Source organism: Micromonospora sp. C41 (genome assembly GCF_018070485.1).
Taxonomy (GTDB): Bacteria; Actinomycetota; Actinomycetes; order Mycobacteriales; family Micromonosporaceae; genus Micromonospora; species Micromonospora chalcea.
Map to the genome: position 1 here is coordinate 173,015 of NZ_JAGPXP010000001.1, position 57,671 is coordinate 230,685.

General features: G+C 72.7%; 49 protein-coding genes and 3 riboswitches (2 of these 52 running past the window's edge). Of the genes, 42 read left to right on the forward strand and 7 right to left on the reverse strand.

All coding sequences use genetic code 11. The features are described from left to right. Positions 1-526: the 5' end (the start) of an AAA family ATPase gene (locus KBX43_RS00100; protein ID WP_210882130.1), read on the reverse strand. 2,330 nt of this gene lie to the left of the window's left edge; only the first 526 of its 2,856 coding nucleotides appear in the window; it begins with the start codon at positions 524-526; its stop codon lies beyond the left edge, outside the window. A gap of 1,272 nt (positions 527-1,798) precedes the next feature. Between KBX43_RS00100 and KBX43_RS00105 the strand changes: the two genes are divergently transcribed. Beyond that, positions 1,799-3,172: an AMP-binding protein gene (locus KBX43_RS00105; protein WP_210882132.1), complete on the forward strand. Its 1,374-nt coding sequence runs from the start codon at positions 1,799-1,801 to the stop codon at positions 3,170-3,172. A 42-nt stretch (positions 3,173-3,214) separates the two neighbouring features. Here KBX43_RS00105 and KBX43_RS00110 read toward each other — a convergent pair whose 3' ends face one another. Beyond that, on the reverse strand, positions 3,215-3,652 hold the full coding sequence (locus KBX43_RS00110) for a cold-shock protein (protein WP_064445434.1): 438 nt from the start codon (positions 3,650-3,652) through the stop codon (positions 3,215-3,217). A gap of 156 nt (positions 3,653-3,808) precedes the next feature. On the opposite strand from KBX43_RS00110, the gene KBX43_RS00115 reads away from it, so the two are divergent. Beyond that, on the forward strand, positions 3,809-4,471 hold the full coding sequence (locus tag KBX43_RS00115; RefSeq protein ID WP_064445435.1) for a 4'-phosphopantetheinyl transferase: 663 nt from the start codon (positions 3,809-3,811) through the stop codon (positions 4,469-4,471). Here the strand turns inward: KBX43_RS00115 and KBX43_RS00120 are convergent. Continuing rightward, entirely contained in the window at positions 4,468-5,880 is a 1,413-nt protein-coding gene (locus KBX43_RS00120; protein WP_210882134.1) for an acyl-CoA synthetase, read from the reverse strand. The two genes, KBX43_RS00115 and KBX43_RS00120, sit on opposite strands and share 4 nt — an antisense overlap. 197 nt (positions 5,881-6,077) lie before the next feature. On the opposite strand from KBX43_RS00120, the gene KBX43_RS00125 reads away from it, so the two are divergent. The 12 genes from KBX43_RS00125 to KBX43_RS00180 all read left to right on the forward strand — a co-directional run bounded on the left by KBX43_RS00125 (position 6,078) and on the right by KBX43_RS00180 (position 17,059). Continuing rightward, the gene (locus KBX43_RS00125) at positions 6,078-6,743 is read left to right on the forward strand and encodes an HAD-IA family hydrolase (protein ID WP_210882142.1); all 666 of its coding nucleotides are present in this window, start codon (positions 6,078-6,080) and stop codon (positions 6,741-6,743) included. Between the two features lie 304 nt (positions 6,744-7,047). Further along, positions 7,048-7,989: an ABC transporter ATP-binding protein gene (locus KBX43_RS00130; RefSeq protein ID WP_210882144.1), complete on the forward strand. Its 942-nt coding sequence runs from the start codon at positions 7,048-7,050 to the stop codon at positions 7,987-7,989. Beyond that, on the forward strand, positions 7,986-8,723 hold the full coding sequence (locus KBX43_RS00135; protein ID WP_210882146.1) for an ABC transporter permease: 738 nt from the start codon (positions 7,986-7,988) through the stop codon (positions 8,721-8,723). Before KBX43_RS00130 ends, KBX43_RS00135 begins: the two co-directional genes overlap by 4 nt. A gap of 254 nt (positions 8,724-8,977) precedes the next feature. Then, entirely contained in the window at positions 8,978-9,220 is a 243-nt protein-coding gene (locus KBX43_RS00140) for a DUF5988 family protein (RefSeq protein WP_104112198.1), read from the forward strand. A gap of 20 nt (positions 9,221-9,240) precedes the next feature. After that, the gene (locus KBX43_RS00145) at positions 9,241-9,621 is read left to right on the forward strand and encodes a glyoxalase/bleomycin resistance/extradiol dioxygenase family protein (protein WP_104112199.1); all 381 of its coding nucleotides are present in this window, start codon (positions 9,241-9,243) and stop codon (positions 9,619-9,621) included. Positions 9,622-10,078: 457 nt separating this feature from the next. After that, complete coding sequence (locus tag KBX43_RS00150) at positions 10,079-10,642, forward strand: dihydrofolate reductase family protein (protein WP_113973082.1); 564 nt, start codon at positions 10,079-10,081, stop codon at positions 10,640-10,642. 178 nt (positions 10,643-10,820) lie between these two features. Further along, entirely contained in the window at positions 10,821-13,052 is a 2,232-nt protein-coding gene (locus KBX43_RS00155) for a hypothetical protein (RefSeq protein ID WP_307851435.1), read from the forward strand. A gap of 141 nt (positions 13,053-13,193) precedes the next feature. After that, positions 13,194-14,315 carry a glycosyltransferase gene (locus KBX43_RS00160; protein WP_373887997.1) on the forward strand — a complete coding sequence of 374 codons (1,122 nt, stop codon included), beginning with the start codon at positions 13,194-13,196 and terminating at the stop codon, positions 14,313-14,315. 40 nt (positions 14,316-14,355) lie between these two features. Next, a complete protein-coding gene (locus KBX43_RS00165; RefSeq protein ID WP_043322834.1) occupies positions 14,356-15,210 on the forward strand; it encodes a DMT family transporter in 855 nt (284 codons plus the stop codon). Then, the gene (locus tag KBX43_RS31780) at positions 15,207-15,341 is read left to right on the forward strand and encodes a hypothetical protein (protein WP_255361247.1); all 135 of its coding nucleotides are present in this window, start codon (positions 15,207-15,209) and stop codon (positions 15,339-15,341) included. Before KBX43_RS00165 ends, KBX43_RS31780 begins: the two co-directional genes overlap by 4 nt. Positions 15,342-15,386: 45 nt before the next feature. Then, positions 15,387-15,923: a phosphatase PAP2 family protein gene (locus KBX43_RS00175; RefSeq protein WP_167435504.1), complete on the forward strand. Its 537-nt coding sequence runs from the start codon at positions 15,387-15,389 to the stop codon at positions 15,921-15,923. Between the two features lie 749 nt (positions 15,924-16,672). Further along, positions 16,673-17,059 (forward strand): hypothetical protein, encoded by a 387-nt coding sequence (locus tag KBX43_RS00180; protein WP_146074779.1) that lies wholly within the window; start codon positions 16,673-16,675, stop codon positions 17,057-17,059. A gap of 82 nt (positions 17,060-17,141) precedes the next feature. Here the strand turns inward: KBX43_RS00180 and KBX43_RS00185 are convergent, their stop codons facing one another. Then, entirely contained in the window at positions 17,142-18,779 is a 1,638-nt protein-coding gene (locus KBX43_RS00185; protein ID WP_043322839.1) for a hypothetical protein, read from the reverse strand. 755 nt (positions 18,780-19,534) lie between these two features. On the opposite strand from KBX43_RS00185, the gene KBX43_RS00190 reads away from it, so the two are divergent. The 6 genes from KBX43_RS00190 to KBX43_RS00215 are packed head-to-tail and all read left to right on the forward strand — an operon-like array spanning position 19,535 to position 24,088. Beyond that, a complete protein-coding gene (locus KBX43_RS00190) occupies positions 19,535-19,837 on the forward strand; it encodes an urease subunit gamma (RefSeq protein WP_043322840.1) in 303 nt (100 codons plus the stop codon). Continuing rightward, positions 19,834-20,214: an urease subunit beta gene (locus KBX43_RS00195; RefSeq protein ID WP_051610833.1), complete on the forward strand. Its 381-nt coding sequence runs from the start codon at positions 19,834-19,836 to the stop codon at positions 20,212-20,214. Before KBX43_RS00190 ends, KBX43_RS00195 begins: the two co-directional genes overlap by 4 nt. Then, positions 20,211-21,914 (forward strand): urease subunit alpha, encoded by a 1,704-nt coding sequence (locus tag KBX43_RS00200; RefSeq protein ID WP_043322842.1) that lies wholly within the window; start codon positions 20,211-20,213, stop codon positions 21,912-21,914. The genes KBX43_RS00195 and KBX43_RS00200 overlap by 4 nt, the downstream gene beginning before the upstream one ends. Continuing rightward, complete coding sequence (locus KBX43_RS00205) at positions 21,914-22,603, forward strand: urease accessory protein UreF (RefSeq protein WP_043322844.1); 690 nt, start codon at positions 21,914-21,916, stop codon at positions 22,601-22,603. The genes KBX43_RS00200 and KBX43_RS00205 overlap by 1 nt, the downstream gene beginning before the upstream one ends. Next, positions 22,593-23,351, forward strand: a complete 759-nt coding sequence (gene ureG, locus KBX43_RS00210; RefSeq protein WP_197494839.1) for an urease accessory protein UreG — start codon at positions 22,593-22,595, stop codon at positions 23,349-23,351. The genes KBX43_RS00205 and ureG overlap by 11 nt, the downstream gene beginning before the upstream one ends. Beyond that, positions 23,351-24,088 carry an urease accessory protein UreD gene (locus KBX43_RS00215; protein WP_064445444.1) on the forward strand — a complete coding sequence of 246 codons (738 nt, stop codon included), beginning with the start codon at positions 23,351-23,353 and terminating at the stop codon, positions 24,086-24,088. Before ureG ends, KBX43_RS00215 begins: the two co-directional genes overlap by 1 nt. Here the strand turns inward: KBX43_RS00215 and KBX43_RS00220 are convergent. Beyond that, the gene (locus KBX43_RS00220; protein WP_069088294.1) at positions 24,075-24,551 is read right to left on the reverse strand and encodes a MarR family winged helix-turn-helix transcriptional regulator; all 477 of its coding nucleotides are present in this window, start codon (positions 24,549-24,551) and stop codon (positions 24,075-24,077) included. The two genes, KBX43_RS00215 and KBX43_RS00220, sit on opposite strands and share 14 nt — an antisense overlap. A gap of 96 nt (positions 24,552-24,647) precedes the next feature. Here KBX43_RS00220 and KBX43_RS00225 point away from each other — a divergent pair, with 96 nt between their 5' ends. The 8 genes from KBX43_RS00225 to KBX43_RS00260 all read left to right on the forward strand — a co-directional run bounded on the left by KBX43_RS00225 (position 24,648) and on the right by KBX43_RS00260 (position 32,853). Beyond that, positions 24,648-25,730, forward strand: a complete 1,083-nt coding sequence (locus KBX43_RS00225) for a substrate-binding domain-containing protein (protein WP_210871380.1) — start codon at positions 24,648-24,650, stop codon at positions 25,728-25,730. A gap of 404 nt (positions 25,731-26,134) precedes the next feature. After that, on the forward strand, positions 26,135-27,379 hold the full coding sequence (gene urtA / locus KBX43_RS00230) for an urea ABC transporter substrate-binding protein (RefSeq protein WP_210882148.1): 1,245 nt from the start codon (positions 26,135-26,137) through the stop codon (positions 27,377-27,379). A 65-nt stretch (positions 27,380-27,444) separates the two neighbouring features. Further along, a complete protein-coding gene (gene urtB / locus KBX43_RS00235; RefSeq protein ID WP_043329910.1) occupies positions 27,445-28,332 on the forward strand; it encodes an urea ABC transporter permease subunit UrtB in 888 nt (295 codons plus the stop codon). After that, positions 28,329-29,459, forward strand: coding sequence for an urea ABC transporter permease subunit UrtC (urtC, locus tag KBX43_RS00240; protein WP_210882157.1), 1,131 nt, complete (start codon positions 28,329-28,331; stop codon positions 29,457-29,459). Before urtB ends, urtC begins: the two co-directional genes overlap by 4 nt. Beyond that, on the forward strand, positions 29,456-30,232 hold the full coding sequence (urtD, locus tag KBX43_RS00245; RefSeq protein WP_084789371.1) for an urea ABC transporter ATP-binding protein UrtD: 777 nt from the start codon (positions 29,456-29,458) through the stop codon (positions 30,230-30,232). Before urtC ends, urtD begins: the two co-directional genes overlap by 4 nt. Next, positions 30,232-30,924 carry an urea ABC transporter ATP-binding subunit UrtE gene (urtE, locus tag KBX43_RS00250; RefSeq protein ID WP_064446439.1) on the forward strand — a complete coding sequence of 231 codons (693 nt, stop codon included), beginning with the start codon at positions 30,232-30,234 and terminating at the stop codon, positions 30,922-30,924. The genes urtD and urtE overlap by 1 nt, the downstream gene beginning before the upstream one ends. Before the next feature lie 182 nt (positions 30,925-31,106). Next, entirely contained in the window at positions 31,107-32,174 is a 1,068-nt protein-coding gene (locus tag KBX43_RS00255; protein WP_210882159.1) for a lytic polysaccharide monooxygenase, read from the forward strand. Between the two features lie 94 nt (positions 32,175-32,268). Continuing rightward, positions 32,269-32,853, forward strand: coding sequence for a hypothetical protein (locus KBX43_RS00260; RefSeq protein WP_104112210.1), 585 nt, complete (start codon positions 32,269-32,271; stop codon positions 32,851-32,853). A 109-nt stretch (positions 32,854-32,962) separates the two neighbouring features. On the opposite strand, the gene KBX43_RS00265 is transcribed toward KBX43_RS00260, so the two are convergent. Then, positions 32,963-33,562 (reverse strand): TetR family transcriptional regulator, encoded by a 600-nt coding sequence (locus KBX43_RS00265; protein WP_064445449.1) that lies wholly within the window; start codon positions 33,560-33,562, stop codon positions 32,963-32,965. Positions 33,563-33,691: 129 nt separating this feature from the next. On the opposite strand from KBX43_RS00265, the gene KBX43_RS00270 reads away from it, so the two are divergent. Beyond that, a complete protein-coding gene (locus KBX43_RS00270; RefSeq protein WP_210882167.1) occupies positions 33,692-34,873 on the forward strand; it encodes an alkane 1-monooxygenase in 1,182 nt (393 codons plus the stop codon). Between the two features lie 237 nt (positions 34,874-35,110). Continuing rightward, entirely contained in the window at positions 35,111-36,826 is a 1,716-nt protein-coding gene (locus KBX43_RS32010) for a tetratricopeptide repeat protein (protein ID WP_307851436.1), read from the forward strand. Between the two features lie 92 nt (positions 36,827-36,918). Here KBX43_RS32010 and KBX43_RS00280 read toward each other — a convergent pair whose 3' ends face one another. After that, complete coding sequence (locus KBX43_RS00280; RefSeq protein WP_210882175.1) at positions 36,919-39,258, reverse strand: lysylphosphatidylglycerol synthase domain-containing protein; 2,340 nt, start codon at positions 39,256-39,258, stop codon at positions 36,919-36,921. 119 nt (positions 39,259-39,377) lie between these two features. On the opposite strand from KBX43_RS00280, the gene KBX43_RS00285 reads away from it, so the two are divergent. From KBX43_RS00285 to KBX43_RS00340, 12 genes are all read left to right on the forward strand, one after another. Next, entirely contained in the window at positions 39,378-40,034 is a 657-nt protein-coding gene (locus tag KBX43_RS00285) for a DedA family protein (RefSeq protein WP_210882177.1), read from the forward strand. Positions 40,035-40,073: 39 nt separating this feature from the next. Next, on the forward strand, positions 40,074-42,614 hold the full coding sequence (gene mgtA / locus KBX43_RS00290) for a magnesium-translocating P-type ATPase (protein ID WP_210882179.1): 2,541 nt from the start codon (positions 40,074-40,076) through the stop codon (positions 42,612-42,614). Positions 42,615-42,716: 102 nt separating this feature from the next. After that, positions 42,717-44,309 (forward strand): beta-1,3-glucanase family protein, encoded by a 1,593-nt coding sequence (locus KBX43_RS00295; RefSeq protein ID WP_210882181.1) that lies wholly within the window; start codon positions 42,717-42,719, stop codon positions 44,307-44,309. 112 nt (positions 44,310-44,421) lie between these two features. Beyond that, positions 44,422-44,641, forward strand: a riboswitch (cobalamin riboswitch). A 115-nt stretch (positions 44,642-44,756) separates the two neighbouring features. Beyond that, on the forward strand, positions 44,757-47,006 hold the full coding sequence (gene metE, locus KBX43_RS00300) for a 5-methyltetrahydropteroyltriglutamate--homocysteine S-methyltransferase (protein ID WP_166456144.1): 2,250 nt from the start codon (positions 44,757-44,759) through the stop codon (positions 47,004-47,006). Between the two features lie 123 nt (positions 47,007-47,129). Beyond that, positions 47,130-48,761 (forward strand): Ig-like domain-containing protein, encoded by a 1,632-nt coding sequence (locus KBX43_RS00305; RefSeq protein ID WP_210882189.1) that lies wholly within the window; start codon positions 47,130-47,132, stop codon positions 48,759-48,761. Between the two features lie 214 nt (positions 48,762-48,975). Further along, a complete protein-coding gene (locus tag KBX43_RS00310; protein WP_210882192.1) occupies positions 48,976-50,136 on the forward strand; it encodes an alkaline phosphatase PhoX in 1,161 nt (386 codons plus the stop codon). 201 nt (positions 50,137-50,337) lie between these two features. Beyond that, positions 50,338-50,474: riboswitch (cobalamin riboswitch) on the forward strand. A 97-nt stretch (positions 50,475-50,571) separates the two neighbouring features. Beyond that, positions 50,572-51,615, forward strand: coding sequence for a peptidase (locus KBX43_RS00315; RefSeq protein WP_210882200.1), 1,044 nt, complete (start codon positions 50,572-50,574; stop codon positions 51,613-51,615). 68 nt (positions 51,616-51,683) lie between these two features. Further along, on the forward strand, positions 51,684-52,136 hold the full coding sequence (locus tag KBX43_RS00320) for a hypothetical protein (protein WP_176722815.1): 453 nt from the start codon (positions 51,684-51,686) through the stop codon (positions 52,134-52,136). A gap of 84 nt (positions 52,137-52,220) precedes the next feature. Further along, a riboswitch (cobalamin riboswitch) is annotated at positions 52,221-52,358 on the forward strand. 136 nt (positions 52,359-52,494) lie between these two features. Beyond that, on the forward strand, positions 52,495-53,949 hold the full coding sequence (locus tag KBX43_RS00325) for a terpene cyclase/mutase family protein (RefSeq protein WP_210882202.1): 1,455 nt from the start codon (positions 52,495-52,497) through the stop codon (positions 53,947-53,949). Next, the gene (locus KBX43_RS00330; protein ID WP_210882204.1) at positions 53,946-54,851 is read left to right on the forward strand and encodes a hypothetical protein; all 906 of its coding nucleotides are present in this window, start codon (positions 53,946-53,948) and stop codon (positions 54,849-54,851) included. The genes KBX43_RS00325 and KBX43_RS00330 overlap by 4 nt, the downstream gene beginning before the upstream one ends. Then, a complete protein-coding gene (locus KBX43_RS00335; protein ID WP_113973119.1) occupies positions 54,844-56,088 on the forward strand; it encodes a CbiQ family ECF transporter T component in 1,245 nt (414 codons plus the stop codon). The genes KBX43_RS00330 and KBX43_RS00335 overlap by 8 nt, the downstream gene beginning before the upstream one ends. Next, positions 56,085-57,671, forward strand: partial view of an ABC transporter ATP-binding protein gene (locus KBX43_RS00340; protein ID WP_210882206.1) — the 5' portion only. The gene runs 45 nt beyond the window's last position; only the first 1,587 of its 1,632 coding nucleotides appear in the window; it begins with the start codon at positions 56,085-56,087; its stop codon lies off the right edge, out of view. The genes KBX43_RS00335 and KBX43_RS00340 overlap by 4 nt, the downstream gene beginning before the upstream one ends.

The following is a 57,671-nucleotide window of genomic DNA, read 5'->3' on the forward strand; positions in this document are numbered from 1 at the left end:
CCGTCAGGACCATCAGCACGGATAGGCCGGAGAGCCGCCGGGCCACGTAATCGAGACAGCGCAGCGACGGCACGTCCGCGTGGTGGATGTCGTCCACCACGATGACCAGCGGCCCCCGCGAGGTCAGTTCGAGCAGGGCGCGCCCGATGGCGGCGGTGAGCCGGGCGTTCTCCGCGTCCGCCGGATCGGCGTCGCTCCATGCGAGGGCGCCCGCGTCCAGCAGCCGGGCGAGGCGGGCCCGGATGTCGGGGGCGTCCGCGGCGCACGACGGCACCGCGCGGACGAGCTGCCGGACGACCTCCAGCGGTACGCTGCGCTCCGCGCGGGAGGCGCTCGCGCCGATGACCCGTGCTCCGGCGTCGCAGGCGCGCCGGGCGAAGGCCTGTGAGAGCGCGGTCTTGCCGGAGCCGACCGGGCCGGTCAGCACGGTCACCGGCCGGTCGGTCGGCGAGGTGCCGCCGCGGAGCAGGTCTGCGAGTCGGCGCTCCAGCAGGCCGAGCTGGCTCGAACGCTCGGTCAGCTCCATCACCGCCCCCTCCGGGGGAGGGCCGGGTGCCCGGTGCGGCCCGGCAGCTCGACCAAATTGGAGACCGGCAATTCTTGACCCATTCCATTATCGGCAAGGATCGACTGGTGTCGAGCTTTGCCGGTGCGCCATCGACCGACTTGACCGGTTGGCTGCTGCGAGCCGTGTTCCCGTGTGCGTCGGCGATAATTCCCCAGCTCTCTCGGGGTCGACACTTCCTATCGACCTGCTTGATGGTGGGAGTATGGCAGTTGGGCAATTGGGCGGCAAGCCGAGTTGTGTAAAGGATGGGCAAACATGGGTTACTTGTCTCGGGTGACCCGACCGGGGGTGGCGACGGAAAGTCGCCGGCTGGTCCCGTACCGTGACAGGGCGCTCTCCTGAGCCGATGGTTCCGCTTATTCGGCCCGCCTGCTGATTGGCGAATGGGCTCTTCCGTGCTAATCCGACGTCCGGGCGTTACCGGTCGCTCTCGCCGCAAGGTTCGAAGCTGCCGCGGTCGCGGCGTGCGGAGGCGTCGAGCTGGGCGTCATCGTCGTTGAACTCGGCGTTCGTGACCCCGCCCGTGCCGATCCCGGCGCGGGCGGGCGTGGTGCCGGAAGCTGCTGTGGAGGTGTCGTCCGCCCCCGGGGCGGGGCCGTGGGGTCCGGTCGGGGCTCCGGCAATTGCCGGAGGCGCTCGATTGTTGCGATGTAAGGCATTGATGCCGGAACTGCGATCGATGCCTGTCCGGCCCTGCCGGCGGTCGAGGCTTGGTGTGCGTCGGCGGGCCACGATTCGGACGTTTGGGAGATTCTGCGATTATGTATGAAAAAGAATTATGAATCCGAGTGTCCCGTTGGTTGCGGAGGCCTGCGGTCCCATCCGGCCCGAAGGCTGATCTCATGCGGCACACGTCAATGCGATAAAGCCGTGACGGCGAGCTGCCGGGCATCGAGGAGGACGTTTTACGGTCGATTTTCGCTCGCTGAGGACAAATGCGGCCTCTGCATTGTTCGCCGAGCCGGAGTGAGCGCTCGTGTCGGCCGTTGTGTCAGGACGGCCGGGATTCGGTCCTAGCTGGCCAGTAGGCCCGGACAGGGGGATTCGGACTCGGCGGCTAGGGGTTGTGCCCGACGATAGCCCGGCCCTAATTTCGGGGCACCCGGTCTCCACCGTCTGGATAGCCGGACATGGGGCCGTGCAGGCCCGAGACCTGAAGGGTTCTGTGGCCGTCGTGATGTCCCAGCTGCCGCCGCGACTCGTTGCGGCCCCGCGCAGGGGATAGCGGAGATGACACTGCTGCCGGTGCTGCGTGGATTCGGTGCGGATCGGGCCGACGCGGTCACGGTGGCCGGAGAAGCCCTCTCCAGCGAGGCCCTGCTGGGCTGCGTCACCGCCGTCGCTGATCGGATCAGGGGCGCGACCGCGGTCGCGGTCGACGGCACACCGACGCTGGAAGCGGTGGTCGGAATGCTCGGCGCCCTCCTCGCCGGGGCACCGCTCGTACCGCTGCCTCCCGGCGCCGACGAACGCGAACGCCGCCGTATCCTGCGGCAGTCCGGAGCGACGGTGATCCTCGGCCGTGCCCCGTCCGGGGCCGACGGCCTGTCCACGATCCCGGTCGACCTGCGAGAACACGCCTCGACGCGGCATCCCGAGCCCGCCCCGGGCAGCGACGCCGTCATCCTCTACACAGGTGGCGCATCAGGGCCGCCACGAGGGGTGCGCATCTCGCGCCGCGCCATCGCCGCCGACCTCGACCTTCTGGCCCGTGCGTGGCACTGGAGCGAGGAGGACGTGGTCGTCCAGGGCACCCCGCTGTTCCGGGCGTACGGTCTGGTCGTCGGCCTGCTCGGCGCGCTGCGGGCCGGCAGCCGTTTCGTCCACCTCGACCACGCCGGCACCGGGCCGGTCGGCTCCGTGCACCTGGCGTCGCCCGACCAGTGGGCGAAGATAGCGCTGGACGGCCACCGGGCCCGGCCGCTGTCCGCGGCGCGGATCCTCGTTTCCGCGGACGGCCCGCTGGCCCGCGCCGTGGCCGAACGGCTCCGACTGCTCACCTCGCACCGGCCGGTGCAGGCCTACGGCACCACCGAGACGCTCGTCGCGCTGACCGGGCGCCCCGGCGACCGTACGGTGCCGGGCGCTGTCGGCACCCCCCTGCCCGGCGTCGAGACGCGCGTGCTGGACCGCGAGGACCGGCCGGTGCCGGCCGACGGCCAGTCGGCGGGCGAGCTGAGCGTCTGCGGGCCGATGCTGTTCAGCGGGTACGTCGGCGGGCGGAGCCTCGCCGCCGGTCGCTGGCACGCCACCGGGGACCTGGCCAGCGTGGCCCCCGACGGCACGTACCGGATCATCGGGCGACGCGGGCTCGACGTGGTGCACAGCCGGGGCCGGCGGATGCCCGCCGGGCAGATCGAGGAGGCGTTGCTGAGCCACCCCGGCGTGCGCGACGCCGCCGTCGTCGGCACGCCGCACCACGCGTTCGGCGAGCAGGTCACCGCCTACGTCGTCGCCGAGGGGGTGACCGCGCAGGTGCTCATCGACCACGTCGGCCGGTACCTCTCGGCAGGCCAGCGCCCCCGGCGGGTGCACTTCGTCGACGAGTTGCCGCGCAGCGCCTTCGGGCGGATCAGGAAGTCCCTGCTGATCGCCGGCGGCTGAGCCGGCCGGACAGGGGGCAGCGGTGACCCGCCCCCGCCACGGTCAGCCCTCCACCCAGCCGTGCCGCCGGGCCAGCTCCAGCATCCTCGCACGTACCGCCACGATCTGCGCTCCGGTCAGGTCCGACACGGAGGTCACCAGCGCCTCGGTGGTCTCCGCGGAGAAGGCCCGCTCGGAGAGGACGTCGCACAGGCCCTCGTCGTCCTCCGCGCCGCCCGTGGCCTGTCCGCTGTCCCTGCTGCGCCCGCCGCCGACCGCGACGCCGGACACCCGCACCAGCACGGCCTTGGGCCCGCGCTCGGTCTCCACCGCGTCGTACTCGACCGGGACGCCGGGCGTCAGTGCCCACTTGTCGCCGTCGAGCATGTTCGCGTGCACGAACACGTCGTCGCTGCCGTCGTCCGGGGCGATGAACCCGTAGCCCCGCACCTCGTCGAACCGCACCACTTTGCCAGTGAGCATCGCCATTCCCGCGTCCATCCGCCCCAAATCCAGGTGCCCCGCCCGCAGGACCGGGACGGCGCTCAGAGTGGCACCTGTCCCGTGCAGGCCGGCACCCGTACCCGACCCCTATGGTGCACCTATCGCCGAGGCCCGCCGCGGCGAGGGGTGCCGCAGCGCCTACCATCGGCCAACGTGATCGAGCAGATCCTGCCCTCCACCGTGGCGGTGTCCGAGTCCTTCACCGATCCCGCCGGCGTGACCCTGTTCCCCGAGGAGGAGGCGCTGGTGGCACGGTCGGTGGAGAAACGACGCCGGGAGTTCACCACCGTGCGGCACTGCGCCCGGCTGGCCCTCGGCGAGCTGGGCCTCGCCCCGGCGCCGATCGTCTCCGGCGCACGCGGTGCCCCGCTCTGGCCCGACGGCGTGGTCGGCAGTATGACGCACTGCGATGGCTACCGGGCGGCGGTCGTCGGCCGTACGGCGGCGTTCGCCAGCCTCGGGGTGGACGCCGAGCCGCACGCCCCGCTGCCCGACGGGGTGCTCGGAGCGATCGCCCTGCCGGCCGAACGGTCGCGCACCGTCACGCTGGCCGCGGTCCGCCCCGCCGTCTGCTGGGACCGCCTGTTGTTCAGCGCCAAGGAGGCGGTGTACAAGGCGTGGTTCCCGCTCACCGGCCAGTGGCTGGACTTCTCCGAGGCGGACATCGTGTTCGACCCGGCCGGCACGTTTGAGGCCCGGCTGCTGGTGCCCGGTCCGGTGCTCGGCGGGGCCGAGGTGCGGGCGTTCGCGGGCAGGTTCCTGGTCGAGCGGGGACTGGTGGTCACCGCGATCAGCATCCCGGCGGTCGCGTCCTAACCGTCGGCGCTGAGCCGCGTCTTCTGCACCTTGCCCAGGGCGTTGCGGGGCAGGGCGTCGACCAGGCGCACCTCGCGTGGTCGCTTGTGCGCCGAAAGGTGCCGGGCCACGAAGTCGATCAGCTCGGCCTCGCCCACCCCGTCGCCCACCACATACGCGGTGACCTGCTGACCGAGGTCGGGGTGCGGTGTGCCCACCACGGCTGCCTCACGGACCCCCGGGTGCGTCAGCAGGGCGTCCTCCACCTCCCCCGCGCCGATCCGGTAGCCACCGCTCTTGATCAGGTCGGTCGACGCCCGGCCGACGATCCGGTGCCAGCCGTCCGGGTCGACGGTGGCGACGTCCCCGGTGCGGAACCAACCGTCCGGGGTACGGCTCGCCGCGTCGGCGTCCGGACGGTTGAGGTAGCCGTCGAACAGCGTGGGGCCGGTGACCTGAAGCTCGCCCATCGCCGCCCCGTCGGCCGGGAGCGGGGTGCCGTCGTCGCCGACCAGCCGCGTACGGACCCCGGGCAGCGCCAGCCCGACGGTGCCGGGCCGGCGTGGGCCGTCCGTCCGGGCGCTCACAGTGATCAGGGTCTCGGTCATCCCGTACCGCTCGACGACCCGGTGACCGGTGAGGGTGGCGAGGTCGGCGAAGACCGCCGCCGGCAGCGCCGCGCTGCCCGAGACCAGCAGCCGCGCCGGACGCAGCGCCCGGGCCGCGTCCGGGTCGGCGGCGATTCGGGACCACACCGTCGGCACCCCGAAGTACATCGTGCCGTTGGCGGCGGCGTACCGGTCGGGGCGGGGGCGGCCCACGTGGTGCAGCCGGCCGCCCAGCCGCAGTGGTCCGAGCACGCCGAGCACCAGCCCGTGCACGTGGAACAGCGGCAGGCCGTGCACCAGCAGGTCGTCCGGCGTCCATGCCCAGGCGTCGGCCAGCCCGTCGAGGCAGGCGGCGATCGCGCGGCGGGAGATCACGGCGCCCTTCGGGGCGCCGGTGGTGCCGCTGGTGTAGAGGATCACCGCGGTGCGGGCCGGATCCGGCTCGGGGTGGACGGTGTCCGACCGGCGGGTCAGGTCGACGGGTACGACGGGCCGGCCGGCGTCACCGACGGTGCGTTCCGCGCCGGCCGGGGCCAGCAGCGCCGTCGCGTCCGAGTCGCGCAGGATGTGATCGCGCTCCATCGGCCCGGCGTCCGGCGGGATCGGCACGACCGCAACCCCGGCCGTCAGCGCGCCCACCACGCCGACCACGGTCTCCAGGGTGGCGGTGGCCTCGATCGCCACCCGGTCGACGCCGCGCAGCTCGTCGGCCACCGCCGTGGCAAGGCGGCGAAGCTCCACCCAGGACGCCGCCCGGCCGCCGACCCGGATCGCGTCCGGGTGCTCGTCGGTGCCCTTCGTCAGCCAGCCCAGCAGCGGCATGGTGCGATCCTCTCAGCGGCCCGGTCCGAGCCCTGCCGGGGGCCGCGACGCCGGTAGGGTCGTGGGGTACCGCCGGATCCGGGCGGGCGAGTGCGCCGCCGGTGGGCCGGGAGAACGGTCCTGACCGTAGTCGGGGGTCTCCGCGGCCTGCCACCCCTACCGGCCGTGGCGGTCGTGCGGGCGGGGAGGTGACATCGATGGTCGCGAGGGCGACGGCGGCACCCGACGGTGTCCGGGCGGTGGTGTTCGACCTCGACGGGGTGCTGGTCGACAGCCTCGCCGTGGCCAGAGAGGCGTTCGCCCTCGCCTACGCCGAGGTGGTCGGCGACGGCCTGGCCCCGGTCGACGAGTACTGCCGCCACCCGGGCCGGTACCTGCCGGAGGTGCTGGAGCTGATGGGTCTGCCGGCGACGCTCGCCGAGCCGTTCGTGCGGCAGAGCAACCGCCTTGCACACCGGGTCAGCCGGGTCGTCGGCGCGGCGGAGCTGCTGCGCACCCTGCGTCGGCGGGGGATCGGGCTCGCCGTGGCCACCGGCCGCAGCGGTGTACGCGCCCGGGACCTGCTCGGCCGGCTCGACCTGTTGCCGCTCGTCGACCACGTGGTGGGCTCGGACGAGGTGCCTCGCCCGAAGCCCGCGCCCGATATCGTACGGCGGGCGCTGCACCTGCTCGGGGCCCGGCCGGAGGAGGCGCTGATGGTCGGCGACGCGCCCAGCGACCTGGCCAGCGCGCGGGCGGCCGGGGTGACAGCGGTGGCCGCGCTGTGGGGCGAGTCCGACGAGGAGACGCTGCGCGCGGCCGGCCCGGACGTCGTTCTGACCCGGCTCGACGAGCTGCTGCCGCTCTGCCCGGCACGGCGGTGACGAGCCACACCGGATCCGTGGGCGAGAAGCCGCCCGGAGCCGCCGCCCGCCCGGACGGGACGCCCGGACACCTGGCGTGACCGGGCGACACCCCTGTCGCCGGGCGGTACCCCTGTGGAGGATGGTTTCCCGCCTCGACACCCCCGATTCGTCACCTGATCAGTTGATCGGGGCATCGGTTGCGCGGATGATGTCGGGCGTCGGTCGGCCCGGGTCCGGCCCGTTGCCGCGGACCGACGCCGCGATCAGCCGAGTGGTCCGCCCTTCCCGGCGGCAAACCGCACATGAAGGAGGACCATCCCGGATGCCGGTCATCGAGGTCGATCATCTGCAGAAGCGGTACGGCGAGAAGGTCGCGGTCGACGACGTTTCCTTCACCGTCGAGCAGGGCGAGATCTTCGGCGTCCTCGGCCCGAACGGCGCCGGCAAGACGACCACTGTGGAATGCGTGCAGGGGTTGCGCCGTCCCGACGGCGGGACCATCCGGGTGTTCGGGCTGGACCCGGTGCGCGACCGCACCGAGGTGCGCCAGCGCGTCGGCGCCCAGCTCCAGGAGAGCCAGCTGCCGGACAAGGTGCGGGTGCGGGAGGCGCTGGACCTGTACCGGTCCTTCTACCGCAACCGGGCCGACATCGACGAGCTGCTGACCGACCTCGGCCTGGCCGAGCAGCGCAACACCTACTTCCAGAAGCTCTCCGGCGGGCAGAAGCAGCGGCTGTCGGTGGCCCTGGCGCTGGTGGGCAGGCCGGAGATCGCCATCCTCGACGAGCTGACCACGGGCCTCGACCCGCAGGGCCGCCGGGACACCTGGGATCTCGTCGAGCGGATTCGCGACCGCGGCGTCACCGTCGTGCTGGTCACCCACTTCATGGAGGAGGCGCAACGACTCTGTGACCGGATCGCGATCATCGACAAGGGGCGGATGGTGGCCATCGACAGCCCCGCTGGCCTGCTCGCCCGGGTCGGCAGCGAGCACCGGGTGCACTTCCGCCCGGCGGAGCCGGTCGAGGACGCCCTGCTGCTCGCCGCGCCCGACGTGACCGGGGTCAGCCGCTACGGGGCGGAGGTGACGGTGACCGGCACGAAGGACGTGCTCCAGTCGGTCCTGGCAGTGCTCAACGGGCGCGGGACGACCTACACGGACCTGCGGGTCGAGCAGCCCACTCTCGACGACGCCTTCGTCGCCCTGACCGGCCGCGGCGGCCGGGCCGCCGCGCAGTCCCCGACCGACGGGAGGTCGTCGTGAGCGCCCTGTCCAAGCTGATCGCCGTCGAGACGAAGCTGTTCCTCCGGGAGCCCGTGTCGTTGTTCTTCGTCTTCGCCCTGCCGATCGGCCTGATGCTCGTCTTCGGCCTGCCGCAGCGTGCCGGTACCGCCGCCGACACCGGCCAGCACGCCGAGCAGACGTTCCTGCCGTCGCTCGCGCTGGCTCTCACCATCGGCATGCTCGCGCTCTTCACCCTGCCGATGGCGCTGGGCATCTACCGGGAACGCCGGATCCTGCGCCGTCTGGCGACCACCCCGGTGCAGCCCGCGCTGCTGCTGGTCGCCCAGGTCGTGGTCAACCTCGTGATGGGCGTGCTCGGTGCGGTGGTCACCTCGATCGCCGTGCGGTTCCTGCTGGACCAGCCAGCGCCGGCCAACCTGCCCGGGTTCGTACTGGCCTTCCTCCTCGGGGTCGCGTGCCTGTTCGCCGTCGGCCTGCTGATCGCGGCGCTGGCGCCGTCGGCCCGGGCGGCACAGTCGATCGGCCCCGCGCTGTACTTCCCGCTGCTCTTCCTGGCCGGCGCCTGGCTGCCCCGCGACCGGATGCCGGGTGCCCTGGCGGCCGTGGCCGACTACTCGCCGCTCGGCGCGACCGTCGACACCATCGGCGCGGCGTGGGCGGGGGCCGACCCCGAGCTGCCGCAGCTGATCGCCCTGGCCGTCACGGCCGCCGTCGCCGCCCTGGGGGCGACGCGGTTCTTCCGCTGGGAGTGAGCCCGCCTCCCGACTGGGCTGGTCCGCCGGCATCGTCGCTGCCCAGGGCCGTTTCTAGGGGTGCGCTAAGGGTGCTCACGAAATGTGATCTGCACTACGTTCGGAGCTGAACGGGTGGCCGCTCACCGGACAAGGACGTTCGACCGCGGAGCGTCCGTTCACCCGGCAACGGGTGTCGTTGGACCTGTGTGGACCGAACCGCGTCGCCCCTGCGGCGGCTCGTGGGGTGTGCGGAATGCGACGGAGGTCGTGCCATGAAGGACGTTTCGCAAGCTGATCCGGTCGCCCGGGACGCCGCCGGCGTCATCGATGTCGTCCTGGAGGGCGGCCCGGCCGGCCTGCCGGCCGATCTGCGCAGCCGTCGGGTGTCCAGGGCCGAGAAGAAGATCAAGATCCTGTACTACGGCGGGTACGAGCACTTCGAGCGGGGCGCCGCCGCCGCGACGGTCGAGCCGGTGGTCTTCCGCTGGACCGGCCGGACCCGGATCGCCGAGTAGCGAAGGGACGCAGCAGTCTCATGCGGGCACAGGACCAGCGGACGGGACCGCACCTGACGGTCAGCGACACGAGCGAGGCGATCGCCTTCTACACGGACGTCTTCGACGCCGTGGCCATCCAACGGGAGTGCCTGCTCGACGGGCATGTCGTGCACGCGGAACTGGCCGTCGGTGGTCATCGCCTGATCGTGAGCGAGTGGTGGGAGGCGGGCGACCCGTCGGTGGCCGCAGACCGTGACGAGGTGTTGACCATCGAGCGGACGGACCCCGAGTCGGTGCTGCGGCGGGCGGTGGCCGCGGGCGCCCATGTCGAGCCGCCGGCTGCCCCGTCGCACCAGGTCACGTTGCGCGACCCCGCGGGCCTCTGCTGGACCGTCGTCGGCCCGCAGCGGGCGGGGTAGGGCGAGTCCCGGCGGACCCGGGACAGGCCGCGGGAACCCGTGCGTACGGCGCGGGTTCCCGCGGCCTGTCCGGCGGGACGTCGCCGGAGTCCGCGCGGTGCGCGGCGCCTGGGCGCTTCTCCGGTCTCCTGGTCAGCCGCGCGGCGGTCCCGCCGACAGTCCGGCTTCCGCCGTCAGGTCCTGAGTCGTACGCGGGCCGGCGGGGGCGACGATCAGCTGATCGTCTGCCGGGCCGACGGTTCCCTCAGCGCCTCCGCCACCAGCGTACGCAGCCGCCCGGCGGTCGCCCCGGCCGGCACACGCGGCGGTGGGCGTGCACCGTTCGCCGTTGGTGTCGGCCGGAGGTGTCGGATCTGGGCAGGGGTGTTCGTAGTCAATGAGCGGGGCAGCCCACGAGGCTGCTGGGTGATGCGCCCGTGCGTCCAGGCTGTTGCGGTTGACCATCGAGAGGTAAGGCATGGCCAAGCTGATCTATGTGAACAACGTGTCGCTCGACGGCTACATGGAGGACGAACGCGGCGCGTTCGCCTGGTTGCCAATGGACGACGAGGTGTTCGTCGTCTACACCGATCTCCTGCGGTCCGTGGGCACGTTCCTCTACGGACGGCGGCTGTACGAGGCGATGGCCGTCTGGGAAACCGACGCCGCTCTGGCCGGGCAGTCCGACCTCATGGCCGACTTCGCAAGCGCCTGGCAGGCAGCGGGAAAGGTCGTGTACTCCACGACCCTCGCCGCGGTGTCGACCGCCGACACCCGACTCGAACGCCGCTTCGACCTCGCCGCGGTACGCGAACTGAAGGCCACGGCCGGCAGCGATCTCACCGTTGGAGGTGCAAACCTCGCGGCGCAGGCTCTTGAGGCCGGGCTGGTCGACGAGTGCCAGCTGTTCGTCTGGCCCGTGGTCGTCGGCGGGGGTAAGCCGGGCCTGCCGTCCGGCATGCGCGTCGACCTCGAACTCCTCGACGAGCGCCGATTCCGAAACGGCGTCGTACACCTCCGCTACCGCCCTGTCGGGCAGTGAACGACGGCCCGTCCGATCGCCTGCGCTTGCGTGAAGGTGGGGCGCTGACGGCTGATCCGACCGGATGAGGTCGACCATCACCCACTTCGGTGAACGCATCCCGGGCGCGGCTCAATCCCCGCTCTCGGTGTTCGGTGTTCGGCAGCGGCACCGTGGCAGCTTCTGTGACCCTGTCCTGGTGAGCGCGCCCGGTGACGAGGCTGTCGAGCTGCGTGTTCACGGGGTCTCCGGCGCGTCGGCGGAGACCATCGTCGATCATCCGATCGTGGTGCGGGTGGCGGGGGACCGGCACGCCGGGTTCTACCGGGTCCGGGAGGGACTCGGTCGGGCGGGCGGCGCCACCGCCGGGGTGGTGGTGGAGGCGTACCGGTGGGGGGCCCTGACCGCGGGGGTGGCGGTGCGGACGGCGTCCATGCTGCTGCTGTTGCCGTTCATGCTGGGCAACCTCGCGGTCTGGCTGCGCCCCACCCTGGCGGACCGGTTCGGCCTGCTCGGCGGGTTGTGTCGCCTGCTCGCCGGGTCGCTGACCGTGGCGTTCACGCTCGCGCTGGTCGGGGTGAGCATGAACCTGCCCGGCTGGCAGTGCGTGCCGTACGTGGAGTGCCGGCAGGGGCGGCCGTACCTGTCCTGGCTGGCGGCGTTGCCAATGGGCCCGCGCCTGGCGGTGCTGGCATTGGTGCCGCTGCTGGCGTTGCGGGTGTTCTGGGCCGTCGGCGCGCGCTCGGCGCGTGCCTTCGAAGGCTTCGAGGCCGCCCCGCCCCACGAGCGGGTGCTGGAGTCGACCGGGAGCCTAGCCGCACCGGGGATCTGGCACGACGAGCGGATGACGTCGTGGCTGCGTCAGATCCATGTCGGGCTGGGCGCCGGCACTGTTTACGTAAGCCTGGTCGTCGCGGTGTCACACGATCGGTGGAACGGCGTAGCCGTCGCGCTGCTCGGCCTCACCGGCGGACTCGTGCTGTTCTGCGCGGCGCTGCTGCTGGTGACAGTGAGCGTGAGGTGGGCCGGCCCGCTGCGACGCCTGCTGTGGATCCTCGTCGCGGTGGCCACCGTGTCGAGTCTCGGATACGCCGTGTCCCGACGGGAGGTGCCGGTGGTGGCCGGGCAGATGCCCGGCTACGAGGGCGCGGCCGCCGGCCTGGTCACCGCGCAGGGACTGCTGCTGGTCCTGATCGCCGCGGTGACGCTGGCGCGGCAGCGCACCCGGCCGGCCGGCTCGCGCGCGCTGCTGCGCGGACTCGGCACGCCGCTGGTGGCGGCGATGTCGGTCACGGTCACCTCCGCCTACACCACCACGTTGGTGTTCCGGACCGCCGACCATCTCGACCGGGGCCGCATCCCCGACCCGATCCGGCCCAGCCCACCTGCGCTGGGCCCACTGGAACCACCGGTGGCGTACTGGTGGGCCGCGCTCGCCGGGCTGGCCGCGTTGCTCGTCGTCACCGCGGCGATTGCCCTCACCCTGCCCGCCGCCCGGCGCCGTCGTCGGGCGTACGCGCAACGCGTGGTCGAGCGGGACTACCCCGACGCGCCCGCTTCGGCGGCGCCGCGGCTGGCCGCGGTCCGCGACACGGTCGCCCGCTCCTTCGTCACCGAGGAACTCGGGCCGACCCTGGTCGCGTTCTTCGTGGTCTCCTCACTCGGGCTCGCCACCGTGGCGCTCGACCTCGTCGGGATCGGCCCCACACAACTCGCCGCCCGCCTCAATCGGCGCCACGACGTCCTCGCCGTGCTCACCGCATATGTCACCGACATCGGTATCTGGATCATCAGCCTCATCGTCGTCGGACTGCTGATCCTGGCCTACCGCGCGTACCGGTCGCCGGAGACCCGCCGGCTCGTCGGCGTGTTGTGGGATCTGGGCACCTTCTGGCCCCGGACGGTGCACCCGTTCGCACCGCCCTGCTACGCGGCGCGGGCCGTGCCCGAACTGACGCGGCGGGTCTGCGCACTGGCCGCGCATGGGCCCGTGGTGATCTCCGGGCACAGCCACGGCTCGGTACTGGCCGCCGCCACCGTCCTGCACCTGCCATCCGAGACTCTGCCACGGATCGCGTTGCTGACCCACGGCAGCCCCCTGTACCGGATCTATGCCCGCCTCTACCCGGCCTACCTCGGCGAACGGGTGCTGTGGGAGCTCGGTGAGCGGATCGACTGGCGGTGGCGCAACCTGTGGCGTGACACCGACCCGATCGGCGCGCCGATCTTCGACCATCCCGACCTCACGCCTGGCGTACCTCGGGAGGCCGCAACTGTCGACGTGCGGCTGCGCGATCCCCGCGGTGTCACCGTGGAGCCGACGGACACCGTTCCGCCCGCGGTGGAACGCCACTGGCCGTATCACACGCAACCGGAGTACCAGGACGCTGTCAGGCTCCTCGTCGGGAGGATCCGTGGCCGTGCGCCGTAGGTGGCGAGGTCAGGTTCGGGGCGCGGCCTGGACGACCACGGGGGGAGTCGCCCAGGCCGCGTCGGTGGTCAGGTGTGACGACGGTGACAGCGGGTACCCGCGCCCGTGAACAACGGGTGGCGGGAGCATCCTCATGCCCGGATCCCTCCCGGAACGTGGCCTGCACCGGATCGCCGGTGTGGCGGCGGAGGGATCGTCGTGGTGTCGGCCGACATCGGCGCGGGCCACGACGCTGCCGCCGCTGAACTGGCTGCCCGGCTCGCCCTCGACGGCGTCGAGGTGCACCACCTCAACTTCTTCACGTCCCTGCCCAAGCCCCTGCACGGGATGATCCGCGAAGGTTACCGGTCGCTGTTGCGCTGGTGCCCGCTCAGCTACGACGCCTTGTTCACGATCACCGACCGTTCGCCACCGCTGGTGGCTATGATCAGGTCCGCCTTACGGTCGGCCCGCCGGCGGATGCTGATGCAAATGCCGCCGGACACCGGCCTGGTCGTGTCGACGTTCCCGTTCGCCAACCAGGTCCTCGGCCCGCTGCGCCACAGCGGGAGGCTGAGCACACCGGTCGTCACCTATGTCACCGACTTCGTCATCCACCCGACCTGGATGGCGACCGGCGTCGACACCTACTGCGTGATCCACGAGGCCACCCAGCAGCAAGCCGCTGTTCGTGGCGCACCGGACGTCCGACTCGTCGACCCGCTTGTAGCCGCCCGCTACCGGCCACCGACGGATGCCGCCAGACGCGCCGCCCGCGCCCAGTTCACGCTGCCCGAAAAGGGAAGACTAGCGCTCATCGTCGCCGGGTCCTGGGGTGCCGGCGACGTGGCCCGTACCGCCAGGGAGGTGCTGGCCGCCGGCTGTGTCACACCGGTGGTGGTATGCGGACGAAACGACAGCCTGCGCCGGCGCCTGGCCGGCTTTCCCGGGCACGTCATGGGCTGGGTCGACGACATGCCCACCCTCATGCAGGCGGTGGACCTGATCGTGGAGAACGCTGGTGGCCTCACCTGCCAGCAGGCACTGGCCGCGGGTCTGCCCACCATCACCTATCGCCCGCTTCCCGGCCACGGCCGAGCCAATGCGCAGGTGCTCGCCGGCGCAGGCCTGACCACCTACGTCCGAAACCCCGCCGACCTGTGCCAGGAGTTGACCCGCACAGCGGCTTCCGCCCTGCCGGCGTTCACCAGCGCCGACGACATGGCCGCGATCGTGTCCGCGACCCTGCGGTCCGGGGCCGGAGTGGATGGGAACCCGCGGTGACGTCCCGGCGCTCACCCGCGGACCACTCCTGCACCCAGCCATGATCTTTTACGCGCTGGCCGGGGCCTTCAGCTTCGCGCTGTCCGCCGCGCTGCATCAGCGCGCCGCGGCCCAGCAGCCGCGCTTCGCAGCGCTCGACCCGCGGCTGTTGCTGCGGCTGTTCCGCAACCGCCTGTGGCTTTCCGGCTGGATCCCGGACACGGCCGGAGTCGTCTTCCAGGTGCTCGCGTTGCGTTCCGGCGCGCTCGCGGTCGTGCAACCCATCATGGCCAGCGGGCTGTTCATGGCAGTGCTGATCGAGGCCGTCATCGCCGGCCAGCGCGTCGCGCGCCGGGACCTGCTCGCGGTTGCGGTGGGCGTGGTGGGCCTGACCGCGTTCCTGCTTCTCGCCGACGTCCGCGCCGGCGTGACCCGCCCTGCGCCGACGGCCTGGACGGTCGCCATGAGCTGCGCGGTGGCGGCCATTACGGCCTGCGTCCTGGCCGCGCGTCGCCGCCATGGCGCCGCGCGGGGCGCGCTGCTGGGCGTGGCCAGCGGCGTCGCGTACAGCTTCGCGGCGGCGCTGGTCAAGGACCTCGCCGGCGGCTCCCCGGGCTCCCTGCTGTCCGCCGTGGTCAGCTGGCGATCCGCGGCGCTGATAGTGGCCGTCGCCATCGGGCTGATCCTGAATCAGGCCGCCTTCCAGCACGGTCGCCTCGCCGCACCCCTGACAGCTCTCACGCTCACCGACCCCGTCGTCAGCGTTCTCGTCGCCATCACCGTCTTCCGGGAAACACTCTCCGACGAGCCCATCCGTATCGTCGGCCTTGTCCTGGCGGCCGTCACGGTCGGCGGCGGCGTGTGGCTCGCTGCTTCCGCCTGCTCGGCGGGATCGGTCGAACACCGCCGACGGTGACCGTCACCCTTCCCGGTGCCTTCGTGGGCGTGCTGCTCGGCGTCGGCACACCCGTCGAGGCGGTCGCCGTCGCGGTGACCATCGAACTGGTCGCCGACGGGCTGCTTCGCCGACCGGAACGCCGCGGATAACCCGATCTCCCCGAGGTCCCGCCACCGAGTCGGCAGGATGACATGGTGAACTACCGCCTGTTCGAACTCATAAACGATCACGCCGGACGCATCGACGGTATCGACGACGTCATGGAGTTCGCCGCGACCAGGCTGCTGTATCTGATCTTCGCAGTCACCGCATTGCTTGCCGTGGTGACACTGCGCCGCCGACGAACACGCCCGGTCGTCGAGCTCGGCGCCGCCCTGGTCCTCGCCTTTGCCGCAGCCACCGTCCTGGCGCATTCGAACAGTCAGCAGCGCCCGTTCCAGAGTCATCACGTGCACCAGCTGATCCCTCACGGTGCGGGAGTTTCGCTGCCCAGCGACCACGCCACCGCCGCGTTCGCGCTGGCGTTCGGCGCTTACGCCTTCCTGAGCCGCCGGTGGGGCGTGGTACTGGCCGGAGCGGCGCTTGTCGTCGGGGTCGCCCGCGTCTGGGTCGGCGTGCACTACCCAGGCGACATCCTCGCCGCGGCAGTCATCGCCGGCCTCGCCGTCGTGGCCGTCAGCCTGGCGGGCCACCGCCGGCGTCGACTCGGCGCACCGAGTCGACGAACATAGCGGGGCACCAGTCAGCCGGACCCTGGCTCCGATCATCACATTCACGAGGCGCCACCGCGTGAAGCCTTCGGTAACGACGAGGCCGTCACCCGTGATGACCGGCGTATGTCCCAGGAAGTGCCTCATGCCGGGCTGCCGCGAGGCAGACCATGCGTTGGGCGCTCTGCTTGTGACGCCCCTGCCATGGCCGCCGCCCCCGTAGGCGAGGTGCGGGGGCGGTGGCTGTGCCTCGGGGAGCGGGCTGCCCGTTGGGCCCTACGAGGCGTCCGCTTGGCCTGGGCGGTCAGGGGACCCAGCAGACGGAGGTTGCCGTGGGCCGGGACGCCGGGGTCGGTGGTGCAGAGGAACAGCGTCTGGTCCGGGGGCACCCGGCATGGCGCCTCGTCAGCATGCTCGGTCCGACCGCCGGGTGGCTCATCCGCTTGATGCCGTGCCCGCGCTCGTACACGTGGTGCCTGTTGCGGCAGGTACCGGACTGCGGATTCCTGATCGGCAGCTCGCTGACGAGCTGGTTGTTCGGGTGCACGGGTCGCCCGGCACGCCTGCACGGCCGGTGCATGTGGTCACGCACCGACCGTTCTCGGCCCGCCGGAGGTCACCCGCAGCGGTGACGCTCCCGCTTCGGTGTCTGGGATCGGCTCGTTTCGGCAAAGATCGGAGGGCGGGGCAGGCGCAGCAAGGGCACGAATGGGTGTCTGCCCGCCACATCGACGCTCCGCCAGCAGGGGCGAGTTCCTACGGAGGGTGTGGTGGCCGACGGGAACGCAAGCGACAGGGGCCTACGGCTGGCGGCTGTCCTGCTGGGCCTGGCCGGGATCTTCGACGCGGTAGCTGGTGCGGCCGACCTGAGCGGCACCCGCTACGTCTCGGTTGCTGACGGTGCCGTGCACGAGCACGACCTCACCGGCTGGGCTTGGCTGCATCTGGCCGTCGGGGTGTTCACGGCGCTGGCCGGAGCCCTCGGACCGCTCCGCCGCCGTTGGTCGACGTCCCTGGCTCTGGCCGCGGTGGTGATCTTCGTCGGGCTCCACCTGTTCTTCCTCACCTATCACCCGATCCGCACGGTGCTGGTGCTCGGACTGGCACTGGCTGCCGCCCGCTTACTGATCATCAATCGATCTCGCGCTGTCGCTTGAGAGCGTCCGGGCGACGGTTACCCGCACACCTACGCAAGCGAGTGGCCGGCTCCGCGGTGGGCCGGCGACCAACGAGGACGGATCAGTCGGTTGGCTGACACACCTTCCCCGTGAAGGCGGGATCGGGTTGCCGGAACGCGGACCAGGCCGGGTTGGCCGCGATGGGCAGGGGCGGGGCCTGCCAGGCGGCGCCGAGACGTTGCAGGAGTGGGTACTCCTCGCGTTCCTGCTGGATCGGTTCGCCGGAGAGGAAGGTCAGGAGCCGGTCTTCGACCAGGCTGCGGTTGAGAAGACCCCCGTGTACGCCGGGCATCTGGAAGACGGGGATCCCGCTGTAGTCGCCGGGTGGCGCCTCTGCGGCCGTGGTGGTGGGAATGAAGGCGACCATCCGGATCCCGGGCACCGGACACATGAGTTGGTTACGGTAGAACGGCGCGTCGTCGACCAGGGAGCGGATGAACGGTTCGTCGGGCCCGGCATGCGGGCCACCGAACAGGCGCATCACGCCGAACACGATCCGAAGCTGCGATCCCGTCGCCACGCCCCAGCCGTGGTTCTCGCGCGGGGGCGGGTAGTAGGCGCGACCCGCGTTGATCAGAGGACTGAACATGGCCAGCGTGTCGACGGCGGGGTGCGCTCGCTGCTGAAGGTAGGTTCGGGCGACGATCGCGCCTTCGCTTTCCCCGATCAGGGCGATCGGCCGGCCGGTGCGCTGGTGTAGTCGTCGCACCTGTGCGTCGAGGAGTCCCACGCTGTCCGCCACCGAGATCGTGGTGTCGTGCGGCCGGTAGGGCAGGGGTGTGCCGTCCCGGCTCAACCCCCGGTAGGAGAACCTCTCGACACGATTGTCGAGAGGTTGCTCGCCCCCGTACGACGACCCGTAACCTGCGAGGACGATGACTGCCTGCGGCACGTCGGGCGGCAGCGGGTGGTCGAGGACCACCGCCTCAGCCCGCAGGCTCTTGTCCGGCACGGCATCCACCATCGGCGGGATGAGCAACGGCACCGCAAGGGCGAGAACCGCCGCGACGGGAGTCGCCGGCACCCTCACCCACCGTGTCGATGGATTGATCAGCGCGGTACGGACCGTCCGGTTCCACAGCAGCCCGTTGACCACCCCGGCCACGGCGGCCACCGGCACCGACCACCAGCCCGGCAGACTCCAGCACAACGCGCCGGCCACGGTCAGCACCACGAAGTTGAGCATCGACCATCCCACCAGCGAGATCGACGGCAGGCCTCGCCACCACGGCCCTACCACAGCCGCCCGTTGCAGGAATGGCGCCAGCAGGAACAACGGCACCAGGGAGGCCAGCAGGACCCAGGACAGCGCCACCACCGACGCGGCCACCGAGATCAAGGCCCACGGGGCGACGAAGACCGCCACCAACGCGGCGAGCCCGACATTCCGTTTCAACAGCCACCGCGCCGGTGGCCGAGGCACCTCAGCCGGCCATGCCAACATCACCAGCAGCGTGTGAAAGAGCCCTCGGGCCACCACCAGCAAACTGAGCCAGAACACGAATGACGGCCACGAGTCGTGATAGACATACAGCCACCGCAGGTCGTGGTAGGTGTCGTACGGCCACACCGCCGCCGCCTGCGGCGCGAGGCCCCGCGCCGCGACGAAACCCAGCGAGACCAAGACGACGGCCTCGACCGTCGGAGACACCGCGGTCAGCAGCAGCAGGCCCACCAGTCTGCGGTCCGCGACCAGCACGCTGCCTCCCTTGCCGTTGCCCTCTGCATGGAGATTTCCGCACACCACACCCAAACGACGGCGTATCCCGCAAGGCCGTACCCGATAGGAACAGCACCGCCGCGCCTGCCGGGATGGCCGGACCGCGAAGGCGGCGTTGCTGGCGCCGCCGGCTGCCCTTCTGGGAGCGGGTTCGGACCCTTGTCAGCGAGTCGCCATCCGCGCACCGCGCCGGCTACCCACCACCGGGCGGGCCCTCACCCTCCGGCAACCTGTCCGACATCGACGCCGCCGGCCGCGGTGGCTGCACCTGGGTCCTCGACGTAGGGACGAAGTTCGGCGACGCATCGCGGCAGCGCGTTCGAGCACCGCCTGCCGTCGGATCTCCTCGTCTTCGCACCACAGTTGCAGGAATACCCGACGACGGCTTCCCCGACGTGCGCCCGCGTCAGCTCGCGAATGGGGTACTGCGGGCGTCCCTGGCGTGCCATCCGACCCGGACACCGGCAGGGCTCGATCCCTCACACCGAGCACACTGTTGCCCCCGCCGGTGGCGATCCTCTACGGTCTGCTCAAGCGGTGGGCGGTGCGGTCCGCATCCGACCGACACCGCCGGGTGCCCGTCGCGCGGGCCGGGATGGTGGAGTCCCGGGCCACCCGTAGGCGGCGTCGCGGCGGTCGTGTGACTCCAGCTCGTACTCCGGGTGGTCCTGCCCGGCGCGGCTCCACGCGGAGCCGACGGCGAGCGGGCCACGCCGACCCCACCGGAGAATCCCGTGTTCCTCAGCCCGCACGAGCAGGACCGCCTGCTCGTCCACGTCGCGGCCGACGTCGCTCGCCGCCGCCGCGAGCGCGGCCTGCGACTCAACTATCCCGAAGCCGTCGCGATCATCACCGCTTTCCTTCTCGAAGGGGCCCGCGACGGACGGTCGGTGGTCGACCTCATGTCGGCCGGCCGGAGCGTGCTCGGCCGCGAGGACGTCCAGGACGGCATCCCCGAGCTGCTGAGGGAGGTGCAGGTGGAGGCGACGTTCCCGGACGGTACCAAGCTCGTGACGGTGCACCACCCGATCCCGTGATCCCCGGGGAGATCCTGCCGGCGGCCGGCCCGGTCGAGATCAACGTGGGCCGGCCGGTGACCACTCTGGTCGTGGTCAACACGGCCGACCGTCCGGTGCAGGTCGGCTCGCACTACCACTTCGCCGAGGCCAACCCGGCCCTGATGTTCGACCGGGCGCTCGCCTGGGGTCAGCGTCTCGCCGTTGCGGCGGGCACCTCGGTCCGGTTCGAGCCGGGCGTGAGCCGCACCGTCGAGCTGGTTCCGCTCGGCGGCGCACGCGTCGTGCCCGGCCTGCGCGGCGAGTGCGCCGGGCCGCTGGACGAAGCGCCACCGGCCGCGCCGGGAACAGACGCGCCGACGAGCGGGGCGCCGACGACCGACGGGCCGACGCGGTGACCGCCGTGCGGCGGGACCGCTACATCGATTTGTACGGGCCGACCACCGGCGACCGCATCCGGCTGGCCGACACGAGCCTCCTGATCGAGGTGGAGACCGACCACTGCGCAGGCGGCGACGAGGCGGTCTTCGGCGGCGGCAAGGTGATCCGCGAGTCGATGGGCCAGTCGCGGGCGACCCGCGCCGAGGGCGCCCTCGACACCGTCATCACCGGCGCGGTGGTGCTCGACCACTGGGGGGTGGTCAAGGCCGACGTGGGTCTGCGCGACGGGCGGATCGTGGCGCTGGGCCGGGCCGGCAACCCGGACACCATGCCCGGCGTCCACCCCGAGCTGGTCATCGGCCCGGCCACCGAGGTCATCGCCGGGAACGGCCGGATCCTCACGGCCGGCGCCGTCGACACGCACGTGCACTTCATCTGCCCGGAGATCGTCACCGAGGCGCTCGCCGGCGGCATCACCACACTCGTCGGCGGCGGCACCGGCCCCGCCGAGGGCACCCGGGCCACGACTGTCACCCCGAACGCCTGGCACCTGGCCCGCATGCACGAGGCGCTGGACACGCTGCCGGTCAACGTGCTGCTGCTCGGCAAGGGCAACACCGTCTCACCGGAGGCGCTGTGGGAGCAGCTGCGCGCCGGCGCGGGCGGTTTCAAGCTGCACGAGGACTGGGGCACCACACCGGCGGCGATCGACGCCTGCCTGCGGGTGGCGGACGCCTCCGGGGTGCAGGTCTCCATTCACACCGACACCCTCAACGAGGCCGGTTTCGTGGCCGACACGCTGCGGGCGATCGCCGGCCGGGCCATCCACTCGTACCACACCGAGGGCGCGGGAGGCGGGCACGCGCCGGACATCATCACAGTGGCCGGCGAGCCGAACGTGCTGCCGTCGTCGACCAACCCGACCCGGCCGTACACCGCCAACACCCTCGCCGAGCACCTGGACATGCTGATGGTCTGCCACCATCTCAACCCGTCCGTGCCGGAGGACCTGGCCTTCGCCGAGAGCCGCATCCGGCCGTCCACCATGGCCGCCGAGGACCTGCTGCACGACCTCGGCGCGATCTCCATCATCGGCTCCGACTCGCAGGCGATGGGCCGGGTGGGCGAGGTGATCCTGCGAACCTGGCAGAGCGCGCACGTCATGAAGGAGCGGGTCGGCGCGCTACCCGGCGACGGCGCTGCCGACAACCACCGGGCCCGCCGGTACGTGGCGAAGTACACCATCTGCGCGGCGATGGCGAACGGGCTGGACCGGGAGATCGGCTCGGTCGAGCCGGGCAAGCTGGCCGACCTGGTGCTGTGGGATCCGGCGTTCTTCGGCGTACGACCGCACCTGGTGCTCAAGGGCGGCATGATCGCGTACGCCCAGATGGGTGACGCCAACGCGTCCATCCCGACGCCGCAGCCGGTGCTGCCACGCCCGATGTTCGGGGCATACGGCGCCGCGGCGGCTGCGACCAGCCTGGCGTTCGTCGCGCCGGCCGCCCTCGACGCCGGGCTGCGCCTGGACGTGCGGCGGCGGGTGGTGCCCGTCGCGGACGTGCGCTCGCGGGGCAAGGCCGACCTGCCGGAGAACGACGCGATGCCCCGGATCGAGGTGGACCCGGACACGTTCACCGTGCGGATCGACGGTCAGGTGGTGGAGCCGGACCCGGTGACACGCCTGCCGATGGCCCAGCGGTACTTCCTGTTCTGATGACGACGTCGAGCCTGCTCCTGCTGGTGGCCGACGGTCGCTTCCCGGCCGGCGCGCACGCCCACTCCGGCGGCCTGGAGGCGGCCGTCGCCGCCGGCCGGGTCACCGACCTGGCCACGTTGGAGGCGTTCCTGGCCGGCCGGCTGGCCACCGCCGGGCTGGTCGGTGCGGCGTTCGCGGCGGCGGCGCACCGGGCGGTGACGTCGGGTTCCGCCGTACGCGGGTCCACGCTGGCGTTGCTCGACGCGGAGCTGGACGCCCGGACGGCGGCGCCGGCGCTGCGTACGGTGTCCCGCCGCCAGGGACGGGCCCTGCTGCGCGCGGGCCGGGCCATCTGGCCGGAGGCGTCCTTCGACGACCTGCCCGCCACACCCGGCGGAGCACACCAGCCGCTGGTGCTCGGGCTGCTCTGCGCCGCCGCGGGCCTGAGCCGCGCCGAGACCGCCACGGTCGCCGTCCACGGGACGGTGACCGGTGCGGCCAGTGCGGCGGTACGCCTGCTCGGCCTCGACCCGTACCGGGTCCAGGCCCTGCTGGTGGGTCTCGCCGGCCGGTGTGACGGCATCGCCGCGGCGGCGGCCCGGGCCGCCGACGACCCACCCGAGCGGCTGCCCGCGGCGGCCGCCCCGCTTGCCGACATCCATGCCGAAGCTCATGCCACCTGGGAGGTGCGTCTCTTTGCGTCCTGACACCGTTGCGCCCGAGGCCGACCGGAATCCTGCCCCGCACGACGAGACCGTTCCGCACACCCACCCCGAGCCGGGGGTGGACCCGCATCCGCCGCTGGCCCAAGCCGGCCGGGCGCTGCGCGTCGGCATCGGCGGGCCGGTCGGGTCCGGCAAGACCGCCCTGGTGGCGGCCCTGTGCCGGGCGTTCGCCGGGGAGCTGCGACTCGGCGTGGTCACAAACGACATCTACACGACCGAGGACGCCGACTTCCTCAAGCGGGCCGGTGTGCTGGACCCGGCCCGGATCCGCGCCGTGGAGACCGGTTGCTGCCCGCACACCGCCATCCGGGACGACATCGGGGCCAACCTCGACGCCGTGGACGAGCTGGCCGAGGCGGTCGGCCCGCTGGACCTGGTGCTGGTCGAGAGCGGCGGGGACAACCTGACCGCCACGTTCAGCCGAGGGCTGGTGGACCGGCAGATATTCGTGGTCGACGTGGCCGGCGGGGACAAGGTGCCGCGCAAGGGCGGACCCGGGGTGACGTCCGCCGACCTGCTCGTGATCAACAAGACCGACCTGGCCCCCATGGTGGGCGCGGACCTGGCCGTCATGGACCGGGACGCGCGGGCCCGGCGCGGCGACCTGCCGACCGTGTTCCTGTCGATCGTCGGCGACCCGGCGGCGGGACGGGTCGCCGACTGGATCCGCCACGAACTGGCCCACCACGCGGCTCTGCACCCGGTCGCCGCGCGGGGCGGCCCGGCCTGATGCGCGCGTACGCCCGGCTGGTGGCCCGGGCCGACGGCCGGGGCGGCACGGTCCTCGCCGAGCTGCGCGGTGAGACACCGCTGCTGCTGCGGCAGACGCCCGGGCGCGGTCGGGCCGTGACGGTGTACGTGGTCGGCGGGGCGGCCGGCCCGCTCGCCGGCGACGACCTGCGGCTGGAGATCGACGTGGGACCGGGGGCGGCGGTGCGGCTGCACACCGTCGCCGCCTCGGTCGCCCTGCCCGGCCGGCCCGGCGTCGTGTCGCGGATGGTGGTGCGTGCCGTGGTGCGCGACGGCGGCGCGCTGCACTGGCTGCCCGAGCAACTGGTCGCCGCGGCCGGCTGCGCCCACCTCGCCGAGTCCCGGGTCGAGGTGGCCGCCGGGGCGAGGCTGACGTGGCGCGACGAGGTGATCTGCGGCCGGTACGGCGAGGCGCCGGGCAGCGCGGTCGTGCACACCCGGGTCGACTACGACGGCCGTCCGTTGCTGCGCCAGTCGCTTGCCGTGGGACCGGGCGCGCCCGGCTGGGCCGGCCCCGCGGTGCTCGGCGGCGCGCCGGCCACCGGGTCACTGCTGGTGGTGGACCCGTCGCTGCCCCACGAGTCCGCGACGGTCGAGGGCACCGTCGCCCGGCTGCCCCTGGCGGGCGGTCCGGCGACACTGTGGACCGCCACCGCTGCCGACGCGCACACGCTGCGCGCCCACCTCGAAGGCGAGCCGCTGCTCACCGAGGTGTAGTGAGGCGAACGCCGGCCGTCTCAGCGTCATCGCGCCGAGCCGCCGGGTCGAGCCGGGCGATCAGGTCGGCGAGGTGGTCGAGCAGGGGAGTGTCGGCCGGTACGCCCGCCTCGGCGAGGCTGGTGCGGACCCGCTCGTCGAGGCGGGCGTGCTCGCGGCGGCCTCGGGCGGTCAGGTGGGCCCGGATGCGTCGCCGGTCCAGCGGGTCGATCCGCCGGAACACCAGGTTCCGGTCGACGAGCTGGTCGACCAGCTTGGTGAGGGTCCCCGGCGGCAACGACGCCTCGGCGGACACCTCGCTCATCGGATGGCCCTGCCCGTCGGCGAGCAGGCAGAGCACCCGCCACGCCTCGGTGGTCAGGTCGTCGTCGGCCAGCACGGCGGCCAACCGGCGGGAGAGCAGCCGTTCGGCGCGGGTGAGCGAGCGCAGCAGATCGGCTGGCGCCCCGGGCACGTCTGACATGGAACTCCCTGGGCCGGTGGCCCTGCCATGGTAGCGACTCGTCCCGCTCCATGGAGAGCTATGGTTTTCCCACGTCGGCCGGGCAATCATGGGCTCATGTCCGCGCCGGCCCCGCCGTGGCTCACAGTCGATCGGGCCGTGGTCAGCATCGCGCTGGTGTACCCGATGCGCGGGCCGGCGGGAATGTTCGGCCCGACCTGCGAACTCTGCGCCCAGCTCGCGGTCGAGGAGATCAACGCCGGTGGCGGGGTGCTGGGCCGCGAGGTGCGGCTGGTGCCGGTCGACGGTGGCGCCCCGCCGGCCGAGGTGGCCGCCCAGGTGGAGGCGCTGGTGTCGGTGGGCGCCGTGCAGGGCGTGACCGGCTGGCACATCTCCTCGGTGCGGCAGGCGCTCGCGCCCCGGGTCGCGCACCGCGTGCCGTACGTCTACACCGCCCTGTACGAGGGCGGTGAGCGTACCGAAGGGGTCTATCTGACCAGCGAGACGCCGGACGCCCAGCTGTGGCCCGCGATGCGGCTGCTCGCGGGGGAGCAGGGCGCGCGCCGCTGGTTCGTGGTCGGCAACGACTACGTGTGGCCCCGGCGCACCGCGCGGGCGGCCCAGCGGTACGCGCTGCGCGGCGGTGGTCGCGTGGTGGGGCAGGCGTTCCTGCCGTTGGAGACACAAGACTTCGACGACGTGTTGCGCCGGATCGAGCGCAGCGAGGCCGACGCGGTGGTGATGCTGCTCGTCGGCGCGGACGCGGTGCGGTTCAACCGGGCGTTCGCGCGTGCCGCGATGGACCAGCGCTGCCTGCGGCTGAGCACCCTGATGGACGAGAACATGCTGCTGGCCAGCGGGGCGGGCGCGACGCGGCGGCTCTACAGCACGGCGGGCTTCTTCGCCGGCCTCGTGACGCCGGAGAACCTCGACTTCCACGGCGAGTTCGCCCGCCGGTTCGGGGTGGAGGCGCCGCCGCTGGGCAGCCTGGGGGAGTCCTGCTACGAGGGCGTGATGCTGCTCGCCGCGCTGATCGGGCAGGCCCGCACCCTCGACGTACGGGCGATCGAGACGGCTGCCGACACGGTGGCGTACCACGGGCCGCGCGGCCGGCTGCAGCTGCGTCGACGGCACGTGCGCCAGCGGATCTACCTCGCCGAGGCAGACGGTCTCGACTTCACAGTGCTCGCCCAGCTCTGACCGCCCGGTACCGGCCCTTGACACGTCCACCCGGCCCGGCCCTAAGATACTTCCTGCGTGAAGTATCTACCCCAGGGGTGGATACCGCGAATGTCTGTCCACCGTCGGCGGAATCTGTCCGCCGACCATTGTGGTGGCGCAATTCTTCACCGAATTCATCACGGCTGACACCGCCTCGCACGGGACGGTGTCAGCCGTTGCGGCGTGCGTTCTCTCCGGGTTTCCGGGAAACAGTCAATTAAGGACCGGGAAACGTCCGCGCAATCATGCCGGTCAACGCTTTGCGTGCCCATAGCCGATGCGATGACCACAGGCGACGTCCACCCGTCGACCCCGGCATCGCCAACTCCACCGGACCGCACCGACCGTCCTTTCGCTACTTGAGCGCACCGCAGGGAGATTAGATGTCACTTCTTTGGGGCCGCCGCATCCTGGCGGGGGCCATGACCCTCGTCGCCGCGGTCGCCGTGACCGCGTGCGGCAGCAAGACCAGTGACGAGGGCGGCGCGGCCGGCGTCACCGCCGACGTCTCCGGCGACACCGTCAAGGTGGGCCTGCTCAACTCGCTCTCCGGCACCATGGCGATCAGCGAGGTCACCGTCCGCGACGCCATCATGCTCGCCGTCGAGGAGATCAACGCGGCCGGCGGCGTCCTCGGCAAGAAGATCCAGCCGGTCGGGGAGGACGGCGCCTCGGACTGGCCCACCTTCGCGGAGAAGGCCGAGAAGCTGATCTCCGAGGACCGGGTCGCGGCCGTTTTCGGGTGCTGGACGTCGGCCAGCCGCAAGGCGGTCAAGCCGGTGTTCGAGAAGAACAAGGCGCTGCTGTTCTACCCGGTGCAGTACGAGGGCCTGGAACAGTCGCCCTACATCTTCTACACGGGCGCGACGACAAACCAGCAGATCGTCCCCGGGCTCGACTACCTCAAGGCCCAGGGAACGAAATCGGTCTACCTGGTCGGCAGCGACTACGTCTTCCCGCGAACGGCGAACAAAATCATCAAGGCGTACGCGGCGGCGAACGGCATGACTGTGGTCGGTGAGGATTACGCGCCGCTCGGGTCCACCGAATTCGGCACGATCGTCAACAAGGTCAGGTCGTCCGGCGCGAAGGCGGTCTTCAACACCCTCAACGGCGACAGCAACGTGGCGTTCTTCAAGGAGTACAAGTCGGCCGGGCTCACCGCCGCCGCGATGCCTGTGGTGTCGGTGTCCATCGCCGAGGAGGAGGTCAAGAGCATCGGCACCCAGTACCTGGAGGGTCAGCTGACCGCCTGGAACTACTACCAGACCACGCCCGGCGGGGCGAACGGCAAGTTCGTGGCCGCGTACAAGGCGAAGTACGGCGCGGACAAGCCGACGAGCGACCCGATGGAGGCCGCCTACGTCAGCGTCTACCTGTGGAAGGCGATGGTCGAGAAGGCCGGCGCGTTCGACGTCGAGAAGGTCCGCGGCGCCTCCGACGGCATCACCTTCGAGGCGCCGGAGGGCCTGGTCACCGTCGACGGCAAGACCCAGCACATCGCCAAGACCGCCCGCGTCGGCAAGGTCGGCGCGGACGGCCTGATCACCGAGGTGTGGAACTCCGGCAAGCCGATCGCGCCGGACCCGTACCTCAAGACCTATCCGTGGGCGAGCGGCCTGAGCTGACGACGCCGGCCCCGGGCGGGGTGGCCCCGCCCGGGGTTTCGACCAGCAGTACGGGAGTACCCACCGTGACAGTCCTCTTCGGTCAACTCTTCACCGGCATCAGCATCGGCGCGGTGCTGCTGCTCATCGCGCTCGGGCTGGCGCTGACCTTCGGCCAGATGAACGTCATCAACATGGCGCACGGCGAGTTCATCATGGCCGGCGCGTACACCACGTACGTGCTGCAACAGAGCATCACCGGCGCCGGCCTGTCGCTGCTGGTCGCGCTGCCGGTGGCGTTCGTGGTCGCCGGCACGATGGGGGTGCTGCTGGAGATCCTGCTGATCCGCCGGCTCTACGCCCGTCCGCTGGACACCCTGCTGGTCACCTGGGGCGTGTCCCTGATGCTGCAACAGCTCGCGCGGGACATCTTCGGCAGTCCGAACGTGCAGACCCGCGCGCCGGATCTGCTCACCGGCAACGTGGCGGTGCCCGGCGGGCTGACGGTCGCCAACAACCGGCTGTTCATCCTGGCCCTGGCACTGGCCGCCGTCGCCGCCCTCACGCTGGCGCTGCGGTTCACCCCGCTTGGACGCCGGATCCGCGCGGTCGTGCAGAACCGCGACCTCGCCGCGGTGTCCGGCATCCCCACCGCGCGGGTCGACCGGACGACCTTCTTCCTCGGCTCGGGCCTGGCCGGGCTCGCCGGGGTGGCGCTCACCCTGCTCGGCCCGATCGGCCCGACCATGGGAACCAACCTGATCATCGACGCCTTCCTGGTCGTCGTGGTCGGCGGGATCGGTCAGCTCAAGGGCAGCGTGATCGTCGCCTTCGCCCTCGGGGTCCTCCAGGCCACCGGGGAGTACCTCACGACCCTCAGCGTCGCCAAGGTGATCGTCTTCGTGGCGATCGTCGCGTTCCTCCAGTGGCGGCCACAGGGCCTGTTCACCCTGCGGACCAGGAGCCTCGCATGACCGCCGTGACACCCGCGCCGCCGAGCACCGCCGGCGCACCGGCCCCGGACGACATCGCCCCTGCGAGCCGGTCCGGTGGCCGGTCCCGGCTGCGCGCGGCGGCGGGGTTCGCGTTCGGCGCGGCGCTGCTGTTCGCCGTCGCGCCGCTGGCGCTGTCGGACTTCCGGCTGGCCCTGCTCGCCAAGTACCTCTGCGTCGCCATGGTGGCCGTCGGCATCGGCATCGCCTGGGGGCGCGGCGGCATGCTCACCCTCGGCCAGGGCGTCTTCTTCGGCCTGGGCGGCTACGCGATGGCCATGCACCTCAAGCTCGCCGACGCGGGTCCCGGTGGGATGCCCGACTTCATGCAGTTGTACGGGCAGCTCGACGAACTGCCGGTCTGGTGGCGGCCGTTCGCCAGCCCGTGGTTCGCGCTGCCGGCCACGGTGCTGCTGCCGATGGCCGTCGCGTTCGGGCTCGGCTCACTGGTGTTCCGCCGCCGGGTGCGGGGCGCGTACTTCGCCATCCTCAGCCAGGCGCTCGCCGCCGCCATGGTGATCCTGTTGATCGGCCAGCAGGGGACCACCGGCGGCACCAACGGGCTCACCGACATCCAGGGCTTCTTCGGTTACGACCTGGACGACCCGGTCAACCAGCGGATGGTCTACTTCATCATCGCCGGCGTCCTGCTCGCGCTGCTCGCGCTGGCCCGCCAGATCGTCCACAGCCGCTACGGGGAACTGCTGGTGGCGGTGCGGGACAGCGAGGAGCGGGTCCGCTTCCTCGGCTACGACCCGGCGTCGGTCAAGCTCGTCGCCTACGTGGTGGCGGCGGGTATGGCGGGCCTCGCCGGCGCGCTGTTCGTGCCGGCGGTGGGCATCATCTCGCCCGCCCTCATCGGCATCGTCCCGTCGATCGAGTTCGTCATCGGTGTGGCGGTGGGCGGCCGGGCCACGCTGCTCGGGCCGGTGCTCGGCGCGGTGGCGGTGGCCTGGGCGCGTACCGCCCTCTCCGAACGTTTCCCGGGCACCTGGACGTACCTGCAGGGTCTGCTCTTCGTGGTGGTCGTGGCGTTCCTTCCCGGCGGCCTGGCGTCGCTGTGGGCGCTGGCCCGCCGCCGCGCCGAGCGGGCGGAGGTGCACCCGTGAGCGACGACCGGCTGGACGGGCTGTCCGTCCGTGACGTGCGGGTCAGCTTCGACGGCTTCACCGCCGTCGACGGCGTCTCGCTGGAGGTGCCCGCCGGTGACATCCGGTTCCTGATCGGGCCGAACGGCGCCGGCAAGACCACCCTTGTCGACGCGATCACCGGTCTGGTGCGGGCCACCGGCTCGGTGCGCTTCGGCGACCAGGAGCTGCTGGGTCGCCCGGTGCACCGGATCAGCCGGCTCGGCGTCGGCCGGACGTTCCAGACGTCGACGGTCTTCGAGGAGCTGTCGGTCGTGCAGAACCTCGACATCGCCGCGGGCGCCCGCCGGAGCTGGGCCACCCTGGCCCGGCGCCGGCGGGGTATCCCCGACGAGGTGGCCGCCGCGCTGGAGACCATCGGGCTGGCCGGCCGGGCCGACCAGCTCGCCGGCACGCTCGCGCACGGCCAGAAGCAGTGGCTGGAGATCGGCATGCTGCTGGTGCAGGACGCGCGGCTGCTGCTGCTCGACGAGCCGGTCGCCGGGATGAGCCACGAGGAGCGCGACGCCACGGGCGTCCTGCTGGAGACGGTGAGCCGGGATCGCACGGTGGTGGTGATCGAGCACGACATGGACTTCCTGCGTCGCTTCGCGCGCAGCGTCACCGTGCTGCACGCGGGGAGGGTGCTCAGCGAGGGCACCGTGGCGCAGGTCCAGGCGGACCCGCGCGTGCAGGAGGTCTACCTCGGCCACCCGGTCGACGCCGGGTCGGTCCCCAGCCCTCTGGAGGCATGATGCTGACCCTGCGTGGGGTGCACGCCGGATACGGGCGTTCCCGGGTGCTGCACGGCGTGGACCTCGCCGTCCCGCCCGACGGGGTGGCCGCGGTGCTCGGGCACAACGGCGCCGGCAAGAGCACCCTGCTGCGGGTCGCGGCGGGCCTGCTGCGCCCGAGCGCCGGCACCGTCGAGCTGGACGGCGAGGACGTCACCCGTCTCGCGCCGCACGAGCGGGTGGCGCGTGGCATGGCGTACGTCCCGCAGGGCCAGCAGTGCTTCCCGCACCTGACGGCGGCGGAGAACCTGCGCCTCGTCGCCGACGCCCGGCGCGACGGCGCGGTGGCGACGGCGGAGGCGCTGGATCTGTTCCCGGCGCTGCGTCCGCTGCTGCGGCGGCGGGCCGGGCTCCTCTCCGGCGGCCAGCGTCAGCAACTCGCCATCGCCCGCGCGTTGATCACCCGGCCCCGGCTGCTCATGCTCGACGAGCCGACCGAGGGCATCCAGCCGTCGGTGGTCGCCGAGATCCAGGAGCGGATCGTCGAGCTGACCCGGCAGTCCGGCTTCAGCGTGCTGCTCGTCGAGCAGCATCTCGGGTTCGCGCTGCGGGTGGCGAACCGCTATCACGTCCTCGAATCCGGCCGGGTCACCTCGCACGGCGACGGGGGAGTGACGGCGGAGCGGGAGGTACGGGCGGCTCTCGCGGTCTGATCCGGGACGGGTCCGATTTACATTGACGGCGGTCTTTACTAAGATCGTGGCCGGGAGTCGCCAAGCGCTGCTGGGCAGCAGTGCCGTCCACCTGGTGGGCGGCTTGAATCGATCGGCGTCACCTTCTCCGGGGTGGGCACCCAGCGAGGGCCACTGGGCGTCGGCGCATCCACTGGAGCATCATGAAAATCTCACGGACAGCACGCCGTCTGGGACTGGCCGCGGCCGCAGTTCTCGTCGCCTCGTTCACGATGGTCGTGGTCAACCAGGCCGGTCCGGCCTCGGCGCACGGATCGGTCACCAACCCGCCGTCACGCAACTACGGATGTTACGAGCGCTGGGGTTCCGACCACCTCAACCCCACGATGGCCCAGACCGACCCGATGTGCTGGCAGGCGTGGCAGGCCAACCCGAACACCATGTGGAACTGGAACGGCCTGTACCGCGAGAACGTCGGCGGCAACCACCAGGCCGCCGTGCCGGACGGGCAGCTGTGCAGCGGTGGTCGCACCCAGAACGGCCTGTACGCCTCGCTCGACGCGGTCGGCGCCTGGACCGCGAAGTCGATGCCGAACAACTTCACGCTGACGCTGACCGATGGCGCCAAGCACGGTGCCGACTACATGTTGATCTACATCACCAAGCAGGGTTTCGACCCGACCACCCAGCCCCTCACCTGGAACAGCCTCGAACTGGTGCTGCGCACCGGCAGCTACCCGACCACCGGGCTCTACGAGGCGCAGGTGAACGCGGGCAACCGCACCGGGCGGCACGTCGTCTACACCATCTGGCAGGCGTCCCACCTCGACCAGCCGTACTACCTCTGCAGTGACGTGATCTTCGGCGGCGGCAACAACCCGCCGCCGACGACCCCGCCGCCGACCACGGCGCCGCCCACCACCCCGCCGCCGACCACGGCGCCGCCCACCACGGCGCCGCCGGCCGGCAACGGCGCCTGCACCGCCACCTACCGCAAGACCAGCGAGTGGTCCGGTGGCTTCGGCGCCGATGTCACCGTCCAGGCCGGCAACGCCGCCATCTCCGGATGGACTGTGGCGTGGACCTGGCCCAACGGCCAGAGCATCACCAACGCCTGGAACGCGACGGTCACCTCCAGCGGCTCGTCGGTCTCCGCGTCGAACGTCGCCTACAACGGTTCCCTGAGCGCCAACGCCAGCACCAGCTTCGGCTTCAACGCCTCCTGGAACGGCACCAACTCCGCACCCACCCTCACCTGCACCGCCCGGTAACAGCGTCTGCGGTGGGGTGGCGCGGCACGCGCCACCCCACCGCCGGCAGGGCCCTGCGCCAGCATCAGGAACCGCGACGAGGTGAGGAACGACAATGATTTCCCGGGTAGGCGTCGGCGGCTGGTACCGAAGCGTCTTCGTGTGGATCGAGGTGTGCCTGCTTGCCGCGTCGCTCGGTGTGGCCGCCCTGGTCACCTCGACCACTCCGAGGACGGACCCGGCAGTTCTCCGCCAGGAGATCCTGACCCGGATGCGTACGACCCTCGAGCAGGCGGACCCGAAAGATCATCAGCACGCCGGGCACACCGCCCCACAGGCGCCGGCCGGAGAGCAGGCGCCGCCGGCGATCGTCTGCGGAGTCCATGTCTACGGTTACGAGCCCACCGGGGCCGCCACACTGGCCGACGTCGAGACGGTCTACGGCTTCCACCTCTGCGGCGTCGCCGAACAGAAGCGCCACTGGGACGGGGCGGTCAAGCTCGTCGGCCCGGTGATCATGGACATGACCACCCAACCTCCCGGCATTCAGGTGGTCGAGGCGACCGCCGACGTCAGGTTCGTCGACCGGCTACGGGAGATGTTCCCCGACAAGTACGAGGAACTGGCGCTCAGGGAGGCGTTGCCCGCATCGGAGATGGCCGACCTGCGACGCCGGTACGACGCCGCCGCCGGCCTCTGACCACGCCGGACGGCCGACACCCGCCGGCGGGCAAGCGGCCTGGCCGGCAGCAGATCGTCACCGGCGGGGATGCTCTCCTTCCGCCGTCTGTGGCAGCTGTTGCGCCGGTTCACGCCCGCGGCGGGTCCAAAAAGCGTTGTGCCAGATCGGCGAGGGTGTCGGCGGTGGTGTCGACGGGCGCGGTCGGCAGCACGATGTGGCTGACGACCAGTCGCGCGAGGGATTCGGCGCCGACGGTGACGTCATCGGCCGGCACCCGGGGCAGGTGCGTGCCCGCCCACTCTCTCAGCACCGTGACGGCGGCGGCCAGGGCCAGGTCGGCGCGGGTGGTCAGGTAGGGGAGCAGGGCGTCGGTGCCTCGGGCGCTGTTGAGGACGGTTTTGACCAGCGGGTCGGTGCCGGCCTGCGTCAACACGAACGTGACCGCGGCATGGACGGCGGCCCGTACGTCGCCGCCGTGTGCGGACAACGCCTCCCGTACGCCGTCCGTGAACCGGTCGATCTCGCGGTGTGCGATGGCTTCGCCGAGTCCGGCCTTGTTGGTGAACTCGTTGTAGAGCGTCTGCCTGCTCACGCCCACGCGGGCCGCCACGTCGGCCATTCGTACCGCGTCCCAGCCGCGGTCGATCGCCAGGTCGCGGCCGGCCTTGAGGACCGCGTCGCGCAGGTGGCGGCGCGCGGTGTGGCGATAAGGCGGAGGGTCGACCATGGTACGCCGAGTCTATCGACTGGACACATGCGCCTTGCATGCCCACCAAATTTACGCGGGGCCAGATATTGTCAAGCATGGGTATCCGTGTGACAGTCGACGCAGCGCTCGACACTCCGGAGGCGGCACATGCAGACCTCGATCGATGCTCCAGCGGTCGCCGCCGGTTGGCATGACGGCAAGAAGCACCTGTGGCCACTGGCTCTTCTCGTGCCGGTGCTGCCGTTCCTGGCGTACGCGTTGTGGCAGGCCGGCGCGGGACCCGCTGCCTGGTGGCTCACCCCGGCGGTGGTCTTCGGACTCATCCCGGTCATCGACGTGCTGCTCGGTGACGACGGGGAGAACCCGCCCGACGACGTCGCCCGGCGGTTGCAGGAGGTCCGTTACTACCGCTGGATCACGTTCCTGTTCCTGCCGGTGCAGTACGCCGCCCTGCTGCTCGGAGCATGGGTCTGGACGCGTGGCGGCCTCGGTCTCGCCGGCGCCGCCGGCCTGGTCGCCACCATCGGAATCGTCAACGGACTGGCCATCAACACCGCACACGAGCTCGGCCACAAGCGCGAAACGGTCGAGCGGTGGATGTCGAAGATCGCGCTCGCGCCCACCGGGTACGGCCACTTCTACGTCGAGCACAACCGCGGACACCATGTCCGTGTCGCCACACCGGAGGACCCGGCCAGCGCCAGGCTGGGGGAGAGCTTCTACTCGTTCTGGCCACGTACGGTCTGGGGCAGCCTCATCTCGGCGTGGCGGCTGGAGATCGGCCGCTTCCGGCTGCGGCGCAAGAGTCCGTGGACGCTGCGCAACAACCTGCTCAACGCCGGGCTCATGACCGTCGTGCTCTTCGCCCTGCTGATCGCGGTGTTCGGATGGCGGCTCGTGCCCTTCCTGCTCCTACAGGCGATCGTCGGCTTCTCGCTGCTGGAAGCGGTCAACTATCTCGAGCATTACGGACTGTGCCGCCGGCGCACGGCCACCGGCCGCTTCGAGAAGGTCGACCCACGACACAGCTGGAACAGCGACCGCGTCGTCACCAACGTGTTCCTCTTCCAGTTGCAACGCCACAGCGACCACCACGCCAACCCGCTGCGCCGCTACCAGACGCTGCGCAGCTTCGACGTCTCGCCGCGGCTGCCCGGAGGCTACGCCTCGATGGTGTTGCTCGCTCTCGTTCCGCCGCTGTGGTACCGGGTGATGAACCCACGGGTTCTGGCGCACTACGGCGGCGACCTGAACCTCGCCAATCGCAACCCCCGCGCCGAGGCCCGGCTGCGGCGCCGCTACGGCCGGCCCGCAGCGGACACCGCCTAGCTGCCGGTAGACCTCGGCCCTGCGGCGCGAATTGCGAGCACCCTTCTTATTTACATCGACCGGGATTACGCTCTGGGCCAGTCCTGAGGTGGATCACATCGGAGGTTCCTATGAGGAGAATGACCGTCCGTCGCACTTCTGCGCTCCGCCTGGTGTCGGGCGCACGCCGGCTGTGGATCGAGTGGTGCTGGTAACTGCCGGTCCGGCGGGCGCTTCCGGGCGCCCGCCCCTGCGGCGGTGGGCCCTGCGGTGACCGGCGGGCCGGAACGTTACGACTGCCACCGCGACCACGGGCCGTACGCCGGGGTCTCGGTCTTTCTGGGTCGGGTCGCCGCCGACCGGCCCCGCCTGGCGGCCCGGCACGCGGTCGAACTGCGCGCGATCGCCCCCCGGCTCGATCCGGCGGCCCGGCCGGCCGCCGAGGAGGAGCCGATCCGCTTCCACCCCGCCCGCCGTACCGCCTGCCTTGCCTACGGCGCGGCGGAGCTGGTGGCGGCCTGGGCCGGCACGCTCCGGCGGCCGGTGACCGTCCGGTTCGATCACGTCGCCAGCGCCGACGAGACGACCACCGAGCTGCTGGACGCGCTGGCCCGCCGGCTCGGGCCTTCCCCGGTGCGCCTCGACCTGCGCGACGAGGGCGCCCCCGACCCGGCGCCCGACGGGCGCACCCCGCAGGCGCTGCGGCGGGCCCTGGGCGACAGCCTGGCCCGCGGCTACTACCACCACGCGGCCCGGGTCGCCCGGCGCGGGCGGGCGACGGTCACCCCCGACGGCGACCTGCGGCACTGGTGGGCGTTCACCACCGGCCTGGCCACCGCCCTGGCGGCCCTGAACCGGGCCGCCGAGGCGCTCGACCTCTACGACGAGGCGCGGGCCGTCACCGACGATCCGAAGATCACGATGTCGGCGGCGTACGCCACCGCCATGCTGCACGCCCGGCACCTGCCGGCGGCCGAGCAGGACCCGGCGCTGGCCCGGCAGTGGCTGGAGCGGGCGCTGTACCTCGCCGCCGAGCTGGCCGACCCACGCCAGCGGCTGTTGTCGACGGTCTTCTACGAGCAGGGCCTGGCGCTGCTGGACAGCCGGGCCGGCCGGCCCGACCGCGCGCTGCGGCTCGTCGACGACGGACTGGCCCGGCTGACGGCCGCGCTCGGGCCCGGCGAACGCCCGCAGGACCTGGCCCGGCTGCGCCACAACCGGGCGCAGGTTCACCTCGCGCTGGGCGACCCGGCGCGGGCGCTGGCCGACCTGGACACCGTGATCGCCCACGACCCGGACAACTGCGAGTACTACGTGGACCGCGCCGCCCTCTACCGGGCGGCGGGCCGGACCCGGGCCGCGATCAGGGACTACGACGCCGCCATCCGGCTGGGACCGCACCTGCCCGAGGCGTACTACAACCGGGCCGTGCTCCACCAGGAGCGGGGCCGCCCCGAGCGGGCGCGCGCCGACCTGGAGCGGGTGCTCGCCATCGAACCCGGGCACCTCGACGCCCGGATCGCCCTGGTCAACCTGCACGTGGAGCGCGGCGAGCTCGACGCCGCCGAGGCCGGCGCACGGGCCGGGCTGGCCGGCGCTCCGCACGAGCCCGCGCTGCTGTGCACCCTGGGCCTGGTTCTCGCCGAGCGCGGCCGGCCCGCCGAGGCCGACGAACTGCTCACCCGGGCCCTGAGCGGGGACCCCGGGCTGGTGGAGGCGTGGACGAACCGGGCCGCCGCCCGGTTCGAGCGCGGCGACGTGGCCGCCGCGCTCGCCGACCTGAACCGGGCGGTGGCGCTGTCGGAGGCCCCCGTGCCGCGCTACAACCGGGGCACGGCCCTGACCCGGCTGGGCCGGTGGGACGAGGCGGCCCGCGACTTCGCCCATGCGCTCGCCCAGCCCGGCCTGGACCGGGCCCTGCGCCGGGATCTGCGCGCGGAACTCGCCCGCTGTCGCCGGGCGCTGGCCGGCTGACCCGGCCGGGCGTAGCTCGGGAGACGGCCGAAGACGCGCGGATCGCCACTGCCGCTCCGGCCCCGCCCACGATCGCCCGCCGTCGCCGGCGTTCACAGCAGCCGGCGCCGGGTCAGGAGCCGGAAGGCCAGATATCCCGGCGGTACCGGGAGCCAGAACGTCGCGAGACGGTAGATCAGGGTGCCCGCGACGGCGGCGTCCAGTGGCACTCCGTAGAGCAGCAGACCGGAGACGAGCGCGGCTTCGGTGGCGCCGAGCCCGCCGGGGGTGGGCGCGGCGGACGAGACACCCTCGCCGACGAGGCAGACCAGGATCACCGGGGGCAGGTGGGCCAGCGGGACCGGGCCGGCGGCGATCAGCGCGACGTAGAGACAGAGGCCATAGGTGAGGGTGAGCGCCGTCGACGCGACGACGAGCCACCGCAGCCCGTGCTGGTGGCGCAGTTCGCGCAGCGCGGTCACGACCTGGCCGGCCGCGGCGCGTCCACGCCGCCGGACCCGGGGTACGGCGAGCACGCCGGCGAGGACCAGCAGCACGGCCAGGGCGCCCAGTAGCAGCGGCAGTGCCCTGGCCGCGTCGTGGGTGAGGATGCGGGCGGGCTGGCGTGCGAACGGCAGCAGCACCGGCAGCAGCAGTACGACGGACACCACGCCGGCGGCGCGGGAGACGGCCACGGCGGTGCCCGCGTCAGCGGCGACGAGTCCCTTCTGGTGCAGGTAACGCAGGCTGAGCGCGGCGCCGCCGAGGCTGCCGGGCGCCAGCCGGTTGGCGAACGACGCGGCCACCTGCACCAGGGTGGCCTCGCCCAGCGGGACCCGGCCGGCCGTGGCCAACCGGAGCACGAGACCGCTGAGCAGGTAGGTCAGGGCGGAGCCGAGCAGCGTCGCGGCGACCGCTACCGGGTTGGCGTGCACGATCAGACCCAGGGCGGTGCGGATCTCGCCGAGCTGGGGGAGCAGCAGGTGCACGACCAACCCCAGGACCAGCAGCTCCAGGACGGTGCGGCGGCTGATCCGGACCACCTTCGCCGCCGGGCGGTCGCGGTCCGGGCTGCGTCGCAGGATCTCCTGGCGAAGGCTGTCGAGCATGCCGGGCCGGGCGCGCAGGGCGGTCCGGCCGGCGCGGGACAGCACCGCGGGTTGCAGGAACGGCACGCTGTCCGCGACCGCCGCGACACCCAGGCGGTCGATCGCCGCATCGACCACGCCGGCCGGGTCGACCCGGCCGGCCAGGGCGACCATCAGCTCGACGACGTCGCGGGCCCGCTGCTCGGCCGAGGCGTCGTCGGCGCCGAAGCCCAGGTCCACCAGGTAGACGTGGTCCCGGCCGACGAGCACATTCGCGGCCCGCAGGTCCCGGTGCGCGATGCCCACCCGGTGCAGACGCGCCACCTGGTCCCAGGCGTCGCGTACGGCGGCAAGCGGGACCGGCCCGACGACGGCGTCCAGCGGGGCGGCGTCGATGAACTCCTGCACCAGCACGGCGTCGCCGCCGGGCGCGGCGGCGGTCGTGACGACGGCCGGTATCCGCACGCCGGCACGCGCGGCGAGCAGGGTCAGACAGGTCTCGTGTTCGCTCTGCTGCCGTGCGCTCAGGTACGGCGGCGCGTCGGCCACGTGGCGGTAGCGCATCCGCCGGTAGAGCTTGTAGACCCAGTCCGCGTCGCGTTGCTCGCCACCGGTCACCTTGACGAACAGTCGCCGACCGCCGGTGGTGACCGCCTGCCACGGCTGCGAGCCACGGGCGTCGCCGTGGATCGGCGCCAACCATGCCACCTCGATCCCGCGCCGCCGCAGCGTCGCCCGCAGTGCGGGCACCGACCGTTGCGGCCCGACCTCGCCGACCACGAGTCGGGCCAGACACACCGCGAGCCAGCCGACGAGGACACCGCCGGCCACATCGATCGGCAGATGCGCTCCGACGTGGATCCGCGCGACGGCGACCAGCCCGATCACCACCCAGGCGGCGCGGCGCCACCGGGGGCCGCCGGCCCGCGCGGCGACGAGCGCCAGGGCGGTGGCGACCGCGACGTGTCCCGACGGGTACCCGAGGCGTCCGGTGATCGTCTCGCGCAGGACCACGTCGGTGAACAGCGCCGCGGGCCGCTGCCGGGCGACCGCGGCCTTGACGGCTGCCGCGAGCCAGTACGCTAGATTCCCGGCCAGCAGGAGAGTCCACGCGGCGCCGATGCGGCGTGCGATGACGGCTGCTGCGGCGGCGACGAACACCGCCGGGTACGAGCCGAGCTGCATGACCAGGACCAGGACCGGGGTCAGCCCGGCCGGAAGGTGGTTGAGCAGGGTGAACAGGTCCTGCTCCCAGCGAGGCACCCGGTGGCTGCGTACGGCCGCGCTGAGCGCCGCCAGAAGGCACGCCGAGACGGTCAGGCTGACCAGCAACGCCGGCGACGGGCGATGCGTACGCGCTCCCACCGGTCCTCGGCCGCCCCTCGTCCGGCACCGTCCCTGCCGTCGACCCGAACCCTACGGTTCGTCCGCCCGCGGGAGGCGCTTCTCTCTCACCGGCCACTCTCCGGGGCGACAATCATCGGGTGGACAGGATCATGGCGGTGCTCGTGGGGCTGCCGCCGCTGCTCGTCCTGACCCTGGTGATCGTCCTGCCGGCCCTGGAATCCTCGACGCTGCTCGGGCTGGTCGTACCGGGTGAGACAGCGATCCTGATCGGCGGGCTGGTGGCCCACGGTGGCGCGCTGCCGCTGTGGGCGGTGGTGGCCGCCGGGGCGGCCGGGGCCTGCCTCGGTGACCAGGCCGGGTACGCCCTCGGCCGCCGGTACGGCGCGGGTGTGCTCGCCCGCGCCCCGCGAGTGCTGCGCCGGCGCCTCGACATCGCGCGGGCCCGCCGCCTGGTCGCCCGCCGCGGGGCGTGGGCGGTGCTCATCGGACGCTGGGTGGCGGTGCTGCGCGCAGTGGTTCCCATGATCGCCGGCGCCGGTGGGATGCGGTGGCCGGTGTTCCTGCGGGCGAACCTGGCCGGCGGCCTGGTGTGGGCGGCGGCCGTGGCGCTGCTGGGCTACCTGGGCGCCGCCTCCTACCGCTATCTGGAACGGGAACTGGGCATCGGGGAGTGGGCGCTGCTGGCCCTGATCGGCGTCGGCGTGGCGCTGCGGGCGTGGCAGAGGGCACGGCGCGAACCGGCCGACGGTGAGCGGGCAGGCCAATCACCCGCGCGCGGTGGGGCGGATCGGTAGCGTCACTCGTGGGGGTGGCCGGCGACCGCGGAGTGCGCAGTGGGGCGAGCAGACGACGGGCGCGCGGCGTTCTGGGCCGGGCCGCTGCCGCAGGCCGTGGCCGCCGTCGGAGCCTCCACGGCCGGGCTCACCGGTGAACGCGCCGCCGCCCTGCTGCGCGAGCACGGGCCCAACCGGGTCGACGCGGGCGCCAGGCGGGGCTGGCGGCTCCTGCTGTCGCAGTTCACCAGCCCGATCATCCTGATCCTGATTGCCGCGACCCTGCTGTCGATGGCCGTCGGGGATCTGATCGACGGCACGATCATCCTGGCCATCGTCGCGGCCAGCGGTGGCCTCGGCTTCTGGCAGGAACACGCCGCCGGGCGGGCCGTCGACGCGTTGCAGGCCCGGGTCCGGGTGGACACCGAGGTGATCCGCGACGGGCGTGAGGTGTCCGTACCGGTGGAGGAGGTCGTCGTCGGCGACCTCGTGGTGCTGCGCGCCGGGGACGTCGTCCCGGCGGACTGCCGGATCGTTGAGGCGGAACGTCTGCAGGTCGACCAGGCGGTGCTTACCGGCGAGTCGTTCCCCGTACCCAAGTCGGACGACCCGTCGCCGCCGGACGCGGAGCTGACCGCGCGCGGCAACGCGCTGTGGATGGGTACGCACGTGGCCAGTGGCACCGCGCGCGCGGTGGTGATGCGCACCGGCCGCGACAGCACCTTCGGAGCGGTGTCCCGCCGGGTCGCCTCCCGCCCCGCCAGCACCGGCTTCCAGCGCGGGCTGACCCGCTTCGGGCTGCTGCTCGTGCGGATCATGGTGGTGCTGCTGGTCGGCATCTTCGTCGCCAACCTGCTGCTGCACCGCTCGGTCATCGACTCCCTGCTGTTCTCGCTCGCCCTCGCCGTCGGGCTGACCCCGCAGATGCTGCCGGCGATCGTCGCGGTCAGCCTCTCCGCCGGCGCCCGTGCGATGGCCGCGCACCGGGTCATCGTCAAGCGCCTCGAGGTCATCGAGGACTTCGGCGCCATGACCGTGCTGCTGACTGACAAGACCGGCACCCTCACCGCCGGCACGGTCACCCTCACCGGCTGCCTCTCGGTCGACGGTGAGCCGGACGCCGAGGTGGCCCGGCTCGCGAGGCTCAACGCCGGCCTCCAGCGTGGATTTCCCAACCCTGTCGACACGGCGATCATGAGGGGGCAACCACCCGCCGACCCGGGCACCCGCATCGCCGAGGCGCCCTACGACTTCACCCGCCAGCGCCTGTCCCTGCTGGTGCGCGACGGAGACGAGCCGATCCTGGTCACCAAGGGTGCGCTACGCGCGGTGCTCGACGTCTGCGCCACCGCACGCACCGCCGCGGGCACGGTACCGCTGGACGAGGTACGCGAGCGGGTCCTGCGACGGTTCGCCGCGCTCAGCGACCAGGGCGACCGGGTGCTGGGCCTCGCCGTGCGAGCCATGCCCGGCGTCACCGCCGTCGCCGTCGCCGACGAACGGGAGATGACGCTGGTCGGGCTGCTCGCCTTCCAGGACCCACCCCGCGCAGACGCCGCCGCCGCCATCCGCCGGCTCGCTGACATGGGCGTCACGGTCCGACTGGTCACCGGCGACAACCGGCACGCCGCCCGGCACGTCGCCGCCAGCGTCGACCTCGCCGGCGAACCGCTCGTCGGCGCCGACCTCGCCGCCTGCCCCGACGACCAGTTGCCGGAGCGGATCGCCGACGTCACCGTGTTCGCCGAGGTGGACCCGCTGCAGAAGGAACGCATCCTGACCGCGCTGCGCCAACGCGGCGACGTCGTCGGGTTTCTCGGCGACGGCATCAACGATGCTCCCGCGCTGCACGCCGCCGACGTCGGCATCTCCGTCGACACCGCTGTCGACGTCGCCAAACAGGCCGCGGCGATCGTGCTGCTCGACAAGAACCTCGACGTGATCGCCGACGGCATCCGCCTCGGCCGCCGCACGTTCACCAACACCTTGAAGTACATCCGGGTCAACACCAGCGCGTCCTTCGGCAACGTCGTCAGCATGAGCATCGCCGCGCTCCTGCTGCCCTTCCTGCCGCTGCTGCCCCGTCAGGTCCTGCTGCTCAACTTCCTCTCCGACATCCCCTACACCACCCTGTCCACCGACTACGCCGATGCCGAGCAGATCCAGCATCCGCGTACCGTCGACGTCCGGACCATCCGCAGGTTCATGCTGGTGTACGGCTCGATCAGCATCGCCGTGGACCTCCTCGTACTCGGCGCCCTGCGCTGGTGGTGGCACGTGTCGACCGACGTCTTCCGCGCCGCCTGGTTCGTCCAGTTCACCGCCACCGAGATCATCGCGCTGCTGGTGCTGCGCTCCAATCGGAGTTTTCTGCGCAGCCGCCCCTCCGCCGCGCTCGCCGGCACCGGACTGTTGCTCATCACGGTCACCGTCGCGCTGCCCTTCAGCCCACTGTCCGCGCCACTCGGACTCGCCGCGCTCCCGCCGGTGGTGCTGGCGGCCCTCGCCGCGGTCACCCTGGTCAACGTCGCCGCCAACGAGACCGCCAAGCATGTCGTCCCGCCGGACCCGACCGTCGCACGGCGGGTGCCCCGCCCGTGACGGTCTCGCGTCCATCGGTGATCGCCTATTGACAAACAATATTAACAACTAGACCCTGCTGAGAGAGCGCTCTCCCGTCCCTGTCTCCAGCGAGGTGTCGCCATGCGTCTTCGAAGAAAGCTGCTCGCCGCCGCGTCCGCACTGCTCGCCGGGCTCGCGGGCACCGTCGTCGCCACGCCCGCCCACGCGGTCGGACCCGCGTTGCTACCCGTCACCGTCACCAACACCACCGGTCGCACCGACCCGGTCTACCTCTACGTCATCGGCGTCCAGCTGTCCTCCGGCCGGCTCGGCTACGTCACCGCCGGCGGCGCCTTCGTGCCGTGGAGCGGCGGGCAGATCCCGCCGTCGCCCGCGCCGGACGTCTCCATACCGGGCCCCGGCAACGGCGGCAGCACCACGATCCAGTTCCCCCGGGGCTTCTCCGGCCGGGCCTACTTCGCCCTCGGGCAGAAGCTGAAGTTCTTCCTCACCCCGGACGGACTGGTGCAGCCCGCGCCCTGGGCGGCCGGTGACGCGAACCGCGACATCCTCTTCGACTGGAGCGAGTTCACCTACAACGACTCCGGGCTGTGGCTCAACAGCTCCCAGGTCGACATGTTCGCGATCCCGCACGCGGTCACGGTGACCGGCGCCAACGGCGTCACCAAGCGCACCGGCGACGTGGTGGCCAACGGACGCAACGCGGTCATCGACGGCATCCGGGCGCAGCCGGGCTGGGCCAACACCGTCCACACCCGCTCCGACGGGACCGTGCTGCGCGTCCTGGCTCCGGGGAAGGCGGCCGGGGCCGGCCTGCTGAGCACCACCTATCTGGACTCCTACATCGCCTCCGCGTGGAACGCGTACACCACGAAGACGCTGACCGTGGCGCCCTTCGCCGACCAGCCGGCCATCCGGTACTACGGCCGCACCTCGGGCAACACCATGACCTTCACAAACGGCAGCGGCCAGGTGGTCGCCTCCTTCGACCGGCCCTCCTCGGCCAGCGTCTGGGGATGCGACGGCGACCTGCCCGCGCCGAACGACCAGGTGGTCGGCCCGATCTCGCGTACGCTCTGCGCGGCCCTCAACCGAGGCACGCTCGGCACCATCGACACCCAGCCCAGCACGAACGCCGCCGACTTCTACCGCAGCAACCCCACCAACCAGTACGCCCGCCTGATCCACGCCAACATGACCGACGGCCGGGCGTACGCGTTCGCCTTCGACGACGTCGGCGGATTCGAGTCACTGGTGCACGACGGCGACCCCCGTTCGGCCGGACTGATCCTCAGCCCGTTCACCGGAGGTGGGGGCGGCAACCCGACCACCGGGGTGCCCGTGGTCAGCAACTGGAACAACAAGTGCATCGACGTGCCGAGCTCCAACTTCGTCGACCGCGCGCCGCTGCAGATGTGGAACTGCAACAACACCAACGCGCAGAAGTGGACGTTCAGCGGCACGGCGCTGAAGAGCCAGAACAACAAGTGCATGGACGTCGACGCCGGGTCCACCGCCAACGGGGCGGTGGTGCAGCTCTACACCTGCAACGGCACCGGCGCCCAGCAGTTCACCCTGAACTCGGCCGGGGACCTGGTCAACCTTCAGGCCGACAAGTGCGTCGACATCAAGGACCGGAACGGCAACGACGGCGCGAGGCTCCAGCTCTGGGATTGCACGGGCACGGCCGGCCAGAAGTGGCGCAAGGGCTGACCGGCCCTGCGACGGGGGGCGGGGGCCGACCGCGAGTCGCTCCCGCCACCCGCCGCGACGGCTCGCCGTCCCGCAGGACGGACGCGCCGACCACGTCGGCTCACCGCCCCATACGATGGACAACGGTGCTGGTTCGCCGTGCCCGTGACGGGTGTGGCGTCGTAAGAGGGAACCCGGTGTGAGTCCGGGACTGCCCCGCAGCGGTGAGTGGGAACGACAGCCGTCATCGAAGCACTGGACCGTGAGGTCTGGGAAGCGACGGCCAGTAGGTGACCGGGTGGATCCGGTCGCGCCCGCGAGTCCGAAGACCTGCCCGCACCGCGCGCACCGTCCGGTGTGCGCCGCCGACGGTCGCTCGGGACGGCCGGTGCGGAAGCCGGTACGCCGTCTGTGCCCCTTCCCTCCCCGCCTCGATCGGCCTCGTGTGCTTCGAGGGAAGGGATCTCCATGAGTACCGCATTCGGTCAGAGCACCGTGCTGGGCTATCCACGTATCGGGGGCAACCGGCAACTCAAGAGGGCCGTCGAGGCCTACTGGGCGGGCCGGATCGACGCCGAGGAGTTGGCGGCGACCTCTGCCGCGCTACGGGCGAAGGTGTGGCGGACGCTGCGCGACGCGCGCCTGGACGCGATCCCGTCCAACACGTTCTCCTACTACGACCACGTGCTGGACACGGCCGTCGCCGTCGGCGCGATCCCGCGCCGGTTCGCCCGTCTCGGCCTCGGCGACCTCGGCACCTATTTCGCCATGGCCCGGGGCGTCGATGCCGAGCCGGCGCTCGAACTGACGAAGTGGTTCGACACCAACTACCACTATCTGGTTCCCGAGATCGGCTCCGACACCACCTTCGCGGCGAATCCCGACAAGGCGCTGCGCGAGTACCGCGAGGCCCGCGAGCTGGGAATCGACAGCCGGCCGGTGCTGGTCGGGCCGGCGACATTCCTGCTGCTGGCCAAGCCCACCGAGGCGGGCGGCGAACCGTTCGACCGGCTGACCGACCTGGTCGACGTGTACGCCGGCATCCTGCGATCCCTCGCCGCGGCGGGCGTGCGATGGGTGCAGCTGGACGAACCCGCCTACGTCGCCGACCGGAGCGCCGCCGAGATCGACGCGCTGCGGGAGGCGTACACCCGGCTCGGCGCGGTGGAACAGCGGCCGGCGATCTTCGTCGCCACCTATTTCGGCGAGCTCGGTGACGCGCTGCCCGCCCTGCTCGACACGCCGGTCGAAGCGGTCGGCGTGGATCTGGTGGCCGGGCCCGGCAACCTGCGGCGGCTGGCCGGTGCGGGACCGCTGCGCGGCAAGACGATCGTGGCCGGCCTCGTCGACGGCCGCAACGTCTGGCGTACCGACCTGCGGGCCGCCGTGGCGGCCGGTGCCGCCGTCACCGCCCTCGCCGACCACGTCGCCGTGTCCACCTCGTGCTCGCTGCTGCACGTGCCGGAGGACCTGTCCGCCGAGACCGCTCTCGACCCGGCGCTGCGTCAGCGGCTCGCCTTCGCCCGGCAGAAGGTCGATGAGGTCGTCCGGCTCGGCCGCGCGCTGCGCAACGGCACCACGTCCCTGCCCGAGCCGCTGCCGCCCACCCCTGCCGCCTGGCGCGACGACACCGTACGCGGTCGGCTCGCCGCGCTGCGCGCCACGGATCGGCAGCGCGGCGCGTACCCGGAGCGTGCGGCGGCACAGCAGGCCCGGCTGAACCTGCCGCCCCTCCCGACCACGACCATCGGATCGTTCCCGCAGACCGACGAGCTGCGCCGCGCGCGTGCCGAGCACCGGGCCGGGCGTCTCGACGACGCCGCCTACACGCAGCGGATGCGCGCCGAGGTCGAGCACGTCGTCCGGCTCCAGGAGCGGCTGGGCCTGGACGTGCTCGTGCACGGCGAGCCGGAACGAAACGACATGGTCCAGTACTTCGGCGAGCAGCTGGACGGGTTCGCCGCCACCGAACACGGCTGGGTCCAGTCCTACGGCTCCCGATGCGTGCGTCCGCCCGTCATCTACGGCGACGTGGCACGCAGGGCGCCGATGACCGTCAACTGGTCCACCTACGCGCAGTCGCTGACCGACCGGCCGGTCAAGGGCATGCTCACCGGCCCGGTCACGATCCTGGCCTGGTCGTTCGTCCGCAGCGACCAGCCACTGGCAGACACTGCGGACCAGGTCGCGCTCGCCCTGCGCGACGAGTGCCGTGATCTCGAGGCAGCCGGTATCCGGGTCATCCAGGTCGACGAGCCGGCGCTGCGTGAGACGCTGCCACTGCGCAGGGCGGACCAGAAGGCGTACCTGGACTGGGCAGTCGGGGCGTTCCGCCTGGCCACCTGCGGAGTCGCCGACGACACCCAGATCCACACCCACCTGTGCTACTCGGAGTTCGGGGAGGTGATCACGGCCATCGACGCCCTCGACGCCGACGTCACGAGCATCGAGGCATCCCGCTCCCGGATGGAGGTCCTCGACGACCTCGCCGCGATCGGATACCGCCGGGGTGTGGGGCCCGGCGTCTGGGACATCCACTCACCCCGGGTGCCGTCCCACGACGAGGTCGTCGGCGCGCTGCGCCGGGCCGTGGCCGCGGTGCCGGCCGAGCGGCTGTGGGTGAACCCCGACTGCGGCCTCAAGACGCGCGGCTATCCCGAGGTCGAGGCGTCCCTACAGCACCTGGTCGCCGCCGCGGCCGAGCTGCGCGGACGCTGAGCCGCCGGCCGGGCGGAACGCCGCGCCGTTCCGCCCGGCCCGGGCCCGGTTCAGCCCTTGACAGGCCGTGCCCGGAGCGCCGAGGCTGCATGAAGTGATGTATGTCGATGTTACGGGGGCATGATGCGACGCAGGATCTTCGCGCTGGCTACAGCAGCCGCGGTCGTCGTCGGCGGGGCCATGACGATGGCGCTGCGGCCGGCCTACGCCGCGACGGCGTGCACGGTGGACTACACCATCACCCGGGAGTGGTCCAGCGGCTTCTGGGCCGAGCTCACCGTCACCAACCTGGGCGCTCCCGTCACCGACTGGTGGCTGCGGTTCCGGCAGGCGAACGGTCAGACGATCACCATGGGCCTCGACCGGCTGCCGGACGGATACACGCTGGGCAGCGGCGAGATGTATCCGATGACCATGCTCCGTCCGCCGGCGGGATCCACGCTGCCGACCGGCGCCTCGGTGACGGTGCGGTTCGGCGGCAACTACCAGGGTGCCGACCCCGAGCCGACCGACTGGGTGTTGAGCGGCCAGCCGTGCGACGGGGACGGCGCCGACCCGACCGGCTCGTCGCCGCCGCCGGCCTCGGGGAGCCCGCGGCCCAGCCCACTGCCGGGCGGGCCGTCGGTGGCGCTCACCTCGCCCCGGCCCAATGACTTCTTCGCCGCGCCGGGCGTCATCCCGATCCGTGCCGAGGCCACGGCGGCGCCCGGCCGGCGGATCGAGCGGGTCGAATTCCGCGAGCGCGGCAGGCTGCTCGCCGTGGACACCACCGCGCCGTACGCGTTCGACTGGCGCGGCGTGCCGCCGAACAGCGGCACCCGCGTCACCGCCACCGCCTACGACAGCAGCGGCGCCCAGGCCACCGCCGAGGTCCGCGGCATCCGGGTGCTCCCGCCGCAGGCGCCCGGCGCCGCGCCTGCGCTGAAGGCGTTCGGCAACCGCATCCTCACGGTCACAGCCAGTCCGAGGCCGTACCGGCCCCGTGGAATCATCCGGTCGGCCGCGCCCGGCGAATGCGCATGGGGACCGATCCACTGGGACGGCCCGGTCGACGACGCGTCGGTAGGCGCGCTGCGGGCCCGCGGCGTCAACGCGGTACGGGTCGTGCTGAGCGACGCCTGCTACGCCTACACCGGCAGCCCTGCCGATCGGCAGAACCGCGTCGGCTACCTCGACGAGGCGGCCCGGTACGTCGACCGGCTCGTCCGGGCCGGCATCACACCCATCGTGTCGCTGCGGCAGAGCGACATCTCCGCCACCCGCACGTTCTGGAGCGCGGCGGCGGAGGTGTTCGGCGACGACAACGCAGTGGTCTTCGACATCTCGCCGTACGACTTCCCGGCGGTCGGCGGCACCGATCCCGCGGCGGTCTGGACCTGCTGGCGCGACGGCGGATCCGAGTGCGCCGGCGCCGGTCTGCCGAACTTCGGCGTGCAGGAGCAGATCCGCCTGCTTCGCGTCCAGGGCTCGTTCAACCTGGTCCTCGCCGCCGGGATCGACGGCGGCAACGATCTGAGCCGGTGGCTGGAATATCGCCCGGCTGACCCGGACGGCCGCAGCGTGGCCGCCGCCTGGCGCGTCGACGACCGCTCGGCCTGCGCCACGCCGGCCTGCTGGCGGTCCACGCTGCTCCCGGTCGCCGCCCAGGTGCCGCTGGTCGCCACCGACGTCAGCGCCGGCTCGGGGGCGCCGACGTTCGTACCGCGGACTGTCGCCTGGCTCGACCAGCACGGCATCGGCCACCTGCGCCGATGACCGGGGGAGGGGAGGTCGCGGCCGGAGGGCCGGTCAGACGGCCGCGCGCGCCCACTGCTGGTTGGTGCCGCTGCCTCTCCTACCCGTACGACCCCTCGACCGGGTCGGCGTGGGCGGGACATCGCACATCGAGTCGTCCATCGACGTTCATCCAACAGATCGGCGTGCGTAAGCTCCGCACGGTCGGATCCATGGAACCTACGGAGGAGGGTCCATGGATCGTCGAACGATGTTGCGGGCCACCGTTGTCGGTGCGGGCGCCCTCGCCCTGCCGTTCACGGCGTGGTCGGCGGCGTACGGAGCCCCGGCACAGAACGCGGCGGGGCCCTACGGCGGGCTTCAGGCAGCCGACGCCAACGGCATCCAGATGCCGGCCGGGTTCACCAGCTCGATCGTCGCGCGGTCCCGGCGGACGGTGCCGGGGACGTCGTACACCTGGCACGACGCCCCGGACGGCGGCGCCGTGTTCCCGAACGGCACCGGCTGGATCTACGTGTCGAACTCCGAGGTGTCGGCCGGTGCGGGTGGCGGCACCTCGCGACTCGTCTTCAACTCCAGCGGCGCCGTGGTCGGGGCGTCGCGGATCCTCTCCGGCACCAACAACAACTGCGCCGGTGGGAAGACACCGTGGAACACCTGGCTCTCCTGCGAGGAGGTGTCCCTGGGCCGGGTCTTCGAGACGTACCCCCTCGGCGGGTCCGCGGTGGCGCGTCCCGCGATGGGCCGGTTCAAGCACGAGGCGGCCGCGGCCGACCCGGTCCGCCGGGTCGTCTACCTGACCGAGGACGAGACCGACGGCAAGTTCTACCGCTTCGTGCCGGCCACCTGGGGCGACCTGTCCGCCGGAACCCTCCAGGTCTTCCGCGCCGGTACGGCCACCTCCGGCACGTTCACCTGGGCCACGGTGCCCGACCCGGACGGCTCGCCCACCCCGACCCGGCAGCAGGTGTCCGGCGCGAAGACGTTCAACGGTGGCGAGGGCTGTCACTACGCGGACGACACCGTCTGGTTCACCACGAAGGGCGACAACCGCGTGTGGCAGGTCAACCTGGCCGCCGGCACGTACGAGCTCGCCTACGACGACAACCTGGTCAGTCCGGGCGCCCCTCCGCTGACCGGCGTCGACAACATCACCGGGTCCACTGCAGGTGACCTCTACGTCGCCGAGGACGGCGGCAACATGGAGATCTGCATGATCACGCCGGACGACAAGATCTCGGTCTTCCTGCGGATCACCGGACAGAGCGGTTCGGAGATCACCGGGCCGGCGTTCACCCCGGCGGGGGACCGGCTGTACTTCTCCTCGCAACGCGGCACGACCGGCTCGTCGTCCGGCGGCATCACCTACTGCGTCACCGGTCCGTTCCGCCGTTGACCGGCTCCCGGTCCCGCCGGCAGTGACCACACGGTGAGGGACGCCCGGTCCTCACCGGGCGTCCTTCACCGGCGTGCTCCACGCGGACGCGCCGGGACGACGGCCTCTCGACGTCGGGGTGTGAAACCGCCGATTCCGCCGGCCGTCACGGCACGTGGCCGGTTCCTGGCGCATTGACATCGGCGCACCGGCCACAGCAGACTGTCGCGACAACTCAACCACCGCGTGTACGTGCGGGGGAAGACCGGTCGAAATCCGGCGCTGGCCCGCAACGGTAGGCCGCCCAGAGAACTCTGCGGCGGCGAGCCCGAATACCCGTCGTACGCGTGCAACCGCTCCCCACCCGTCGTGGCCCACGGGTCGGAGTCCCGGACGCCCCCGCGTACTGCGGTCGTCCGGGCTTTCGACGACCGCCGGGCCGGAAAGGCGCTTCCGATGGTCGTCCGCCGAAGTCGGCACCGCCTGCTCGCGCTCCTCTGCGGCGTACTCGCCGCCCTCACCCTCACCACACCGGCCGTCGCCGCCCCCGATCGCGCCGCCCTCACCCGCCCGGAGGCCGCCGCCGGCTGGCTCGCCCGGCAACTCGTCGACGGCGAACGCTTCGAGGCGGTCTTCGACGGTGTCGCCTACCCCGACCAGGGGCTGACCCTCGACGCCGTGTTCGCCTTCGCCGCCGGCGGCGTCGCCGACGACCACGGCGCCGGCGCGCTGGCCTGGGTCACCCGGCCGGACATCCGCGACGGCTACCTCGGCGACGGCGTCTCCGAGGCGTACGCGGGCGCGACCGCCAAGCTCGCCCTCGCCGTGCAGGTGCGCGGCGGCGACCCGGCCGACGTCGGCGGGGTGGACCTGATCGCCCGGCTGCGTTCGCTGCAGACGCCGGCCGGCCGGTTCAGCGACCGGTCCGCGTACGGCGACTACAGCAACGCGTTCAGCCAGTCCTTCGCGCTGCTGGCGCTGGACCGTACCGCGGCCGGGGCGCCACCGGCGGCGGCCGCCTGGCTGGCCGGCACCCGATGCCCGGACGGCGGCTACCCGCTGCTGCCCGCCCAACCGGTCTGCACGTCCGACGTGGACGCCACCGCGCTCGTGACGCAGGCGCTGCGCGCCGCGGACCGTCCGGCCGACGCCGCCGCCGGGCTGCGCTGGCTGGTGTCCGTTCAGCGTGCCGACGGCGGCTTCGCCAACGCGGCCGGCACACCGAACGCCAACAGCACCGGCCTCGCCGCGCAGGCCCTGCGCGACGGTCACCGGCTGCCGGCCTGGGCGCGGTCCCGGGCGTTCCTCGCCGGACTCCAGGTCGGCTGCGCCGGGGCGCCCGCCGACCGGGGCGCTGTCGACTTCGACGGTGGCGGCTTCGACCCGGCCACCGCGCCCCGGGCCACCGCCCAGGCCGTCCTCGGTCTCACCGGGGTCGGGTACGCCCGTCTGTCCGCCGCCGGCGCCGACCCCGGCGCACCGGTGCTCGCCTGCCCGTGAACCGCCTCGCCGCTCACCCGATCACAGGAGGACCCGTGTTCCGTCACCGTCCCACCGCCCGCACCTGGATGGCCGGCCTGCTGGCCGCCGTCGTGGCCGGCGTCGCGCTGACCGCAGTCGAACCCGCGCCCCGGTCGGCGCACGCCGCCGCCTGCGTCGGCACCTCGGGAGTCACTGTGGTCGTCGACTTCGCCGCGCTCGGCGGCGGCGTACAGGTCGCCTGTGCGCCGGGCGATCCGGCCACCGGCCTGGCCGCGCTTCAGGCCGCCGGCTTCACCGTCACCGGCACCGCCCGCTGGGGCCTGGCCTTCGTCTGCCGGATCAACGGCAAGCCCACCGCCGCGACCGAGCCGTGCGTCAACACCCCGCCGGCCACCGCGTACTGGTCGTACTGGCACGCGTCCAGCGGTGGCTCCTGGTCCTACAGCACGTCGGGGGCGACCGGCTACAACCCCGCGCCGGGCAGCGTCGAGGGCTGGTCCTTCGGCGCCGGCGCCCCGCCGAGCATCGCCGCTCCCTGAACCGCGGCTGCGAACGGTGTGACCAGCGGCGCACCGGGTACCGGCAGCTGCTCTGGCGTCGTCGCGCGCCCGGGCGGTACGGTGTCGGCACCCGGTGCGCCGGGCACAACTGCATACGTCCCGTGTGGGGGGAAGCCGGTTCGAAGCCGGCGCTGACCCGCAACCGTGAGCGAGAGTCCCTTTCGCGAGCCGGAATGCCCCGCCCGGGACGAGCGGCTTCCACTGTCGAGGTCTACAGGGTGAAGTCCGGGCCGCCGAGGTCCGACCACCCCGCCCACCGCAGCACGCGGAGCGGGGTGTCCGTCTCTCGGGGTGCTTTCCGGAGGTTTCACCGACCGCTCTGCGAAAGGCACCCCTGATGCCCCTGTCCCGGCGTCTCACCACCGGTCTCGGTACAGCCACGGTGACGGCTCTCGCCGCGATCACCGGCACCCCGCCGGCCGTTGTCGCGGCACCCGCCCCGGCCCACATCACCGCCGCCCGCGACGCCGCGTCCTGGCTGGCCGGCGAGTTCACCGACGGGGCGCTGCCCGGCCCGTTCGCCCCCGAGGACTGGGGGCTGACCATCGACGGCCTGGTCGCGCTGTCCGCCACCGGCGTCGACGCACCGACCCGGCAGGCGGCGACCGCGCAGGTCGCGACACACGTACGGTCCTACAACAGCTACGACGACTGGGGCATCGAGGGCTTCACCGACGGCGGGGCCACCGCCAAACTGCTCTACGCCGCGGCCGCCGCCGACGCGGACCCCACCGACTTCGGCGGCTACGACCTGCGGGCGGAAACCCTGTCGCTGATCGCCACGGCCGACGCCGGGCACCAGCGGGGACGGATCACCAGCCGTACCACCGCCGACAGCGGCCCGGACGCCAGCAACACCTTCGACCAGTCCTTCGCCGTGCTCGGCCTGGCCCGCAGCGGCGACCTGCCACAGGATCCGGTGGACTTCCTGATCCGGCAGCAGTGCGCGGCGGGCGGCTTCCGGCTCTACCCGGACGCCGCCGACGGGCCGTCGCCGTCCTGCGACGACCAGCCCGGCGCCACCCTCGACGTCGACTCGACCGCGATGGCCGTGCAGGCGTTGCTGGCCGCCGCCGAGGACGGCGCCACGGGCGCCGGCGACGCCGCCCGCAAGGGCGCCGACTGGCTGGTCACCCAGCAGCACGCCGACGGTTCCTTCGGCGGCTCGGGACCCACCACCGGCGCGAACTCCAACAGCACCGGCCTGGCCGGGCAGGCCCTCGCCGCCGCCGGCCGCGACGACGAGGCCGCCCGGGCGGCGACGGCCCTGGCCGCGCTGCAGCTCACCGCGGGCAACGGTGGCGCGGCCTCCGCCGACGCCGGCGCGATCGCCTACAACACCGACGGATTCACGGCTGCCGCGGCGGCCGGGATCACCGACACCGACCGGGACCAGTGGCGCCGGGCCACCGCGCAGGCCCTGCTCGGGCTGGCCCAGGTCCCGCTGGGCCGGATCGGCCTCGACCCGCCGCCCACGTCGACTCCCACCCCGACCGGCACGGCCTCGCCCACCGCGCCGTCCACGCCCTCCGCGTCTCCCACGCTCACCACTTCGCCTCCACCGACCGGCACCGCCGGCCCGACGCCGAGCGTGACCCGCCCTCCGGCGACACCCGCGCCCACGACCGCGGCGCCGGCCACCGTCGCGCCGCCGATCACGACCCCGGCCGCGTCCGGGCCGGGCGGGCTGCCGACGACCGGCGTGGCGATCGGTAGCTACCTGCTGATCGCGCTGCTGCTGATCGGTGGCGGAGTGACACTGCTCGTGCTCGGCCGACGGCGGGCGGGATGAGCCTCCGCGCCGCCCGTGGCGCGCTGGCCGTCGCCCTGGTCACCGCCTGCACCACGATCGGACCGGGCAGTCCTGCGGTGGCCGCCGGGTCGGCCGGCTACTGCCCGGACGCCTCCGGGGTCACAGTCGTGGTGGACTTCAACGAGCTCGGCGGCGGGACGGTGGTGCGGTGCGCGCCGGGCACCCAGGCCACCGGCCTCGCGGCGCTCAAGAACGCGGGCTTCCCGATCACCGGAACCCTGCGCTGGGGCGAGGGGTTCATCTGCCGGATCGACGGCAAGCCGTCGGCCGCGACGGAGAAGTGCGTCGACACCCCGCCTGCGAGCGCCTACTGGTCGTACTGGCACGCCCCGAACGGCGGCAGCTGGACGTACAGCGACAAGGGCGTGCTCAACCGCAAGCCGGCGGCCGGCAGCTTCGAGGGCTGGTCGTTCTCCCTCAACCGCAACGCCGACGACGCGCCCCGTCCCGGCGTCGCGCCGAAACGCCCCGCCCCGCCACCGCCACCGCCACCACCGCCGCCGCCGCCCACGGGCGGTGAGCCGGCGGCGCCACCACCGGCGGGAGGAACCGTCGCACCGCCGCCGGTCGCCGGTGGCCGGCCCGGCGAGCCCACCCGGCCGGGCGGCACCTCCGGCCCGCCGGTCTCCGTCGGCCCGCCGACCTCCGCCGGCACGTCACCGACGGCCGGTACGCCGACCCTGACGGCGACGCCGGGCGCCGCCACCGGCACGGCACCGCAGGGCTCCTCCGACGAGCCGGTGGTGACGGATGTCGCCGCGTCCCGTGACGACGACGGCCTGCCACTGGGCACGATCGCCGGGGTGCTTCTGCTCGCCCTGCTCGCCACCGGCGCGCTGGTCGCGGCCCGACGACGCCGTGCCGCCGACCCGGATGACTGACGTCACGGTCACCGGGTCGCGGCCGGCCGACGCCCGTCGTCTGCCGGGCCGGTGGCCGGTGTGGTGGCTGCCCCGGGGGCTGCACCCGGGCGCATGGTGGCTGTGGGCGCTCGGCCTGGCCACCGCGGCCAGCCACACCACGAATCCGCTGCCGCTGGCCCTGCTCGTCGCCGTCGCCGGTCTGGTGGTGGTGCGCCGCCGGGGCGACGCGCCGTGGGCGTTGGCGTTCCGCATGTACGTCTGGCTCGGCGCGGTGATCGTCACGATGCGGGTGGTGTTCCGGATCGTGTTCGGCGGCGGCCAGGGCGACCACATCCTGGTCCGGCTGCCGGAGATCCCGCTGCCCGCGTGGGCGGCGGGCATCCGCCTGTTCGGACCGGTCGCCGCCGAGCAGATCCTCGGTGGCTTCTACGACGGGCTGCGGCTGGCGACGATGCTGATCTGCCTCGGTGCGGCGAACGCCCTGGCCAACCCGAAGCGGCTGCTCAAGGCCGTACCCGGAGCGCTGTACGCGATCGGCACCGCCGTCGTGGTCGCGTTGTCGGTCGCCCCGCAGCTGGTGGAGAGCGTGCTACGGGTCCGCCGGGCCCGGCGGCTGCGCGGCGCGTCCGCCCGCGGGATGAGGGCGCTGCGCGGGATCGCCCTGCCGGTGCTGGCCGACGCGTTGGACCGGTCCCTGGCCCTCGCGGCCGCGATGGACTCCCGTGGTTACGGCCGCACCGCGGCGGTGCCCGCCGGGCAGCGAACCGTCACCGGGGCGCTCGTCCTCGGCGGGCTGGTCGGCGTCTGCGCCGGCACCTACGGGCTGCTCGACACCGCCGCACCCGGCTACCTGGGGCTGCCGATGCTCCTGGCCGGACTGACCGCCGCCGTGACCGGCATGCTGCTGGCCGGTCGCCGGGTCCGCCGCAGCCGGTACCGACCGGACCGCTGGCGTCCGGCCGAGCTGCTCGTGGCCGGCTGCGGGGTGGCCGCCGCGGCACTGACCATGCTCGCCGGCTCGGTGGACCCGGAACTGCTCTACCCGCCGGTCAGCCCGCTCACCTGGCCCCAGCTGACCCCGCTGATGCTTCTCGCCGTCGGCGTCGCGGCGGCACCCGCCTGGCTGGCGCCGCCACCACCGCCGACAGTATGTGCCGGACGCCCGCCGTCGGTGGACCGGCCCATCCCCGTCACGGACGTGCCGGCAGACGGAGTGCGCGCCGCGAGGGCATCGACACCGGGAGACCGCCCATGATCACTTTCGACCGGGTCACCGTCCACTATGCCGAGGGCGGCCCGCCACCGTTGCGGGATGTGACGTTTCGCGTCGAGGAAGGTGAACTCTGCCTGGTCGCGGGCCGTACCGGTGCCGGAAAGTCGACGCTGCTGCGGGCGATCAACGGTCTCGTCCCACACTTCACCGGCGGCACCCTGCACGGCGCCGTCACCGTCGACGGCAGGGACACCCGCACGCATCCGCCGCGCGATCTCGCCGACGTCGTCGGCGTGGTCGGCCAGGACCCGTTGGCCGGCTTCGTCACCGACACCGTCGAGGAGGAACTGGCGTACGGGATGGAGCAGCTCGCCCTGCCACCCGCGGTGATGCGCAAGCGGGTGGAGGAGACGCTGGACCTGCTCGGCATCGCCGACCTGCGCGACCGGCCCCTGCGGACGCTGTCCGGCGGTCAGCAACAGCGGGTCGCCATCGGCGCGGTGCTCACGGCGCACCCCCGGGTGCTGGTGCTCGACGAACCCACCTCCGCGCTGGACCCCACCGCCGCGGAGGACGTGCTCGCCACCGTCACCCGGCTGGTGCACGACCTCGGAGTGACAGTGGTGCTGGCCGAGCACCGGCTGGAGCGCGTCCTGCAGTACGCCGACCGGCTGCTGTACCTGCCCGGCGACGGCCATGTCCACGACGGGACGCCGGCGACCGGGCTGGCCCACATCGACATCGCGCCACCCCTGATCGAGCTGGGTCGCCTCGCCGGCTGGACACCGCTGCCGTTGTCGGTCCGTGACGCCCGCCGACGGGCGTCCGACCTCCGGCACCGGCTCGCCGGCGTGGCGCCGCCGCCGGTCCCGGCGGGCGCGGACACCGGTCCCACGCTGACCGCGCGGAAGATCGTCGTACGGTATCCGGGCACCGTCGCGGTGGCCGGCGTCGACCTCGATCTGCGCGCCGGCCGGGTCGTCGCGTTGATGGGCCGCAACGGATCCGGCAAGTCCAGCCTGCTCTGGGCGGTGCAGGGCAGCGGCCCACGCCACGGCGGCACCGTCGCCGTGACCGGGCCGAAGGGCACCGTCGACCCGAAGGCCCTGCCGGCCGGTCAGGCCCGCCGGCACGTCGGCCTCGTCCCGCAGGACTCCGGTGACCTGCTCTACCTGGAGACAGTCGACGCGGAGTGCGCCCAGGCCGACCGGGAGACCGGCGTGCCGGCCGGCACCTGCCGGGCGCTGGTGGACCAGCTCGTCCCCGGACTGCCCGGTGACCGGCACCCCCGGGACCTGTCCGAGGGACAGCGGCTCGCCCTCGCACTCGCCGTGCAGCTCACCGCCGCTCCGCCGGTGGTCCTGCTCGACGAGCCGACCCGCGGCCTGGACTACCATGCCAAGCGGCAGTTCACCGCCGCCGCCCGGATGCTGGCCGGCAGCGGCCGAGCCGTGGTGGTCGCCACCCACGACGTCGAACTCGTCGCCACCCTCGCCGACCGGGTGATCGTGATGGCCGAAGGGGAGATCGTCTCCGACGGCACCACCGCAGAGGTCATGCTCGCCTCGCCGGCGTTCGCGCCGCAGGTGGCCAAGGTCCTCGCCCCCGCCCCCTGGCTGACAGTG

Excerpts from the sequence above, each read along its gene's own strand:
- KBX43_RS00105 (WP_210882132.1), top strand. The coding sequence starts at position 1,799 with ATGACACTGCTGCCGGTGCTGCGTGGATTCGGTGCGGATCGGGCCGAC.
- KBX43_RS00110 (WP_064445434.1), bottom strand. The coding sequence starts at position 3,652 with ATGGACGCGGGAATGGCGATGCTCACTGGCAAAGTGGTGCGGTTCGAC.
- KBX43_RS00120 (WP_210882134.1), bottom strand. The coding sequence starts at position 5,880 with ATGCCGCTGCTGGGCTGGCTGACGAAGGGCACCGACGAGCACCCGGAC.
- KBX43_RS00125 (WP_210882142.1), top strand. The coding sequence starts at position 6,078 with ATGGTCGCGAGGGCGACGGCGGCACCCGACGGTGTCCGGGCGGTGGTG.
- KBX43_RS00130 (WP_210882144.1), top strand. The coding sequence starts at position 7,048 with ATGCCGGTCATCGAGGTCGATCATCTGCAGAAGCGGTACGGCGAGAAG.
- KBX43_RS00140 (WP_104112198.1), top strand. The coding sequence starts at position 8,978 with ATGAAGGACGTTTCGCAAGCTGATCCGGTCGCCCGGGACGCCGCCGGC.
- KBX43_RS00145 (WP_104112199.1), top strand. The coding sequence starts at position 9,241 with ATGCGGGCACAGGACCAGCGGACGGGACCGCACCTGACGGTCAGCGAC.
- KBX43_RS00150 (WP_113973082.1), top strand. The coding sequence starts at position 10,079 with ATGGCCAAGCTGATCTATGTGAACAACGTGTCGCTCGACGGCTACATG.
- KBX43_RS00165 (WP_043322834.1), top strand. The coding sequence starts at position 14,356 with ATGATCTTTTACGCGCTGGCCGGGGCCTTCAGCTTCGCGCTGTCCGCC.
- KBX43_RS00205 (WP_043322844.1), top strand. The coding sequence starts at position 21,914 with ATGACGACGTCGAGCCTGCTCCTGCTGGTGGCCGACGGTCGCTTCCCG.
- KBX43_RS00215 (WP_064445444.1), top strand. The coding sequence starts at position 23,351 with ATGCGCGCGTACGCCCGGCTGGTGGCCCGGGCCGACGGCCGGGGCGGC.
- KBX43_RS00220 (WP_069088294.1), bottom strand. The coding sequence starts at position 24,551 with ATGTCAGACGTGCCCGGGGCGCCAGCCGATCTGCTGCGCTCGCTCACC.
- KBX43_RS00225 (WP_210871380.1), top strand. The coding sequence starts at position 24,648 with ATGTCCGCGCCGGCCCCGCCGTGGCTCACAGTCGATCGGGCCGTGGTC.
- urtA (WP_210882148.1), top strand. The coding sequence starts at position 26,135 with ATGTCACTTCTTTGGGGCCGCCGCATCCTGGCGGGGGCCATGACCCTC.
- urtC (WP_210882157.1), top strand. The coding sequence starts at position 28,329 with ATGACCGCCGTGACACCCGCGCCGCCGAGCACCGCCGGCGCACCGGCC.
- urtE (WP_064446439.1), top strand. The coding sequence starts at position 30,232 with ATGCTGACCCTGCGTGGGGTGCACGCCGGATACGGGCGTTCCCGGGTG.
- KBX43_RS00255 (WP_210882159.1), top strand. The coding sequence starts at position 31,107 with ATGAAAATCTCACGGACAGCACGCCGTCTGGGACTGGCCGCGGCCGCA.
- KBX43_RS00260 (WP_104112210.1), top strand. The coding sequence starts at position 32,269 with ATGATTTCCCGGGTAGGCGTCGGCGGCTGGTACCGAAGCGTCTTCGTG.
- KBX43_RS00265 (WP_064445449.1), bottom strand. The coding sequence starts at position 33,562 with ATGGTCGACCCTCCGCCTTATCGCCACACCGCGCGCCGCCACCTGCGC.
- KBX43_RS00270 (WP_210882167.1), top strand. The coding sequence starts at position 33,692 with ATGCAGACCTCGATCGATGCTCCAGCGGTCGCCGCCGGTTGGCATGAC.
- KBX43_RS00295 (WP_210882181.1), top strand. The coding sequence starts at position 42,717 with ATGCGTCTTCGAAGAAAGCTGCTCGCCGCCGCGTCCGCACTGCTCGCC.
- metE (WP_166456144.1), top strand. The coding sequence starts at position 44,757 with ATGAGTACCGCATTCGGTCAGAGCACCGTGCTGGGCTATCCACGTATC.
- KBX43_RS00305 (WP_210882189.1), top strand. The coding sequence starts at position 47,130 with ATGCGACGCAGGATCTTCGCGCTGGCTACAGCAGCCGCGGTCGTCGTC.
- KBX43_RS00310 (WP_210882192.1), top strand. The coding sequence starts at position 48,976 with ATGGATCGTCGAACGATGTTGCGGGCCACCGTTGTCGGTGCGGGCGCC.
- KBX43_RS00315 (WP_210882200.1), top strand. The coding sequence starts at position 50,572 with ATGGTCGTCCGCCGAAGTCGGCACCGCCTGCTCGCGCTCCTCTGCGGC.
- KBX43_RS00320 (WP_176722815.1), top strand. The coding sequence starts at position 51,684 with ATGGCCGGCCTGCTGGCCGCCGTCGTGGCCGGCGTCGCGCTGACCGCA.
- KBX43_RS00325 (WP_210882202.1), top strand. The coding sequence starts at position 52,495 with ATGCCCCTGTCCCGGCGTCTCACCACCGGTCTCGGTACAGCCACGGTG.
- KBX43_RS00330 (WP_210882204.1), top strand. The coding sequence starts at position 53,946 with ATGAGCCTCCGCGCCGCCCGTGGCGCGCTGGCCGTCGCCCTGGTCACC.
- KBX43_RS00335 (WP_113973119.1), top strand. The coding sequence starts at position 54,844 with ATGACTGACGTCACGGTCACCGGGTCGCGGCCGGCCGACGCCCGTCGT.